Genomic DNA, 56982 nt, shown 5'->3' on the forward strand with positions numbered 1-56982 from the left:
AGACCCACAGCGCCGATGGTACTGCACCCGCCAGGGTGTGGGAGAGTAGGACACCGCCGGACCACACCACAAGGGTCGAGCCCCCGCACACCACGTGCGGGGGCTCCCCACATCAACCACCACACACAGGCCCCGCACCCCACCCGTGCGGGGCCTTTTCCCGTCCCCCGAGCAACCCCGCAGAACCACCGCGCGGTATCGGGCAGGGCTCGCATGCCGCTCGTCGATGGCCGTCACACGGGGCGCCCCCGGATCGGCGCCTGTTCCCCGGCCGTCGCCGCGGCGCACAATGGCCGCATGACGCAGACGAGGGAGCCGCAGGGCGGCGCACCGACGGGCGAGGAACCACGAGTCGTGGACGTGGAGGAGCGGACGACCGCGGTGGTCACCGGAAAGGTGCCGATGGGCGAGCTCCGGGCCTTCTTCGACGCGGCGTTCCACGAGCTGGGCGAGCGGATCGGTCGCGGTGAGATCGGACCCGCCGGTCCGGCGCTGGCGCTCTACCGGTCGGAGCCGGGACCGGTCGTCGAGCTCGAGGTCGGGTTCCCGGTGGCGGAGTCGGTGGCGCCGGCGGGGTCCGTCGTCGTCGGGCGGATCCCCGCCGTGCGTGCGGTGACCTGCACGCACCGTGGCGACTACGACGCGCTGGGGTCGTCGTGGGAGAGGCTGCGGGCGTGGGCGCAGGAGCAGCGGCTGCGCCTCGGGACGCCGCTGTGGGAAATTTATGTGACCGAGCCCCGCCCCGGCGACGATCCCCAGGACATGGTGACGGAGCTCTACTGGGCCGTCGAGCCCTGACACAGGGCTGCCGCGGCGCCGCACGACAAAGGCCCCGACCGCACGGTCGGGGCCTTCGTCATGTGGTGGCGCGGGATCAGCGGCCGGAGACGACGGCCTGCGCGCCGTCCTGCTCCGCGGCGACCTCCGCCACGGTGCCGCGCTTGCCGACGAACTTGTCCATGACCACGGCGATCGCCCCGTCGCCCGTCACGTTGGTGGCGGTGCCGAACGAGTCGATGGCGATGTAGGTGGCGATCATGAGGCCGACGGCCGTCTCGTCGAAGCCCAGCATGCTCTGCAGGACCCCCACGGCGGCCATGATCGCCCCGCCGGGAACGCCGGGGGCGGCCACCATCGTGACTCCCAGCATCAGGATGAAACCCAGGTAGGCCAGGTTGTCGACGGGCATCCCGGTGATCGTCATGATGGCCAGCGAGAACAGGACGATCTTCATGGTGGAGCCGGCCAGGTGGATGGTGGCGCACAGCGGGACGACGAAGCCCGCGACCGGCTTGCTGACCCCGTTGGCCTCCGCGCACTTGAGGGTGACCGGGATCGTGGCGGCGGAGGAGGACGTGCCCAGGGCGGTCACGTACGCCGGGAGCATGTTCTTGAGGAGCTTCAGCGGATTGCGCCGGGCGTAGGCGCCGGCGATCCCGTACTGGACCAGCAGCAGGACGATCGTCAGGACGAGGGCGAGCACGACGATCTTGAGGAAGGTCGAGATCACGGTCACGATCTGGCCGTTCATGGTGAGCCCCAGGAACATGCCGAAGATGTAGACCGGCAGCAGCGGGATGATGACGAGCTCCACGATCCGCATGATGATCCGTCGGAGGTCGTCCATGGTCCGGTGCAGAGTGTCGCCCGGGATGAGCGTGATCCCCACCCCCAGGCAGAAGGAGAGCAGCAGCGCGGTCATGACGCCGAAGACGGGCTCCATCTCGAGGACGAAGAACCCCGTGAGCGCGCTCTCCTCCGGGTTGGCGAGGGGGCCGACGTCCTGCTGCCCGCCCAGCAGCCAGGGGTAGCTGCCGCGAGCCACGAGGTAGGCGAGAACGCCGGAGAAGACGGTGGACGCGTAGGCGATCCCCGCCGTGATGCCGAGCCACTTCCCGGCTCCCCGCCCGAGGTCCGCGATGGCAGGGGTGACGAGGCCGAGGATGAGCAGCGGCACGATGAAGCCGAGGAAGGCGCTGAAGAGGCCGTTGAACGTGAGGAAGACCCGTGCGAGCGGTTCGGGGAAGAACAACCCGCAAGCGATGCCCAGCACGATGCCGATGAGCACGCGCACCAGCAGGTGGGACGTGAGAGGTTTCTTGGTCATGCGCCAATTATCGACCCCGGAGGAGGCCCCGCGAACCCGGAAGGACCCGGGCAGGCCTCCTTATAGAATGGGGGACGATCAATTGGCGGACCCGAGTGCGGTCCCCTTCGACATCCACGAGCGCCGCCCCCTTCCGGACGGCACAGAGGAGCGGTACGTGTCCGAGTCTTCCCAGCACGGTTCCCAGGGCGACCGCCGGAGCAGCGGTTCCGGCGACCGCCGGTCCGGCGCAGGCGCCCGACGCGACGGCGGCCGCTCGAGCGGCGCGCCCCGCCGCAGCTTCTCCCGCGACGACGAGCGTTCTGCGGGGCGATCCGGCGGCGAAGGCCGTTCGCAGGGTTTCCGTGGCCGCCGTGACGAGGGTCAGGGTGAGCGCCGTGGTGGTTACGCCCCGCGCGGTGAGCGCCGTGACGATCAGCGTCGGGACGGCCGGGGCGAGCACCGCGGAGGCTACCGCGACCAGCGGCCGGGACAGGACGACCGCCGTGACGCCCGTTCCGGGGAGCGGGGACCCCGCCGTGACGGCGAGGGACGGACGGAGGGCTACCGCGGCGGCCGGGACGAGCGTCGGGGGGATCGGGGTCCGCGTCGGGAGGGTGAGGGCTTCCGCGACCGCCGCGAGCAGGGCCGGGACGACCGCCGTGGTGGCTACTCGGACCGCGGTGAGGGTTTCCGTGGCCGCCGTGACGAGGGTCAGGGTGAGCGCCGTGGTGGCTTCGCCCCGCGCGGTGAGCGGCGGGACGAGCGTCAGGGGGATCGGGGTCCGCGTCGGGACGGTGAGGGTTTCCGTGGCCGCCGTGACGAGGGTCAGGGTGAGCGCCGTGGCGGTTACGCTCCGCGGGGTGATCGGCGCGACGATCGTCGGGACGACCGGCGTGGGGGTTATCCGGACCGCGGTGAGGGCTTCCGCGACCGCCGCGACGATCGTCGGGACGACCGGCGTGGGGGTTATCCGGACCGCGGTGAGGGCTTCCGCGACCGCCGCGAGCAGGGCCGGGACGACCGGCGTGCTGGCTTCGCCCCGCGCGGGGATCGGCGCGACGATCGTCGGGACGACCGCCGTGGGGGCTACTCGGACCGCAATGAGGGTTTCCGTGGCCGCCGTGACGAGGGTCAGGGTGAGCGCCGTGGCGGCTTCGCCCCGCGCGGCGGCCGGGACGAGCGTCAGGGGGATCGGGGTCCGCGTCGGGACGGTGAGGGCTTCCGCGACCGCCGCGAGCAGGGTCGGGACGACCGGCGTGCTGGCTTCGCCCCGCGCGGTGACCGGCGCGACGATCGGCGGGACGACCGCCGTGGGGGCTACCCGGACCGCGGTGAGGGCTTCCGCGGACGCCGTGACGACCGCACCGAGGTCTCCACGCACCGGCACCGCGCTCCCGAGATCGACGAGGACATCACGGGGCGGGAGCTCGACAAGCCGACCCGCGCGCAGCTGGGGGCCCTCGAGCCCCGCAACGCCGAGGCGGTCGCCAAGCACCTGGTCATGGCCGGCCGCTACCTGGCCGACGACCCCGCGCTGGCCCTCGAGCACGCACAGGCCGCGGGCCGCCGCGGCGGCCGCATCGCCGCGGTCCGGGAGGCCACGGGCGTGGCGGCCTACGAGGCGGGGGACTACGCGCTGGCGCTCAAGGAGCTGCGCACGTTCCGACGGATGACCGGCGCCGAGATCCACCTTCCCCTCATGGTCGACTGCGAACGCGCGCTGGGCCGCATCGACAAGGCGGTCGAGCTCGCGACGTCCGAGGCGGCCGCGTCCCTCGAGACGAGCGAGCGGGTCGAGCTCGCCATCGTCCTGGCCGGCATGCGCCGTGACCAGGGGGACGCCCAGGGTGCCGTCGACGCGCTGAGCATCCCCCAGCTCGACATGAACCGTGGCTTCTCCTACAGCCCCCGCCTGTTCCGTGCCTACGCCGAGGCGCTGCGGGGCGTCGACCGGGCCCGGGAGGCGCTCACCTGGGACCGGCAGGCCGTGGTGGCCGAGGCGGCGCTCGGGATCGGCCAGTTCGCCGAACCCGAGATCCTCGACTTCGACGACGACGAGGACGAGACCGAGCAGACGCCGCCCACCGGCGTCGCACTGGCCGAGCCGGAGAGCACCGCGGAGCACACCGCGGAGCACACGGCGGAGGACGGCACCGTCACGGCCTCCGCGGCCGCCGTGGTGTCGGCGGAGGCCCGGGTCGGTCTGCGCGACGAGCCGGTCCGGGGCGCCGACGACGGCGCGGACGACGAGTCCGACGACGTGCTGGACGAGGGAGCCGACGAGGAGCCCGACGTGGACCCCGACGACTTGGAGGGTGGTTCGGAGGCGGATCTGGATCCGGACGACGACTTCGAGGGTGGTTCGGAGGCGGATCTGGATCCGGACGACGACTTCGAGGGTGGTTCGGAGGCGGATCTGGATCCGGACGACGACGAGGACCTGCTGGACGCCGAGGAGCACGGTGCCGCCCCGGGCGATCTGTCCGACGACGGCGAGGCTCGCGGTGCCCACGATGCCTGAGCGCCTCCTCGACCGCTACGACGCGGTCCTGAGCGACCTGGACGGCGTCGTCTACGCCGGTCGGCACGCGATCCCGGGGGCACCGGAGGTCCTGCGCCGGATCTCCGCGGAGGGCGTTCCCGTGATCTACGTGACCAACAACGCCTCGCGCTCCGTCGCCACGGTCGCGGCGCACCTCACCGACCTGGGCGTGCCCACCGGTCCCGAGGGCGTGGCGAGCTCGGCCCAGGCCGGCGCCGAGCTGCTGGCCCAGCGTCTGCCCGCCGGCACGAAGGTGCTCCTCACCGGTTCGCAGGCCCTCGCGGACGTGGTCGCGGACGCGGGGCTCGTGCCGGTCCGCACCCAGGAGGAGGAACCCCGCGCCGTCATCCAGGGGTTCGATCCCGGCATCGGCTGGGCGCAGCTGGCCGAGGCGTCCTACACCCTCGCCGACCCCGACGTGCTGTGGGTCGCGACCAACACCGACCTCTCCATCCCGCAGGCGCGGGGGCTGGCCCCCGGCAACGGGACGCTGGTGGCGGCGGTCGCCGCCGCCACCGGTCGGGTGCCGGTGGTGGCGGGCAAGCCGGAGGCGCCCATCTTCCGCACCGCCGCCGAGCGCGCGGGCAGCGCACGGCCCATGGTGGTGGGGGACCGGCTCGACACCGACATCCGGGGCGGCAACGCCGCCGGGTTCGCCACGGTCGCGGTCCTCACCGGCGTGGACACGCTCGAGACGATCCTGGCCGCGTGCAGCGCGGAGCGCCCCGACCACGTCGTCGGGACCCTGGAGGAGCTCCTCGCCCCCTGTCCGGAGGTCGAGGTGAGCGCCGCGCCGGGCGGCCACGCGGCGCGCTGCGGGGCGGCCACCGCCGAGACGGACGGCGTCCGGGTGCGGATCCGGGGGTCCCGGGACGACCTTGACGCCTGGCGGGCCGCGTGCGGGGCCTGGTGGGCCGCCCACCCCGACGCGGAGGCGCCCGTGGCTCCGGTCCTGGAGTGGGAGGCCGCGGCGTGAGCCCGGACGCCGGCACGACGCCCACGACCGGCCACGCCCGTGTGGACGCGGTCCTCGAGCGGGCCGCGGAGCTGGACGCGCTGCCCGTCGCGGAGCACCCCGAGCGCTACGAGCAGCTGCACGCCGACCTCGTCGCCGAGCTCAACGCCGAGCCGGGGACCGTCCCGGCCGGACTGGTCCCCGGCCCGCAGGCCGGGCAGGAGCAGAACGGGTCCCGGTGAGCGCGCGCCTGGACCAGGAGCTGACCACCCGGGAGCTCGCCCGCTCCCGCACCGTGGCCGCCCGCTGGATCGCCGAGGGCAGGGTGCTGGTGAACGGCGAGCCGGCCACGAAGGCCTCCGCCCGCGTCGGCGCCGGCGACCGGCTCGAGGTCCGGCCCGCGGACGTCCCCGACTACGTCAGCCGTGCGGGGCACAAGCTGGCCGGCGCGCTGGAGGCCTTCCCGGACGTCGTCGTGGCGGGCAGGCGCTGCCTCGACGCCGGCGCCTCCACCGGGGGCTTCACCGACGTGCTGCTGCGGGCCGGGGCCCGTGAGGTGGTCGCCGTGGACGTCGGCCACGACCAGCTCGTGCCCGCGCTGCGCCAGGACGAGCGGGTCCGGGTGTTCGAGGGCACGAACGTGCGCTGGATGCGGCCCGAGGACATCGGCGGCCCGGCCCAGCTGACGGTGTGCGACCTCTCCTTCATCTCGCTGACCCTGGTGGTCGGCCCCCTGGCGGCGGCCACCGTGCCCGGCGGCGACCTCGTGCTCATGGTCAAGCCGCAGTTCGAGGTCGGGGCCGACCGGCTGGCCCGCACCGGCGTGGTCACCAGCGAGCAGGAGCGGACCCGGGCGGTCGACGCCGTGGCCGCCGCCGCACGGGCCCACGGGCTCACGGTCCTGGGCCGGGAGCGCAGCCCGCTGCCCGGGCAGGACGGCAACCACGAGTTCTTCCTGTGGTGCCGCCGGGACGTCCACAGCGGTACGCCCTGACTGTCTTCGCCCTCGCGTAGGGTGGTGAGCGGTGCCCGGTCCCGGGCACGGCGTGCAGCACGGGCCGGTCCCGGTCCCGGCGGCGCCCACGTGCACCGAGCACCCGAGAACGGGAGGATCCTGTGAGCCGGAAGATCCTGGTCATGGCCCACATGGGCCGGCAGGAGGCCAAGGACGCCGCGCGCGCCTCCTGCCTCCAGCTCCACGACGCCGGACTGGTGCCGGTGATCTCGCGCCCCGACCTCGAGGCGCTCCAGGAGGACGGGCTGCCGCTCGTGCCCGTGGAGGTCATCGAGGAGGACGTCTCGCTGCGGGAGGTCGAGCTGGTCATGGTGCTCGGCGGGGACGGGTCCATCCTGCGGGCCGCCGAGCTGGTGCGCAGCGTGGACACCCCGCTGCTGGGCGTGAACCTCGGCCACGTCGGCTTCCTCGCCGAGAGCGAGCGCTCGGACCTCGCCGAGTCCGTCGAGGCCATCGTGGACGGTCGCTACACGGTGGAGCAGCGCATGACCATCGACGTCACCGTGTGGCAGGACCAGAAGAAGGTGCTGCACACCTGGGCGCTGAACGAGGCCTCGGTGGAGAAGGGCGACCGCGAGAAGATGATCGAGGTGGTCGTCGAGGTGGACCGGCGGCCCCTGAGCACCTTCGGGTGCGACGGCGTGGTGCTGGCCACCCCCACCGGTTCCACCGCCTACGCGTTCTCCGCGGGCGGGCCCGTCGTGTGGCCGGAGGTCGAGGCGCTGCTCCTCGTCCCGCTGAGCGCCCACGCCCTCTTCGCCCGGCCGCTGGTCATCTCCCCGAACTCGATGATGGCCGTGGAGGTCCTCACCCGCACGGACGCCCGGGGCGTGCTGTGGTGCGACGGCCGGCGGACCACCGACCTGCCGCCCGGGTCCCGGATCGAGGTGGTGCGCTCGCCGAAGGCGGTCAACCTCGCCCGGATGCACCGCACGCCCTTCTCCGAGCGGCTGGTGCGGAAGTTCGAGCTGCCCACGACCGGCTGGCGCGGTCCGGTGCCCCCGCACGAGTCGACCGCGGCCCGGACCGCCGCCCTGCCCACCGTCCGCGCCGACGGCGGGGGCCGGGTGGCCCCGCTGCCGAAGTCCACGGTGGGCCACGAGATGCCCCACGACCCGGACCCGGCGACGCTCGGGAGCCGGCACGCGAGGACGGAGGCCGACTGAATGATCGAGGAGATCCACATCCACGACCTCGGCGTCATCACCGACGCCGTGCTGCCGCTCGGGCCCGGGCTGAGCATCCTCTCGGGTGAGACCGGCGCGGGCAAGACCATGGTGGTCACCGCCCTCGGGATGCTGCTCGGCAACCGCTCCGACGCGGGCGCCGTGCGCTCCGGGGCGCCGCGCGCCGTCGCCGAGGCGGTCGTGCGGGTCCCGGCCGGGCACCCGGCCGCGGCCCTCGTCGAGGACGCCGGCGGGGCCGTCGACGTCGAACCCGTCGGGGACGCGGACGAGGCTTTGGTCACCGTGGCCCGCACGGTGACGGCGGAGGGGCGCAGCCGGGCCCACGTCGGCGGCCGCTCCGCCCCCGTGGGCACGCTCTCGGCCGTGGGGCAGACCCTCGTGGCCGTGCACGGGCAGTCCGACCAGCTGCGGCTGAGGTCCGCGGCCGCCCAGCGCCACGCCCTCGACCAGTACGCGGGGGAGGAGCTGGCGGCCGACCTGCGGCGCTACCGGGAGCTGCTCGCCGAGTACCGCACCGTGCAGCAGACCCTGCGGGAGGTCACCGAGCACGGCCGGGAGCGCGCCCTCGAGGCCCAGACCCTGCAGGGCGCCCTCGAGGAGATCGACGCGGTGGACCCCGAGCCCGGGGAGGACGAGCGGCTCGACCAGGAGAGCCAGAAGCTGACCAACCTGGAGCAGCTGCGCGCCGCGGCGCTGACCGCCCACGCGGCCCTGAGCGGCGGGGAGTTCTCCGACGGCGACAGCGCCGACGCGACCGCCCTCGTCGCGGCCGCGCACCGCGCCCTGGACCAGGAGGCGGGCTCGGACCGCGACCTGGAGGAGCTCGCCGGCCGGGTCGCCGAACTGGCCGTGCTCGTCAACGACATCGCCGCGGACCTCTCCGGCTACGCCTCCGGCCTCGACGACGAGGGCCCGGCCCGCCTGGCCGAGGTCGAGGCCCGCCGGGCCAAGCTCAAGGCGCTGACCCGCAAGTACGGGGCCACCGTGGACGAGGTCCTGGAGTGGGCGCAGCGCTCGCGGACCCGGCTGGAGGAGCTCACCGACGACCCCGCCCGGGAGCAGGAGCTGCGCGCGCGCCTCGAGGAGCTGCACGCCGGGCTGGTCGGGCTGGCCGCGCGGATGACCGAGCGGCGGCAGGACGCCGCGCACCGGCTCTCCGAGGCCGTCAGCGCCGAGCTCACCGCCCTGGCGATGCCCAACGCCTCCCTGGTCATCGAGGTCGAGCCCACCGAGGAGTTCTCCGGCCACGGCCGGGACGAGATCGCGTTCCTGCTCCGGCCCCACGCCGGCGCCGCCCCGCGGCCCCTCGGCAAGGGGGCCTCCGGCGGCGAGCTGTCCCGGCTGATGCTGGCCATCGAGGTGGTCCTCGCCGCGGTCGACCCCGTCCCCACCTTCGTCTTCGACGAGGTGGACTCGGGCGTGGGCGGCAAGGCCGCCGTGGAGATCGGGCGCCGGTTGAAGATGCTGGCCCAGCACGTCCAGGTCCTCGTGGTCACGCACCTGCCGCAGGTGGCCGCCTTCGCGGACCAGCACATCCTCGTCACCAAGAGCCGGGACTCCACGGTCAGCGACGTGCGCGTGCTGGACGAGGAGGAGCGCGTGGTGGAGCTGGCCCGCATGCTCGCGGGCCACGAGGACTCCGCGGCGGCGCGCGAGCACGCCCGCGAGCTCGTCCGCGACGCGCAGCTCTGAGCCCGCCGCCCGGGCCGGGGGCCGCCGCCCGTGCGGCCGGCCGCACGGTGATCCGCAGCACGCAACCGGTGTCCCGCAGGGGCAAGAATGATAGGGTCGAATTCCGTGGTGAATGCAAACGAAGCCGCCCACGTGGCCGGCGCACAGCAGACCGAAAACCAGCGACCGGGCAAGGTGACCCGTCAGATCTTCGTGACGGGCGGCGTCGCCTCCTCCCTCGGCAAGGGACTGACCGCCTCCTCCCTCGGGATGCTGCTGCGGGCACGCGGGCTCTCCGTGACGATGCAGAAGCTGGATCCGTACCTCAACGTCGATCCGGGCACCATGAACCCCTTCCAGCACGGTGAGGTCTTCGTGACCGACGACGGGGCGGAGACCGACCTCGACATCGGCCACTACGAGCGCTTCCTCGACGAGAACCTCGACGCCTCCGCGAACGTGACCACCGGCCAGGTGTACTCCACGGTCATCGCCAAGGAGCGCCGCGGCGAGTACCTCGGCGACACCGTGCAGGTCATCCCGCACATCACGGACGAGCTGAAGAACCGGATGCGCCGCCGCGCCCAGGGCGACGACCAGCCGGACATCATCATCACCGAGATCGGCGGCACGGTCGGCGACATCGAGTCCCAGCCCTTCATCGAGGCCGCCCGTCAGGTCCGCCAGGACGTCGGCCGCCGCCACGTGTTCTACCTGCACGTGTCCCTGATCCCCTACATCGGGCCCTCCGGGGAGCTCAAGACCAAGCCCACCCAGCACTCCGTGGCCGCCCTGCGCGGACTCGGGATCCAGCCCGACGCGCTGGTGCTGCGCTCCGACCGGCAGGTCCCGGACACGATGCTGCGCAAGATCGGCAACGCCTGCGACGTCGACCACGACGCGGTGATCTCCTGCCCGGACGCCCCGAGCATCTACGACATCCCCAAGACCCTGCACTCCCAGGGGCTGGACACCTACATCCTCGACTACCTCGGCCTGGACTACCAGGACGCGGACCTGGGGCAGTGGGACCGGCTGCTGAAGGCCGTGCACGAGCCCTCCCACTTCGTCACGGTGGCCATGGTGGGCAAGTACATCGACCTGCCGGACGCCTACCTCTCCGTCTCGGAGGCCCTGCGGGCGGGCGGCTTCGCGAACGACGCGCGGGTGAAGATCAAGTGGGTCGCCTCCGACCTGTGCGAGACCCCCGAGGGCGCCCAGCGCGAACTGGGCGACGTGGACGCCATCTGCGTCCCGGGCGGGTTCGGCATCCGCGGCATCGAGGGCAAGCTGGGCACCCTGCGCTTCGCCCGCGAGCACCGCATCCCGACCCTGGGCCTGTGCCTGGGCCTGCAGTGCATGGTGATCGAGTACGCCCGCACGGAGCTCGGCCTCGCCGGGGCGTCCTCCACCGAGTTCGAGCCGGACACCGCGTTCCCGGTCGTGGCGACCATGGACGAGCAGAAGCAGTTCGTGGAGGGCGCCGGGGACCTCGGCGGCACCATGCGGCTGGGGCTCTACGACGCACGGCTGCGCGACGGCTCCGTGGTGGCCGGCGCCTACGGCTCCACCACGGTCAAGGAGCGCCACCGCCACCGCTACGAGGTCAACAACGAGTACCGGGAGGGCCTGGAGCAGGCCGGACTGGTGATCTCGGGGACCTCGCCGAACGGCACCCTCGTGGAGTTCGTGGAGCTGCCCGCCGACGTGCACCCCTACTACGTGGGCACCCAGGCGCACCCCGAGCTCATGTCCCGCCCGACCCGCCCGCACCCGCTGTTCGACGGCCTCGTCAAGGCCGCGCTCGAGCGCCGGGAGGCCGAGGGCCGCTGAGGCCCGGGCGCCACGGGCCGCCCGGCGCAGGCGCCGCGCCCCCACCGGGGGGCGGCGCCTGCGCCGTCCCGCCAGACCCCTCGCCCCCGCCGATCCGTGCAGGGCGGCCGACCCGGAAGGACCCCATGGACATCCGACAGCTCGCCCCCGAGGAGATCTCCGACCGGCCCAGCGACCGCCGCACGGTGGCCTCGGAGACGGTCTACGAGGGCTTCATCTGGAACGTGCGGCGCGACGAGTTCGAGCTCGCCCAGGGCACCGACCCGCTCCGGCGCGACTACATCACCCACCCGGGCGCGGTGTCCGTGCTGGTGCTCGACGACGACGACCGGGTGCTGCTGATCAACCAGTACCGCCGCCCCGTCGCGATGACCATGTGGGAGATCCCCGCCGGCCTGCTCGACGTCGACGGTGAGGACCCCGCCGCGGCGGCCCGGCGGGAGCTGGCGGAGGAGGCCGACCTGCGGGCGGAGCGGTGGGACGTCCTGGTGGACTTCCACAACAGCCCCGGCTCGTCCTCGGAGGCCAACCGGATCTTCCTGGCGCGGGGGCTGAGCGAGGTCCCCGAGGCCGAGCTGCACGAGCGCGACGGCGAGGAGGCCGAGATCCACGGCACGTGGGTCCCGCTCGACGCCGCCGTGCGGGCCGTTCTCGAGGGCCGGCTCAACTCGCCCGCCGCGGTGGTCGGCCTGCTCGCCGTGCACGCCGCCCGCGCCGACGGCTACCGCTCCCTGCGCCCGGCCGACAGCCCGTGGCCCGGCCACCCCGACCTGCGGTGACCGCGCCGCCGGACGGCCGGCAGCCGGCTCCGGCGCCCGGGCCCGCTCCGGAGTCCGGGCCCGCTCCGGAGTCCGGGTCCGCACCGGAGTCCGGGTCCGGCGCGGCCACGGGGCCGGTGACCGGCGACGCGCTGGAGCGGGCCGTGGAGCGCTACCTGCAGCACCTGGCCGTGGAGCGGGGCCTGGCCGCCAACACCCTCGCGGCGTACCGGCGGGACCTGCGCCGCTACACGGAGCACCTCCGGGATCGCACGGACCCGCCGGTGAGCACGCCGCTGGGGATCGGGACGGGACACGTCCAGGACTTCCTGCGCACGGTCTCGGCCGGAGCCGAGGGCCGGGCGCCGCTGAGCACGCGCAGCGCCGCCCGCTGCCTCGTCGCGGTCCGGGGCGCCCACCGCTTCTGGGCGCTCGAGGGCCTCACGCGCACGGATCCCGCCGCCCCCGTCCAGCCGCCCACCCCCGGGATGCGCCTGCCCAAGGCCGTGCCCGTGGAGCAGGTCACCGCGCTGCTGGAGTCGACCGGCACCGAGACGCCCCAGCAGCTGCGCGACCGCGCCCTGCTGGAGATCCTCTACTCGACCGGCGCCCGGATCTCGGAGGCCACCGCCCTCGACGTCGACGACCTGTCCCGGGCCGTGCGCCGCACCGGGCAGCCCGGCGAGGACGCCGGCGCGATGCCGTTCGTGCGGCTGTTCGGCAAGGGGGGCAAGGAGCGGATGGTGCCCCTGGGCTCCTGGGCGGTGCGCGCCGTGGACGACTGGCTCGTCCGGGGCCGGCCGGCGCTCGCGGCGAAGGGGCGGGGCACCCCGGCTCTCTTCCTCAACGCCCGCGGCGGGCGGATCAGCCGGCAGACGGCCTGGACCACCGTGCGCACCGCGGCCGAGCGCGCCGGCCTGGGGGACCGGATCACCCCCCACACGCTGCGCCACTCCTTCGCGACCCACCTCCTGGAGGGCGGCGCGGACCTGCGCGTGGTCCAGGAGCTGCTCGGCCACGCCTCCGTCAGCACCACGCAGGTGTACACGCTGGTCACCGTGGAGTCCCTGCGGGAGGTCTACGCGGCCGCCCACCCCCGCGCCCTGTAGCGCACCCGCCGGCCCACCCGGCGCGCCGCCGCGGTTCCGGGGCCGGCCGGTCACACAGCGCACAGGGCTGTTCCGCCGGTGCCGCAGGTCCTAACCTGGTTGCAACTGCAACGGGTTCGCCCGGACGGACGGGGACGTCATGCGAGAGAACATCGGCTCGGGCACGGGCGTGCGCCGGGCGCTGCTCATCCTGCTCTGCTGCCTGGGCCTGCTGCTGGCGCCGCTGACGGCCCCGGCGTCGGCGGCCACGGCGATCGAGGCCGAGCACCAGCGTCTCGGCGGCGCCGACGGCCGGCTCGGCCGGGCCCTGGGGCCCGAGCGCTGCGGCCTGGTCCGCGGCGGCTGCCACCGGTCCTTCGAACGGGGCAGCATCCACTGGTCCCCGAGGACGGGGGCGCGCCCCACCTGGGGGGCGATCCGCGGCGCCTGGGCCGCTCAGGACTGGGAGCGCGGCGCCCTGGGGTACCCGGTCGGCCGGGAGGTCTGCGGGCTGCGCGACGCCGGGTGCTACCAGGTCTTCGAGGGCGGGGCCGTGCTCTGGTCGAGGGCGAGCGGCGCCCACCCCACCGTCGGCGCCATCCGGGCGGCCTGGCTGCGCCACGGCGCCGAGCGGGGGGCGCTGGGCTATCCGACCTCGGCGGAGGCCTGTGCGGGCGGCGCCTGCCGCCAGAGCTTCCAGCGCGGCTCCGTCAGCTGGAGCTCCCGCACCGGGACCCGGGTGGCCCGGGAGATCGACCGGGCCGCCTCCGTGTACGTCGTCGTCAACAAGCGCCGCCCCCTGAACCCGGTCGACTACGTCCCGCGCGGGCTCGAGTCCGTGGGCGGGGCCCTCCTGCGGGGGGACGCCGCCGCGGCGCTGCGCCGGATGACGGCGGACGCGGCCGCCGCGGGAGTGCCGATCACGGCGGTCAGCGGCTACCGCTCCTACACCACGCAGGCCGGGCTGTACCGCGACTACGTGGCCCGGTACGGGAGGGAGCAGGCGGACCTGATCTCCGCCCGCCCCGGCCACAGCGAGCACCAGACCGGGCTCGCCGTGGACATCGGCAACCCGGACGGGGCGTGCGGGCTGCAGAGCTGCTTCGCGGACACCCCGGCCGGGGCGTGGGCGCGGGCCCACGCCCACGAGTACGGCTTCGTGGTGCGCTACCCCGCGGGCCGGACGGGGACCACCGGGTACGCCTACGAGCCCTGGCACCTGCGCTACGTGGGCGGGCACGTGGCCGCCGGCATGGTCTCCCAGCGCATCCCCACGCTGGAGCACTACATGGGGCTGCCCGCGGCGCCCACCTACTGAGCGGCCCGGGCGCCGGGCAGGTGCCGCTCGTCGGGGCCGTTGTACGCGGACAGCGGCCGGATCAGGGAGTTGGCGGCGAGCTGTTCCATGACGTGGGCGGTCCAGCCGGTGATCCGGGCGGCGACGAACAGCGGGGTGAAGGTGGGGACGTCGAAGCCCATCAGCCAGTAGGTCGGCCCGGCCGGGTAGTCGAGGTTGGGCTTGATCCCCTTGGCCTCGTCCATGGACTTCTCCAGCCCGTGGTACAGGCCCAGCAGCTCGGGCCGGCCGTAGTGGGCGATCATCGCGTCCAGGGCCGCCTTCATGGTCGGCACCCGGGAGTCCCCGTGCTTGTACACGCGGTGGCCGAAGCCCATGACCTTCTTCTTCGCGGCCAGGGCCTCGTCCATCCACGCCTTGGCCCGGGCCTCGGCCTCGGCGGCGGACTCCTCGGTGCGGATGCCCAGCTCCACGAACGTCTCCATCACGGCCTCGTTGGCCCCGCCGTGCAGCGGCCCCTTGAGCGCGCCGATCGCGGCGGTGACCGCCGAGTGCAGGTCGGACAGGGTCGAGGTGACCACCCGGGCGGTGAAGGTCGAGGCGTTGAAGGAGTGCTCGGCGTAGAGGATCATCGAGGTGTCGAACGCCTCGACCACCGCCGGGTCGGCCTCCTCGCCGAAGGCCATCCACAGGAAGTTGGCCGAGTAGCCGAGGTCCTCGCGCGGGGCCACCGGCTCCTGGCCGCGCCGGCGCCGCTGGTCGTAGCAGACCACCGCGGGCATGGCCGCGAACAGCTTCTGGGCCTTGCGCAGATTGGCCGCAGGAGTGGAGTCCGCGGCCTCGGGGTCCTGGGCGCCCAGGACGGAGGCCGCGGTGCGGCAGACGTCCATCGGGTGGCAGGTGGTGGGCAGGGCGTCGACGACCGCCCTCAGCTCGGGGCTCAGCGCCCGGTGCGCCCGCTCCCGGGCCGTGAACTCCGCCAGCTCGGCCTCCGTGGGCAGCTCACCGTTCCACAGCAGCAGGGCGACCTGCTCGAAGGAACAGTGCGCGGCCAGCTCCTGGACGGGATAGCCGCGGTAGAGCAGGGAGTTGGTCTCCGGATTGACCTTGGACACGGCCGTGTAGTCGGCGACGACGCCGGCCAGTCCCTTGCGGACCTCGCTCTGGGTCTCGGTCATGGTGGGCTCCTTCTCGTGGTCGTGCGGTCGGTCCGGTCAGCGGTGCCCGCCCGGCACCTCGAAGTCGAAGACTCCGGCGTCGAACTGGTCGTACCCGTGGTAGTCCACCAGCTCGTAGAGCCGGGCGCGGGTGAGCATCTCGGGCACGGCGGCCTGCTGGGTGCCGTCGGCGGCGATCGTGGCCAGCACCCGCTCCATGGCGCCCAGGGCGGAGCGCATCAGGGTGACCGGGTAGATGACCATGTTCACGCCCACCTCCTCGAGCTGGGCGGCGGTGAACAGCGGGGACTTCCCGAACTCGGTCATGTTCGCCAGGATCGGCACGTCCACCGCCGCGCGCATCGCGGCGAACTCGCTCAGGTCGGCCATGGCCTCGGGGAAGATCGCGTCCGCCCCGGCGTCCACGAGGGCCCTGGCCCGGTCGGTGGCCGCGGCCAGGCCCTCCACGCCGCGGACATCGGTGCGGGCCATGACCAGGAAGCCCGGGTCCCGGCGGGCCTCGGTGGCCGCGCGGATCCGCTGGGTCGCGGTGGCCAGATCCACCACGGACTTCCCGTCCAGGTGGCCGCAGCGCTTGGGGTTGACCTGGTCCTCGATGTGGCACCCGGCCAGTCCGGCGTTCTCGAGCTCCTGCACGGTACGGGCCACGTTCATCGGCTCGCCGAAGCCGGTGTCGGCGTCGACGAGGGCCGGGAGGTCGGTGACCCGGGCGATCTGCCCGGCCCGTTGCGCCACCTCCGGCAGGGCCGTGAGGCCGATGTCGGGGAAGCCCAGCTCGTTGGCCAGCACGGCCCCGGAGATGTAGACGCCGTCGAAGCCCTGCTCGGCGATCAGCTTCGTGGACAGCGGGGTGTAGGCGCCCGGGAACCGCACGATCCGCGGGCCGGCGAGCATCTGCCGCAGGGCGGCGCGCTTGGCCTCGGGGGTGGTGGTGGAGAACAGCATGCTCAGAAGATTCCCTTCGTGCCGGTGGCCAGGTCCACGTCCGCGGTGACGTTGAGGGCGCCAAGCTCCCCGGGGCCGAGCTCGCGCAGGTTCTCGGCCGCCTGGATGAAGCGCTCCAGCTCGGCGTCGGCGACGATCCCGGCGGCCAGGGTGCGCAGCTTGGCGACGTACTGGGCGCGGGCGAACGGGCGGGCGCCCAGCGGGTGGGCGTCGGCCACCGCGATCTCCTCGACCACGGTGGACCCGTCCGTGAGGGTGATCTCGGCCCGGCCGCCGAAGGCCTTCTCGGCGGGGTCCAGGGAGTGGTAGCGGCGGGTCCACTCCGCGTCCTCGGCGGTGGTGACCTTCCGCCACAGCTCGACGGTGTCGGGCCGGGAGGCCCGGGCGGGGGCGTAGGAGTCCACGTGGTGCCACGCCCCGTCCTGCAGCGCCACGGTGAAGATGTAGGGGATCGAGTGGTCGAGGGTCTCCCGGGTGGCGGCCGGGTCGTACTTCTGCGGGTCGCCCGCCCCGGAGCCGATCACGTAGTGGGTGTGGTGGGAGGTGTGCAGCACCACCGAGGCGATCCGGGCCGGATCGGCGAGCTCGGGGCGCTCCCGGTGCAGCTTCCGCGCCAGGTCGATCCAGGCCTGCGCCTGGTACTCCGCCGAGTGCTCCTTGGTGTAGGTGTCCAGGATCGCGGCCTTGGCCTCGCCGGGGGCGGGCAGGGGGACCTCGTAGTGCGCGTCCGGGCCGTCCAGCAGCCAGGCGATCACCCCGTCCTCGCCCTCGTAGATCGGGGTGGGGGAGGTCTGGCCGCGCATCGCGCGGTCCACGGACTCGACGGCCATCTTCCCGGCGAAGGCCGGCGCGTGGGCCTTCCAGGTGGAGATCTCGCCCTTGCGGGACTGGCGGGTGGCGGTGGTGGTGTGCAGGCCCTGGCCGATCGCGTGGAAGATCGTCTCCACGGGCAGGCCCAGCAGGGTGCCGATGCCGGCCGCGGCGGAGGGGCCGAGGTGGGCGACGTGGTCGATCTTGTGCTGGTGCAGGCAGACGGCCTTCACCAGGTCGACCTGCAGCTCGTAGCCGGTGGCGATCCCGCGCACCAGGTCAGCCCCGGTGGCGCCCACGTGCTGGGCCACCGCCAGGATCGGCGGGATGTTGTCCCCGGGGTGGGAGTACTCCGCCGCCAGGAACGTGTCGTGGTAGTCCAGCTCGCGCACCGCCACCCCGTTGGCCCAGGCCGCCCACTCCGGGGAGACCCGGGTGGCCGCGGCGTCCGCCCCGTACAGGGCGGCCCCGGATCCGCCCGGGGTCGGGGCGTGGGCGAGGGCCTGGTCCCGGGCCGAGACGATCGGGTCCCGGTTCAGGGAGGCGATCGCCACCGAGGCGTTGTCCAGGACCCGGTTGATCACCATCTCGGTCACCTCCTCGCTTACCGGGACCGGGTCCGCGGCGACCTCCGCCATCTTCCAGGCCAGCTGGTCCTGCCGGGGCAGGTTGTCGGCGGACGGGTGGACGCGCACGGAATGGATGACGGTCATGGGGCTTCCTCTCGTGGGGACGGACGGTGGCCGCAGGGCGTCGCTCAGCCGGCGGCGTCGAGCAGGGGAGCGGGGTGGACCCACTCGCGGACAGGAGTGGTCAGGACCGCGTGCAGCGAGTTGGCCAGGTGCACCCGGGTGGCGGCCTCCGCCAGCTCCTCGGAGCCCTCCGCGATGGCCCGCGCAATCTGGGCGTGCTCGGCGGCGGCGCGCGCCAGGCGGGACGGATTGGTCCGGGAGAGCTTGCGCACGCGCGCCAGGTGCAGGCGCAGGGACCGCTGGGCGGCGGTGAGGTACGCGTTGGCCGTGGCGTCGTCGACGGCCCGGTCCATCCGCTCCACGAGCTCGTAGTAGGCGGAGCGGTCGTCGGTGCCCGGGCCGTGGAGGCGGTCCACGCACGTCTCGAGCTCCGTGGCCAGTCGCTGGAACTCGGCGGGGTCCCGGCGCCGGGCCGCCAGGCGGGCGGCGCGGCAGTCGAGGGCCTCGCGCAGCTCGAAGAGGGCACGGACGTCGTCGAGGGAGACCTGGGAGACCACCACGCCGCGACCGCGGTGGGCCTCGGCGAGCCCGTCGGCGGTCAGCCTGCTCAGCGCCTCCCGGATGGGGGTGCGGGAGATGCCGAACCGCTCCGACTGCTCCACCTCGCCCAGCACCTGGCCCGGCAGCAGCCGCCACTCCACGATGTCCTCCCGCAGTGCCTCGTAGGCGCGGTCGCTGGCGCGCACGGCTCCCTCCTCGCTTCTGCGGCACGGGCCGGGGATCCGGTGGGGATTCTCGGTGACCGACCTCACACGTCGAAGCCAGTGTATACACATCCGGGACGAGGAGACCAGACGTCCCCAGTCCTCCGCCATATTGACATGTCGATGTATACAGTGGGGTTGTCCTGTGTGATCTGCGCCACTAGGGTGACCGTCAGGACCGCTACGCCCCGGAGGAACCCATGAGCACCGAGCAGCCCACGACGCAGGCCGAGGACTACGCGGAGGTCTACCGCCGCAGCGTCCGGGACCCGGAGCGGTTCTGGCTCGAGGCCGCCCGGGCCGTCGAGTGGACGCGCGAGCCCACCGTGGCCCTCGACGCCACCACGGCCCCGCTCTACCGCTGGTTCCCCGACGGCGAGCTCAACACCTCCTACAACGCCCTCGACCGGCACGTGGCGGCCGGCCACGGCGAGCGCACGGCGCTGATCTACGACTCCGCGCTGCTGGGCGTCCAGGAGCGCTACAGCTACGCCCGGCTGCGCGACGAGGTCGCGCTGTTCGCCGGTGCGCTCGCCGCGCGCGGGGTGGGCCGGGGCGACCGGGTGCTGGTGTACCTGCCGATGATCCCGCAGGCCGCCGTGGCGATGCTCGCCTGCGCCCGCCTGGGCGCCGTGCACTCGGTGGTCTTCGGGGGGTTCGCCCCGCAGGAGCTGGCCTCGCGGATCGACGACTCGCGGCCCCGGGTGGTGGTGACCACGACCGGCGGGCTGGAGCCAACGCGCCGGATCGAGTACATCCCCGCGATCGAGGAGGCGCTGCGGCTGGCCCGGCACGAGCCCGGCACGGTGATCGTGCACGAGCGCCCCGGCTTCGCCACCACCGTGGAGCACGCCCGGGAGCGGGCCGGGCACGGGGAGCAGCCCGCCGTCGAGTGGCTGGACTGGGGCGCCGCCGTGGACGGCGCCGAACCCGCGGCGCCGGTGCCCGTGGCAGCCACCGATCCGCTGTACGTCCTCTACACCTCGGGCACCACCGGCACTCCGAAGGGGGTGGTGCGGGACAACGGCGGGCACGCCGTGGCGCTGACGTGGTCCATGCGCCACATCTACGACGTGGGCCCCGGCGAGGTGATGTGGACGGCCTCCGACGTGGGGTGGGTGGTGGGCCACTCCTACATCGTCTACGGCCCGCTGCTCGCCGGGGCGACGACCGTGCTCTACGAGGGCAAGCCCGTGGGCACGCCGGACGCCGGCGCGTTCTGGCAGCGCGTGGAGGACCACGGGGTGAAGGTCCTCTTCACCGCGCCCACGGCCCTGCGCGCCATCCGCCGGGCGGACCCGGAGGGCGAGCTGGTGCGCCGGCACGACGTCGGCTCCCTGCAGGCGCTGTTCGTGGCGGGGGAGCGGCTGGACCCGGAGACCTACGGCTGGGCCTCCCGGGTGCTGGGTGTGCCGGTGGTCGACCACTGGTGGCAGACGGAGACCGGGTGGGCGATCTGCGCCAACCCCTTCGGGATCGAGCGGCTGCCCCTGAAGCCCGGCTCGCCGTCCGTGCCGGTGCCCGGCTACCGGGTGGAGGTCCTGGACCCGCTGGGGCAGCCGGTCCCGACCGGCGAGGAGGGCAACATCGCCCTGCGCCTGCCCCTGCCCCCGGGCGCGCTGACCACGCTGTGGGGTGACGACCGGCGCTTCGTGGACTCCTACCTCACGGCCTTCCCGGGCCACTACGCCACCGGCGACTCCGGCCACGTCGACGAGGACGGCTACGTCTACGTCATGGGGCGCACCGACGACGTGATCAACGTGTCCGGCCACCGGCTCTCCACCGGCGCGATGGAGCAGGTCCTCGCCGCCCACCCCGCCGTGGCCGAGTGCGCGGTGATCGGGGTGGCCGACCCCCTCAAGGGCCAGCGTCCGGCCGGCTACGTGGTGCTCAAGGCGGGCGCGGAGGTGCCGGAGGAGCAGCTGCGGGACGAGCTGGTGGCGCTGGTGCGGCGGCAGATCGGGGCGGTGGCCGACTTCAAGGAGGTGACGGTCGTGGAGGGGCTGCCCAAGACCCGCTCGGGCAAGATCCTGCGCAAGACCATGCGGCAGATGGCGGACGGCCTGGAGTACACGGTGCCCTCCACGATCGAGGACTCCGCCGTGCTGGAGGCGCTCGAGGACCGGCTGCGGTCCCGGCGCGCCGGCTGAGGAGCCGGTGGTCCCGCTCAGATGGGGGTCCGGGGAGCGGTCGCCTCCGTCCCGGTCTCGCGCACGGCCTTGCGCTGCCGGGCGCGGTCGAGCAGGGCGATGGCGGGTCCGGCGGTGACGCCGTGCAGGACGATCGACATGACGACCACCAGACCGACGATCCGCCACAGCGCCCGGTCCTCCGCGGCGAAGTCCCCCTCGGCCAGGGCGTAGCCGAGGTAGTAGAGGGAGCCGATGCCGCGGACGCCGAAGAAGGCGATGACGCCGCGCTCCCACGGGCCGGTGCGGCCCCGGGCCAGGCCGATCCACCCGGCGACGGGGCGCACGAGCAGGAGGAAGGCCGCGGCGACCAGGACCTCGGCCCAGGTGAGGCCGGCGAGCAGGCCCCGGGCGACGGCCCCGCCCAGCAGCACGAGCACCACCACCGTGAGCAGGCGCTCGAGCTGCTCGATGTAGCTGTGCAGCACGCCGTGGTAGCCGTGGACCCGCTCGCCGGCGCGGATGGTGAGCGCGCACACGAACACGGCGACGAAGCCGTAGCCCTCGACCATCTCGGTGATGCCGTAGGTGAGGAAGGTCGCCGCGAGCGCGACGAAGCCCTCGGAGTGGGAGGCCAGGCGGACGCTCTCGAGCGGGGAGCGGAAGAACACCCGCCCCAGCAGCCTGCCGACGAGGTACCCGGCGAGGCACCCGACCGCGATCCGCCAGGCGACGTCCACGACGAGGAAGTGCGGCAGCCACGCCGCCGGCGCGGTCCCCACGACGCTGAGGGCGACGGCGAGGTAGACGAACGGGAAGGCGAGGCCGTCGTTGAGCCCCGCCTCGGAGGTGAGGCCGAAGCGCACCTCGTCCTCCCCGTCGAGGTCCTCCTCGGCCTCCGAGGGCTCCGCGACCTGGACCTCGGAGGCCAGGACGGGGTCGGTGGGGGCCAGGGCCGCGGCCACGAGCAGGGCCCCGGCCACGCTCAGCCCCAGCACCGACCACCCGAGCAGGGCCAGCGCGACGAGGCACAGCGGCATCACGATGCCCAGCAGCCGCCAGGTGGTGGCCCACCGCACGCGCCCCAGGGGGCGGTCCAGGGCCAGGCCGGCGCCCATGAGCGAGACGATGACGCAGATCTCGCTGAGGTGGACGGTGATGTCGCCGTGGGCCAGCGGGTCCGGGTCCGGGAGGGTGTCCGCCACGGAGAACACGGCCAGGCCCGTCCCGAGGAAGACCATGGGCATCGAGACGGGGGCGCGCATGAGCAGCCGCGGCAGCAGCGCGGCGGCGAACACGGCCAGGCCGGCGGCGGCGAAGATCAGACTGGGGGCCTCGAACACCTGGACCTCGTTCCTGGGGCGGACGGGGTCGACCCCGTGACCATGATGCACCGGGGCCGGCGCGGGCACCGTGCCGGTGCCCGCCGCAGTCGTCCCGGGCGGCGTGCGCTCAGCCGGCCCACGCGTACTCGAGCTCCGGGCGCCCGGGGGTGCCGTAGCGGGAGCGCCGGCGCACGAGGCCGCGGTCGGCCAGGTGCTCCAGGTAGCGCCGGGCCGTCACCCGCGACAGGGTGCTGCGTTCGGCCACCTCCCCGGCGGAGAGCCACTCGCCGCCGCGCACGAGCTCGGTGACGGCGTCCAGGGTCTGGGCGGAGAGCCCCTTGGGCGCGGCGGAGCGCACGGGGGAGCCCAGGGCCGCGAAGGCCCGGTCGACCTCCGCCTGGCCCACGGCCCCGGCCCGTCCCAGGGCCGCGCGGTAGCTGCGGTAGGCGGCGAGCTTCTGCTCGAACACCGCGTAGGTGAAGGGCTTGATGAGGTAGCCCACGACGCCGAGGGTGGTCGCCTCGCGGACGGTGGCCACGTCCCGGTGCGCCGTGATCACCAGCAGGTCCACCGACTCGCCGCGCGCCCGCAGGGTGCGGGCGACGTCGAGCCCGGACATGTCCGGGAGGTTGACGTCCAGCAGCACCAGGTCCACCGGCCGGCCCGCCCGCCGGGCGGCCTGCACGGCCTGCACCGCCGTGTGCCCGGACACGGCGGTGGCCACGGCCCGGAAGCCGGGGGAGCGCTCGACGTACTCCGCGTGGGCGGCGGCGGTCAGCGGCTCGTCGTCGACGACGAGGACCCGCACCGTCCCGGTCACGGGACCCGCTCCGGCGCGGCGTCGCGGGGGACGGGGATGGTCACGGTGAACACGGCCCCGCCGTCGTTGCCGAGCTCGATCCGGGCGCCCCAGCGCTCCACGACCTCGCGCACCAGGTGCAGGCCGACCCCGCGGCCCTCGGGGCCGGCCGGCTTGGTGCTCACCCCGGGCTCGAAGACGTCCTCGACGAGCTCCTCCGGCACGCCCATGCCGGTGTCGGCCACGGTGACCACGACCGTGTCCCGGCCGGGGTCGGCGTCGTCGTGCCCCCCGACGATCTCCACCTCGACCACCGGGCGGACGCGCTCGGCGTTGGCCGCGGCCGCCTCGACGGCGTTGTCGACGAGGTTGCCGACCAGGGTCACGAGGTCGGCCGGGGAGACCGGCACGCGCGGCACGTCCGGGCCCACGGCCACCTCCAGCTCCACGCCGTGCTCGTGGGCGGCGGCCGTCTTGCCCACGAGCAGGGCGGCCAGGAAGGGGTCCTCGAGGCGGGCGAGGAGGTCCTGGGACAGCCCCTCGGTGCGCTGCCGGTCCGCGGAGGCGAAGTCCAGGGCCTCCGCCTCCCGGCCCAGCTCCAGCAGCGAGACCACCGTGTGCATCCGGTTGGCGTGCTCGTGCGTCTGCGCCCGGAGGGCCCCGGCCAGGGCGGAGGCGGCGCGCAGCTGCCCGGACAGCCGGGAGATCTCGGTGTGGTCGCGCAGGATCACGACCATCCCGCGACCGGCCAGCGCCCCGACCGCCGGCAGGCTCGAGACGATGAGCGTGCGCTCCCCGACCACGACCCACTGCTCGTGCACCACCGCCCCCGAGCGCAGCACGGTCTCCAGGGCCGGGGGCAGCCCCAGCGCCTCCACGGGCGGTGCGCTGCGCCGGCCGGGCCCCGCGCTGTCCGGGCCGATCCCGAGCAGCTCCCGGGCCCGGGCGTTGAGCACCGGGACCGTCCCGGAGGGGTCCACGAGCAGCAGCCCCTCGGTGGCCTCGTTGAGCACGGCGTCGTGCAGGGCGTGGACCTGGGCGAGCTCCTCCGGACCCCACCCGTGCGTGACCCGGCCCAGGTAGCGCGCCCCGAGGGCCGCGACCGTGGCCGAGGCGGCGAGCAGCAGCACCCCGACGAGGAGCACGGCCGGCAGCTGGGCGAGCGCCTGCTCGGAGAGCGCCTCGAGCAGCACGCCCGTGGCCACGAGCGCCACCACCGTCCCGTCCGCGTCCCGCACGGGGGCGATCGTGCGCACCGACGGGCCGAGGTTGCCCCGCTCCGTGCTGGTCCAGACCTCCCCGGCGAGCGCGCGCGAGCGGTCCCCCCGGTAGGGGTCGCCCACCGAGGAGGGCCACGGGTGGGTCCAGCGGGTGCCGTCCGGGGCCATGATCGTGACGAAGTCCAGGCCGGTGTCCTCGAGCAGCCGGTCCGTCAGCGGCTGCAGGGCGGCGTGCGGGTCCGGGGTGCCGGCGGACTGCAGGACGTAGGGGTCGTCGGCCAGGGCCGTGGCCACGGCCCGGGTCACGGCCTCGGCGCGCTCGCGGACCGCCTCCCGCTCCTGGGCGAACAGGACCAGGGAGACCGCGACGGTCACGACCGCCACGACGGCCAGCTGGAGGAGGAGGTAGCGCCTGGCCAACGACATGCCCGCCTCCTCCGCTCCTGCCCGTGCCGACCACCCGTGCCGGCTGCCCGGGCCGGCTTCCCGCGCCCCGTGCGCGGAGTCCCGCTGTGGTGGGCGTCACGACCATTATGACCACAACGCGACAGGGCCGTGGCGGCCGGTGAGACTCGTCACAACGACCCGGTCCCGGCTCCCGGGAGGCGCGCATCCGCACCGCCCGCCGGCACCAACCACCCGCACCGCCCATCCGCACCGTCAGGAGAAGCATGGCCACCGTCGCCACGGAACCCGTCGACCCGCAACGGCCCGTCCAGAAGCAGAAGAAGGACAAGACGCACTACCTGTACGTCTTCGTGATCGTCGCCGTCGTCGCCGGCGCCGTGCTGGGCCTCCTGGCCCCCGAGTTCGCCCAGACGCTCAAGCCCGTGGGCACCGCGTTCATCGCCCTGATCAAGATGATGATCGCCCCCATCATCTTCTGCACGATCGTGCTGGGGGTCGGGTCCATCGCCAAGGCGGCCACCGTCGGCAAGGTCGGCGGCCTGGCCCTGGCCTACTTCATGGCGATGTCCACCGCCGCCCTGGGCATCGGCCTGCTCGTGGGCAACATGATCCACCCGGGCGAGGGCCTGAACATCCAGGGCTCCGAGTACGAGATCACGGACACCGGCCACGGCGACGGGGAGGGCGGGACCATCGGGTTCCTGCTCGGCATCATCCCCACCACCCTGATCTCCTCGCTGACCGAGGGCAACATCCTGCAGACCCTCTTCGTGGCCCTCATCGTGGGCTTCGCCCTCCAGCAGATGGGCCCGGCCGGCAAGCCCGTGCTCAAGGCCGTCGGCCACATCCAGGCCCTGGTCTTCCGGATCCTGATCATGGTCATGTGGGTCGCCCCGATCGGCGCGTTCGGCGCGATCGCCGGCGTGGTGGGGGAGACCGGCGTGCAGGCCATCATCTCCATGGCCACCCTGATGATCGCCTTCTACCTCACCTGCGTCCTGTTCATCGTGGTGGTCCTGGGCGGGCTGCTGAAGGCGGTCACGGGGATCAACATCTTCCGGCTCATGAAGTACCTGGCCCGGGAGTACCTGCTGATCTTCTCGACCTCCTCCTCCGAGGCCGCCCTGCCGCGGCTGATCGCCAAGATGGAGCACGTCGGCGTCTCCAAGCCCGTGGTCGGCGTGACGGTCCCCACCGGCTACTCCTTCAACCTGGACGGCACCGCGATCTACCTGACCATGGCCGCCCTCTTCGTCGCCTCCGCCATGGGCAGCCCGCTGGAGCTGGGCGAGCAGATCTCCCTGCTGGTCTTCATGATCATCGCCTCCAAGGGCGCCGCCGGCGTCACCGGCGCCGGCCTGGCGACCCTCGCCGGCGGGCTGCAGTCGCACCGCCCGGACCTGGTCGACGGCGTGGGCATCATCGTGGGCATCGACCGCTTCATGTCCGAGGCCCGCGCCCTGACCAACTTCACGGGCAACGCCGTGGCCACCCTGCTGATCGGCAAGTGGACCCGGGAGATCGACCTGGACCAGGTGGAGCGGGTGCTCTCCGGCCAGGACCGCTTCGACGAGTCCACCATGACCGCCCACTCCCACGGCGCCCCCGAGCAGGACGCCGCCGACGGCGTGCGCGTCGAGGACTCCGTCGCCGAGAAGGTCGGGGCCGCCGCGGACACCCGCTGAGCTCCACCTGCTGCCGACGAGCCGACCGCGCCCGCCGGACCCCACCGGGTCCGGCGGGCGCGGTCGCTCCGTTCCCGGGCCCGCCCCGCCGCCCCGGCGGTTCGGGACCCGCAGGCGGCGGCGGTACCCTGGTAGCTGATCGAGTCCAGGAAAACCCCAGGTCGGCCCCACCGGCCCGGGCCGCCCCGCGCCCGGGCCGGCCCGCCCGCGCCAGCGACCACGAACGAAAGAGCGGTGCCACGAGTGAGCCAGCGAAGCGACGAGAGGATCCCCGGAACGGGCGAGACGGCCGCGGGAGCCCTGGGCCCCACCGGCCGTCCCGTCCGCGACTTCCCCGAACCGCCCGAGCTGTCCTCCCACGGGCCCGCCCGGATCATCGCGATGGTCAACCAGAAGGGCGGGGTGGGCAAGACCACCTCCACCATCAACCTGGGGGCCGCGCTGGCGGAGCTGGGGCGCAAGGTCCTGCTCGTCGACTTCGACCCGCAGGGCGCGCTCTCCGCCGGCCTCGGCGCGAACCCGCACGAGCTCGAGCTCACGGTCTACAACGTGATGATGGACCGCTCCGTGGACGTGTGGGACGTGGTGCAGGAGACCGACGTCGAGGGCGTGGACCTGCTCCCGGCCAACATCGACCTCTCCGCCGCCGAGGTGCAGCTGGTCACCGAGGTGGCCCGCGAGCAGGTCCTGGCCAGCGCCCTGCGCAAGCTCGAGGAGCACTACGACGTCATCATCATCGACTGCCAACCCTCGCTGGGCCTGCTGACCGTCAACGCGCTGACCGCCGCCCACGGCGTGGTCATCCCGCTCATCGCCGAGTTCTTCGCGCTGCGCGCCGTGGCCCTGCTCGTGGACTCCATCGAGAAGGTCCAGGACCGGCTCAACCCGCGCCTGCAGATCGACGGCGTGCTCGCCACGATGTTCGACGCCCGGACGCTGCACTCCCGGGAGGTCATGGCCCGGATCGTCGACGCGTTCGGGGACAAGGTCTTCGACACCGTCATCAAGCGCACCGTGAAGTTCCCGGACGCGACGGTCGCCGCCGAGCCGATCCTCTCCTTCGCCACGGCCCACCAGGGCGCCGAGTCCTACCGCCAGCTGGCGCGGGAGCTGATCTCGCGCGGCGGCGCGCCCTGATGCATCCCGAGGAGCTGCCGGAGCCCACCGGGCCCGGCCGCTTCACGGTGCGGCTGGAGGACTTCGCCGGGCCCTTCGAGGTCCTGCTCTCCCTGATCGCCAAGCACGAGATGGACATCACCCGGATCGCGCTGGCCACCGTCACCGACGAGTTCCTGCAGTACGTGCGCGCCCTGCACGACTCCGGGTCGGTGCGCGCCCTCGACGAGGCCAGCGAGTTCCTCGTGGTCGCCGCCACCCTCCTGGACCTCAAGGCCGCCCGGCTGCTGCCGCGGGGCGAGGTCGAGGACGAGGAGGACGTGGCCCTGCTCGAGGCCCGGGACCTGCTCTTCGCCCGGCTGCTGCAGTACAAGGCCTTCAAGGAGGTCGCCGGCCTGCTCGACGACCGGATGCGGGCCGAGTCCACCCGCCTGCCGCGGGTGGTGCCGCTGGACCCGGAGGTCGCCGCCGTCCTGCCCGAGCTCGACTGGCGGACCACCCCCGAGCAGTTCGCCGAGATCGCCCGCGCGGTGCTCGCGGCGCGGCCGGGGACGCCCCCCGAGGTCGGCGTCGACCACCTGCACGGGGCCGCCGTCACCGTGCGGGACGAGGCCGAGACCCTGGTGGGCCTGCTCGAGGACGGCCGGCCGCGCTCCTTCCACGCGCTGGTGGCCGACGCCGGGTCCGTCCTCGCGGTGGTCGTCCGGTTCCTGGCGCTGCTGGAGATGTTCCGGGACGCCGTGGTCGAGCTCGCCCAGGACGCCCCGCTGGGGGAGCTCACGGTGCGCTGGACCGGGACCGGCAGCGGGTGGACCCCCGACCGCCTCGCCGCGGACGACGCCGCCGACGACCCCGACACAGCCGACCCGGTGCCCCCGTCCGTCCGGTCCCCGGCGGGGGTGCCCGCGTGAGCGCCGCGCCCGAGACGGGACCGGACCTCGAGGCCCTGCCCGGGGGCCTGAGGGCCGCCGTCGAGGCGATCCTGATGGTCGCCGACGAACCCGTCAGCGAGTACGAGCTCGCCGCCGCCCTGGTGGTCCCCGTCGCGTCGGTGCAGCGGGTCCTGGACCGGCTCCGCGCGGAGTACGACGGGCGGGCCGCGGATCTGGGGTATGCTGGAACGTTGGAGCCGCGCGGCTTCGAGCTGCGCAGCACCGGCGCCGGATGGCGGATCTACTCCCGCAGCGAGTTCGCCCCGGTCGTCTCCGCGTTCGTCGCGGAGGGGCAGACGGCCCGGTTGTCCCAGGCGGCGCTGGAGACCCTGGCCGTGGTGGCGTACCGCCAGCCCGTGAGCCGGGGGCGGATCTCCGCGATCCGCGGGGTGAACGTCGACGGCGTCGTCCGCACCCTCGTGCAGCGGGGGCTGATCCGCGAGCTCAAGCGGGACGGCGAGTCCGGGGCCGTGCTCTACGGCACCACCACGTTCTTCCTGGAGAGGATGGGCATCGGGTCGCTCGACGAGCTCCCCGACATCGCCCCTCATCTGCCGGGCATCGATCAGATCGACCACTACGAGGACTGAGACACCACCATGGCCACACCACGTTCATCATCCGGCCGTCCCGGGCCCGGCGGCCGCCGGGGCCCCGGCTCCCAGGGCGGGAAGCCCCGGAGCGGCCAGGGCGGCGCGTCCTTCCCGGGCGGGCGCGGCGGCGCCGGCCGCGGCGCGGGCCCGGCCGGCGGCAAGGGCGGCCCCGCGAAGAGCGGCACCGCGAAGGGCGGCACCGGCAGGGGCGGCACCGCGAAGGGTGCCGGAGCGAAGGGCGGCGCCGCCAAGGGCGCCGGAGCGAAGGGCGGGGCCCAGGAGCGCGGCCCCCGGCCGTTCGCCTCCTCCGAGCGCAGCGCCCGGCGGATGCCGGCCACGCCCTACCGTCCGCCGCACCGTCGGCGCCGTCCCACGAACCCGCCGGTGGACCGGCTGGACCAGCACGACCCGGACGGGGTGCGCCTGCAGAAGCTCATGGCCCAGGCCGGGGTGGCCTCGCGGCGGGTCTGCGAGGAGATGATCGAGGCCGGCCGCGTGCAGGTCAACGGCGAGACCGTCACCGAGCTGGGCCTCCGCGTGGACCCGGCCACCGCCGGGATTCACGTGGACGGTGTGCGCGTCCAGCTCGACGAGACCCTCGTCTACTACGCCTTCAACAAGCCCGAGGGCGTGCTCTCCACCATGGAGGACCCCGAGGGCCGCCCGTGCGTGGCCGACTACCTGAACCAGCAGAAGAACGAGCGCGTGTTCCACGTGGGCCGCCTCGACGTCGAGACCGAGGGGCTGCTGCTGCTCACCAACGACGGCGAGCTGACCAACCGGCTCACCCACCCCTCCTACGAGGTGCCCAAGACCTATCTCGTGCAGGTGCGCGGGCCCATGGAGAAGGGCATCGGGGCGGCCATGAAGGCCGGCATCCAGCTCGAGGACGGGCCCGCCTCCGTCGACGCGTTCCGGCTCGTGGACTCCACCCCCGGGCACATCCTCGTGGAGGTCGTCCTGCACTCCGGCCGCAACCGGATCGTGCGCCGGCTCTTCGACGCGGTGGGCCACCCCGTGGAGAAGCTCGTGCGCACCCAGGTGGGTCCCATCCGGATCGGCGACCAGCGCCAGGGCACCATCCGCAAGCTGTCCAGGACCGAGGTCGGGCACCTCCTCGCCTCGGTCGGCATGTGAGGGGACCCCGGTGACGCAGATGCCCTCCGTCCGACCGGCGCCCGCGGCGACCGCCGGCCCCGTGCTCGTGGTCGGCGCCGGGCTGCTCGGCGCCAGCATGGGGCTGGGCCTGCGCCACCTGGGCGTGGACGTGTGGCTGCAGGACGCCTCGCCCACCGCCGAGGCCGTGGCCCAGGACATCGGCGCCGGCCGCTCCTGCCGGGCGGCCGGGCCGGCCCCGGAGCCGGCCCTCGTCGTCGTCGCCACCCCGCCCGACGTCACGGCCCGGACCGTGGTCGAGGCGCTGGAGCGCCACCCCGGCGCCGTCGTCCTGGACATCGCCTCCGTCAAGGAGGCGGTGCTGGAGGGCGTGCGCGAGCTCGGCGGCGATCTCGGCCGGTACGTCGGCACCCACCCGATGGCCGGGCGCGAGCGCTCCGGCCCCGTGGCGGCCCGCGGGGAGCTGTTCACCTCCATGCCCTGGGTCGTGTGCGACTCGGGGCTCTCCTCGCCGGCGGCCCTGGCCGCCGCGAAGAACCTCGCGGTGGACCTCGGGGCGACCGTGACCTTCATGGACGCCCGCGAGCACGACGCCACGGTGGCGCTGATCTCCCACCTGCCGCAGGTGATGTCCTCGCTGCTGGCCTCCCGGCTGCAGGACACCCCGCTGCACCACCTGTCCCTGGCGGGCCAGGGGCTGCGGGACACCACCCGCATCGCCGCCTCCGACCCGCACCTGTGGGTGCAGATCCTCGCCGCCAACGCCGGACCGGTCGTGGCGTCCCTGCACGGGGTGCGCCAGGACCTCGACCGCCTCATCGCCACCCTCGAGGGGCCCGAGGCCCCGGGGGCGCGCCTGGACATCGCCCAGCTCATCGCCGAGGGCAACGCGGGCCAGGCCCGCATCCCCGGCAAGCACGGCGGGGCGCCGCGGGCCTTCGCCAGCCTGACCGTGCTCGTCGGCGACGTGCCCGGTCAGCTGGCGCGCCTGCTCACCGAGATCGGGGAGATCGGCGTCAACCTCGAGGACCTGCGCCTCGAGCACTCCCCGGGCCAGCCGGTGGGCCTCGCCGAGGTCTCCGTGCTCCCCAACCGCCGCAAGGAACTCGTCGAGGCGCTCCAGGAGCGCGGATGGAAGGTCGTGCAGTGAACACCGGAACCAACCCCGCCACCCACGCCGGACCGGGCACCGGGACGGGCACCGCCGCGGGCGCCCCGCCGGCCGGGGCGCCGTTCCCCGCCGCCGGGCAGGAGCTGGTCGTCGCGATCGACGGGCCCTCCGGCTCGGGCAAGTCCAGCGTGTCCAAGGAGGTGGCCCGCCGCTTCGGCCTCGCCTACCTGGACACCGGGGCGATGTACCGGGCCCTCACCTGGTGGTGCCTCGACCGCGGGGTGGACCTCGCCGACGCCGACGCCGTGGTGGACGCCGCCCGCACCTTCCCCCTCGCCCAGGGCACCGACCCCGACCGGGAGCTGGTCCTGGTGGGCGGCACCGACGTGGCCGTGGAGATCCGGGGCGCCCGGGTGACCGGGGCGGTCAGCGCCGTGGCGACCAACCCGGCCGCCCGCGCCGTCCTGGTGGCCCGGCAGCAGGAGCTCATCGCCGACAGCGGCCGCCGGATCGTGGCCGAGGGCCGGGACATCACCACCGTGGTCGCCCCGGACGCCGACGCCCGGATCCTGCTCACCGCCGACGAGCGGGCCCGGATGGCCCGCCGCGGCCTGCAGAACGGCGGGGTCGAGGACGCCGCGCGGCTGCGGGCCGAGGTCGTCGGCCGGGACGCGAAGGACTCCACGGTGGTCAACTTCACCGAGGCCGCCGACGGCGTCGTGACCATCGACTCCTCCGACCTCACGGTCGAGCAGACCGTCCAGGCCGTGCTCGACGCCGTCCTCCGGGCCGCCGGCCGCACGGCCTGAGCCGGGCCCGACCGGCCCCCCCCCGACACCCATCCGCACCCCGACCGGCCGCACCCGGCCCAGCGAAGGACAGCCATGACCGGCACCCCCGAGAACCCCGCGCACGGCACCGCCCACGACCCCTACGAGGCCGAGATCCTCGGCGGCACCACGGACGACGTCGCCGAGCGGATCGCGGCCATCGACGACGACGAGGCCGAGCAGCGCGCCCAGGCCCTGCGGGCGGGGCTCGAGGACTACGAGCTCGACGAGGAGGACGCCGCGCTGCTCGCCGGGTGGGCCGAGGGCGAGGACCAGGCGCCGGCGCGCCGCCCCGCCCCGGTGCTCGCCATCGTGGGCCGGCCCAACGTCGGCAAGTCCACCCTGGTCAACCGGATCCTCGGCCGGCGCGAGGCCGTGGTGGAGGACACCCCGGGCGTCACCCGGGACCGGGTCTCCTACCGGGCCACCTGGGCCGGGCGCAACTTCACCCTCGTGGACACCGGCGGGTGGGAGTACGACGCCAAGGGCATCAACGCCCGCGTCGCCGAGCAGGCCGAGCTGGCGGTGGAGTACGCCGACGCCGTGCTGCTCGTGCTCGACGCCACCGTGGGCGTGACCGCCGCGGACGAGGCCATCGTGAAGATGCTGCGCAAGGTGCGCAAGCCCGTGATCCTGGTCGCCAACAAGGTCGACTCCCCGCAGCTGGAGGTCGAGGCCACGTACCTGTGGTCCCTGGGCATGGGGGAGCCGCACCCGGTCTCCGCGCTGCACGGGCGCGGCGCCGCCGACGTCCTGGACGCCGTCATGGAGGTGCTGCCGGAGTTCTCCGCCGTGGCCGGGACCGAGCTCACCGGCGGCCCCCGCCGGGTGGCCCTGATCGGGCGCCCCAACGTGGGCAAGTCCTCCCTGCTCAACAAGCTCGCCGGCTCCGAGCGGGTCGTGGTCGACCCGCTGGCCGGCACCACCCGGGACCCCGTCGACGAGCTCATCGAGCTGGGCGGCAAGCCGTGGCGCTTCATCGACACCGCCGGCATCCGCCGCCGCGTGCACATGGCCCAGGGCGCCGACTTCTACGCGTCCCTGCGCACCCAGGCCGCCCTGGAGCGCGCGGAGGTGGCCGTGGTGCTGCTGGCCGCCGACGAGGTGCTCTCGGAGCAGGACGTGCGCATCCTGCAGCTGGCCGTGGACTCCGGGCGCGCCCTCGTGCTGGCCTTCAACAAGTGGGACCTGATGGACGAGGACCGCCGCTACTACCTGGAGCGCGAGATCGACCGCGACCTCGCGCACGTGGCCTGGGCGCCGCGGGTGAACGTCTCCGCCAAGACGGGCTGGCACAAGGACCGGCTGGTGCCCGCGCTGGAGAGGGCCCTCGAGTCCTGGGACACCCGCGTCCCCACCGGCCGGCTCAACGCGTTCCTCGGCGAGATCGTGGCCGCCCACCCGCACCCCGTGCGCGGCGGCAAGCAGCCCCGCATCCTCTTCGGCACGCAGGCCTCCTCCCGCCCGCCGCGGTTCGTGCTGTTCACCACCGGCTTCCTGGACCCCGGGTACCGGCGCTTCATCACCCGCCGGCTGCGGGAGACCTTCGGCTTCGAGGGCACCCCGATCGAGGTCAGCATGCGGGTGCGCGAGAAGCGGGCCCGCAAGCGCTGAGCCCCGGTGCCCGCCGAGATGAATTCCGCCCCGGGTTGCTGTAGTGTGATGCGAGTGCTCAGGGCGGCGACGTACTGAGCACTTCGGGCTGTGGCGCAGCTTGGTAGCGCACTTGACTGGGGGTCAAGGGGTCGCAGGTTCAAATCCTGTCAGCCCGACGAACCGGAGGCCGGTGGACCGCGGGAACGCGGACCACCGGCCTCCGTCGTGCCCGGGGTCTCCCCGCCGGGTCAGGCCCCCCGGTGCTGCCGCACCGTCTCCCGCAGCCGGTCCGGGTCCAGGTGCGGCCGCCCGCCGGGCGTGCCCACCACCTGCGCGGCGGCCGCCGCGGCCCACCACGCCGCGGTCCGCGGGTCCTCGCCGCGCAGCAGCGCGACGGCGAGCGCGGCCACGAACGCGTCCCCCGCGCCGGTCGGGTCCACCGGGTCCTCGCCGAGGTGCGGCAGCACCACGTGCCCACCGGGCCAGGCGACCACGTCCGCCTCCCCGGCGGCCAGGGCGACGACGCGCGGCCCCTCCGCCAGCAGCTGCCGTGCCGCCCGCACCGTCTCCGGCACCCCGTGCGGGGCCCACCCCACCAGCGCCTCGGCCTCCGAGCCGTCGGCGCGCACCACGTCCGCCGCGTCCAGTACCCGGCGCCGCGTCCGCGCGTCCGCCGGGGCCCCGTCGGCCACGACCAGCGCACCGTCCGCGGCCGCGAGCGCCGCCGCCACCGCGGGGCCCGGCTGCTGGAGCTGGACGAGCACGGCGTCCGCGTCCCGCAGCAGGCCCGCCCGGGAGCGCACGTCCCCGGCCGTGAGCAGCGCCCCCGGCGCCACGTCCTCGAGCAGGCGGCGCACCCCGGGCGGGCCGACGACGTCGACCAGCAGCGCCGTGGGGACGCTCTCGCGGCGCAGCACGCCCGTGACGCCGATGCCGTCCGCGGCGGCCTGGGCGAGCACGTCCTCGCCGGCCCGGTCGGCGCCGACGACCCCGACCAGCTCCACCTCGGCGCCCAGCCGGCGGCACGCCACCGCCTGGTTCGCGCCCTTGCCGCCGAGCAGCTCCCGGCGCTCGCGCACGTCCGCCGCACCGCCCTCCCCGGGGACCCGGTCGACGACCAGCACGAGGTCGCGCGCCACCTGACCCACCACGACGACACCGGGCACGGGGCCCTCCTCCCGACTCGGACCGGTCCTGCCGGCCAGCCTAGGGCACCGGGGCGGCCGTCGCGGGGGCCGGCGCACGGGTGGTCCGCGCACCCGGCCGGGGTCCGGAACGCGTCCGGGCGGCCGGTACACTGCACGGGTCCCCCCGCCGGTCGCGGGACGCCGTGGGACGGGAGACGAAGGAGCACTGCCGGTGAAGGACCTGTACACCCTGCCGAAGGCGGAGCTGCACCTGCACATCGAGGGCACCCTGGAGCCCGAGCTCGCGTTCGAGCTGGCGGCTCGCAACGGCGTGGAGCTGCCGTACGCCTCGGTGGAGGAGCTGCGGCGGCAGTACGACTTCGAGGACCTGTCCTCCTTCCTGGAGCTCTACTACGCCACGATGGACGTGCTGCGCGGGGCCGCGGACTTCGAGGCCCTCACCCGCGCCTACCTCGACCGGGCGGCGGGCCAGGGGCTGCGCCACGTCGACGTCTTCTTCGACCCGCAGGCGCACACCGCCCGCGGGGTGCCGCTGGCCGCGGTGGTCGACGGCATCCGCGCCGGACTGGACGCCGCCCGTGCTCGGCACGGCATCACCAGCACGCTGCTGCTGTGCTTCCTGCGCGACCGGCCCGCCGCCGAGGCCCTGGCGATGTTCGACGCGCTGGGGGACCAGCTCGCCCGGATCGACGGGATCGGCCTTGACTCCGCCGAGGTGGGCCACCCGCCGGCGCTGTTCGAGGAGGTCTACGCCCGGGCGCGGGACGCCGGGCTGCACGTGGTCGCCCACGCCGGGGAGGAGGCCGGCCCCGAGTACGTCCGGGAGGCGCTGGACGTGCTGCGGGTCGAGCGGGTGGACCACGGCATCCAGTGCCTGCGGGACCCCCGGCTCGTGGAGCGCCTCGTCGCCGAGCGGGTCCCGCTCACCGTGTGCCCGCAGTCCAACGTGCGCCTGCGGGTGGTCCGCACCCTCGCGGAGCACCCGGTGCTGGAGATGCTCGAGCGCGGGCTCGTGGTCACCGTCAACTCGGACGACCCCGCCTACTTCGGCGGCTACGTGGGCGACGCCTTCCAGGGCCTGCGCGAGGCCTTGGGCCTCACCGACGAGCAGGCCGCCGCGCTGGCGCGCAACGCGGTGGACGCCTCCTTCGCCGACGCGCCGCGCAAGGGGCAGCTGCACGAGGAGATCCGCGCGTGGGAGCGGGGCTGAGCCGCCGCGCCGACGCGCCCGGCCCCCCGGGTGCGCTGTGCCATAATCGAGCCGACCGCGCACGTCCGACCAGGAGCGACCCATGAGCGAGATCCCCGCCGACCTGTCCTACACGGCCGAGCACGAGTGGGTCGCGGCCCCCGGGGCCGACGGCGTGCTGCGCATCGGCATCACCGACCACGCGCAGAGCGAGCTGGGCGACGTCGTCTTCGTCCAGCTGCCCGAGGTGGGCGAGGTGGTCGAGGCCGGCGCGGCCGTGGGCGAGATCGAGTCCACCAAGTCCGTCAGCGACATCTTCGCCCCGGTCTCCGGCGAGGTCACCGCCGTCAACGACCGCCTCGAGGAGGAGCCCGCCGCCGTGAACACCGCCCCCTACGGCGAGGGCTGGCTGTTCGAGGTCCGTCCCGCGGACGAGGACTACCGCTCCGGGCTGCTGGACGCCGAGGGCTACGCCGCCCAGCTGGGCTGAACCGCCCCGGGCCCTGCCCGGCGCAGCGGCGTCCGGGACGTGTCCCGGCCGCCGCGTCCCGTCGCCCCCACCCAGTACACTGGGAAGTGCCACCGGGTGGCTCCGGCCGTCCCCGGGAGACCCCCGGGACAGGCGGTCGCGGGGTCGGGCGCCCACGGGACCCGCCAACCATCACGTCACCAGTCGAGGGAAGAGATGTCCAGAACCCAGAACGGCTCGAACGCACCCCAGGGGGAGCCGGAGACCACGTCGATCCAGATCGTGGCCGAGGTCCTCTCCCGCGCCGCTGCCCACAAGCTCTCGCCGGAGGAGAACGCCGCGGTCTCGGCCCTGCCCCCGCGCAGCGCGCTGCTCGTCGCCCACGACAGCGGCGGCACCGGCTCCCGCTTCCTCCTGGACCAGGACGAGGTCCCCGCCGGACGCCACCCGTCCTCGGAGATCTTCCTGGACGACGTCACCGTCTCGCGCCGGCACGCCCGGTTCGTCCGCCGCGGCGACAGCTTCGAGATCGTCGACTCCGGGTCCCTCAACGGGACCTACGTCAACGGCGACCGGGTGGACAGCGCGGGACTGGACAACGGCGACGAGGTCCAGATCGGGAAGTTCCGGTTCACGTTCTACCGTTCGCTGCGCACGCAGTCGGACCAGTAGAAGGGAGCCATGGCCGACCCCGCCGAGACCGACCTGCACCGGGACGACGTCCAGCACGAGCCCCGGGTGGGCATCAGCGCCGTGCTCAAGGAGCTCGGCGCGGACCACCCGGGCATCACCGCCTCGAAGCTGCGCTTCCTGGAGGACAAGGGCCTGGTGCACCCGGCCCGCACCGCCTCGGGCTACCGGAAGTTCTCCCGGGCCGACATCGAGCGGCTGCGCCGGATCCTCGAGCTCCAGCGCGACCGCTACCTCCCGCTGAAGGTCATCCGGGAGCGGCTCGACGGCGACACGACCTCGCCGGACGACGGTGACCGGCGGGTCCCGGAGGCCGCGGACCCCGTGACCGCCCCCATCCCGATCGTGCCCGCGCCGCCCGCGTACAGCCTTCGGGAGCTGGCCGGGCGCACGGGGGCCGGGATCCCCCTCGTGCGCGAGCTCGTGAGCTACGGGCTGATCCGCGAGCAGAACGGCGTGTTCGACGACCACGCGCTGGCGATCACCCGCGCGGCCCTCGCCCTCACCGCTCACGGCCTCGAACCGCGGCACCTGCGCCCCTTCAAGGCGGCGGCGGACCGGGAGCTCGGCCTGGTGGAGCGGGCCGTGGCGCCGCTGAGCTCCCGCCGCGACGCCGCCTCGCGCGCCCGGGCCGTCGAGCGCGCCCAGGAGATCTCCGGGCTGTGCCTGACCATCCACACCTCGCTCGTGAGGTCGGAGATCGCCGCGCTCCAGGAGCGCGCCGCGGTGGAGCACTGACATGGCCGTGCACCAGGTCCTGATGGAGATCGCCGGGGTGCGGATGGACGTCCCCTCCGCCCAGCCCGTCGTGGTGCTGCGCGAGGTGGAGGGCGGGCGGCACCTGCCGATCTGGATCGGCACCAACGAGGCGACGTCGATCGTCTTCGCGGTGCAGGGCATCGAACCGCCCCGGCCGCTGACGCACGACCTGCTGCTGTCCGTGGCCACCGCCTTCGGGCGCAGCCTCACCCGGGTGCGGATCCACACCGTGGAGGAGGGCGTCTTCCACGCGGCCCTGGAGTTCTCGGACGGGACGGTGGTGGACTCCCGCGCCTCGGACGCGATCGCGCTGGCGGCGCGCACCGACTGCCCCATCCTGTGCACCGAGACCGTCCTGGACGAGGCCGGGCTGGTGATGAGCGGGGACGGCGAGCTGCGGGAGCCGTCGCACCGCCCGGGCGAGGGCGAGCAGCAGTTGCCTCCGGAGACGCAGGTCGAGCAGTTCCGCGACTTCCTGGACAACGTCGACCCGGAGGACTTCTGAGCCCCGGGCCCCCGGCCGCGCCGACACGGGCCCGGGGCGGCGGATGTCTTTGACCCCGCCACCGGGGAGGTCTACCGTCGAAGCAGTGCTCGAGGTGTCCCCGGGGGGTCCGGACGCCTCGCCCGGAGCATGTCCTGCCGGTGCCGCGAGGACCGGACCCACGAACGAGGAGGCGGCGTGAGCGACCGCGAGCAGCCCGGCGTCCCGGCCGGCCCCGACCGCCCTCCCGCCCACGGCACCCAGGGGGTCCTCTTCGACGACTCCACGGTCCGGGACGACTCCGTGGGCTACCGCGGGCCCACGGCCTGCAAGGCCGCCGGGATCACCTACCGGCAGCTCGACTACTGGGCACGGACCGGCCTGGTGGAGCCCACCGTGCGCGGCGCCTCCGGCTCCGGGACCCAGCGGCTGTACAGCTTCCGGGACATCCTGGTGCTCAAGATCGTCAAGCGGCTCCTCGACACCGGGGTCTCCCTCCAGCAGATCCGCACCGCCGTGGGCGCGCTGCGGGCGCAGGGCGTCGAGGACCTCGCGCAGCTCACCATGATGAGCGACGGCGCCAGCGTCTACGCCTGCACCTCCCCGCACGAGGTCATCGACCTGGTGCAGGGCGGCCAGGGGGTCTTCGGGATCGCGGTGGGCCGGGTCTGGCGCGAGGTCGAGGGCACCCTCGCGGCGATGCCGGGGGAGCACACCGGGCGCCCGCCCGCCCCGGCCGAGCGCCCCGCGCCCGACGACGAGCTCTCGGCCCGCCGCGCCCGCCGGCAGAGCACGGGCTGAGGACCCGGCCTCAGGCGGGGCGCTCCAGCAGGCCCTGGAGGATCGCCGTGAAGCGCCCGGACAGGTCCCGGGCCTCGGCGCCGGGCCAGCGGTGGATCGGCCAGGCGGCGCCCTGCGCCTGCTGCCACACGGGCAGGTCCGGGAGGACGGGACTGACCAGCAGCGGCCCGAACAGCTCCCCGAGCTCCTGCAGCCGGTGGCGGTGCTCCACCGACGCGTGCCGGACCTTGTTCACCACCACGCCGGCGGACGGCACCGCCCAGCTGCGGCTCTGCTCGAACTGGGCGATGGCGGTCATGGTGCGCTTCGTCCCCGCGACCGAGAACAGGGACGGCTCCGCGACGGAGAGCACCTTGTCGCTGGCGGCCCACGCGGTGCGCGTCAGGGCGCTCAGGGTCGGCGGGCAGTCGACCAGCACCAGGTCGTAGCCGGAGACCCCCGCCAGGGCCCGCTCCAGCCGGCCCAGGTCCTTGTCCCGGTACTCGGAGCGGTCGAGGTAGGACGAGCGCGCGGAGCCCGGGGCCACGTCGAGGGCCTTGGCGTCGAGGCCCTCGCGCACCGCCCAGGCCGAGGCCACGACCACGCGCTCGAGGGCCCCCCGGCGGGGCCGGCGCAGCGCCGCGCCCACGTCGTGGCCGCGCGCCGGCTGCACGCCCAGCCCGGTCGTGGCGTCCGCGTGGGGGTCGAGGTCTACCACGAGGGTGGGCACGCCCGCCCGGAGCGCCGCGGAGGCGATCCCCAGGGTCACCGAGGACTTGCCGACACCGCCCTTGAGGCTGCTGACGCTGACGATCTGCACGGAGGGGGCACCCTTCGTTCGCTGGCGGGACAGGGGGAAACTGGGGGCGCGGCTCCTCGTGACCGGGAACGGGGGCCGCGGCGAGGAGACGGTCCGGGCCCATCGTAGCCGGGACCGCCCGCCCTCCCCGGCGCGGCACGGGGTCACGGGCGACCCGGCGGCCCGCCCCGGATCCCGCCCCGAGAGGCGAGGGGGTAGCCTGTCCACGGTGACCCGCCGTGACGGCGGTCACAGTCCGCCCCGGTGCGGCGTGGTTGACTGGTCAGGGGCGCCCGCGGGCGGCCACGCTGACCGTGTGTCCGGAGGGGCACGACCTTCGAACGAAACAGTGCCCGGGTGTCCGCCGGACGGCCCCGGGTGCGGGACGGGTGTAGATGTTCTCCAAGATCCTGGTGGCCAACCGCGGCGAGATCGCGATCCGCGCCTTCCGCGCCGCGTACGAGCTCGGGGCCAAGACGGTGGCGGTGTTCCCGTACGAGGACCGCAACTCGATCCACCGGCAGAAGGCCGACGAGGCGTACCGGATCGGGGAGGAGGGCCACCCCGTGCGGGCCTACCTCGACGTCGAGGAGATCATCCGGGTCGCCAAGGAGTCCGGCGCCGACGCCATCTACCCCGGCTACGGCTTCCTCTCCGAGAACCCGGAGCTGGCCCGGGCGGCGGCCCGGGAGGGCATCACGTTCGTGGGCCCGGCCGCGCAGATCCTGGAACTGGCGGGCAACAAGGTCGCGGCGCTCAAGGCCGCCAAGCGCGCCGGGATCCCCACCCTGGCGTCCACGGAGCCCTCCGCGGACGCCGAGGCGCTGATCGCCCAGGCGGCCGACATCGGCTTCCCCATCTTCGTCAAGGCGGTCGCCGGCGGCGGCGGCCGGGGGATGCGCCGGGTGGAGACGCCCGAGGCGCTGCCCGAGGCGCTGGCGGCGGCGATGCGCGAGGCCGACACCGCCTTCGGGGACCCCACCGTGTTCCTGGAGCAGGCCGTGCTGCGCCCCCGCCACATCGAGGTGCAGATCCTCGCCGACAACGAGGGCGAGATCGTCCACCTCTTCGAGCGCGACTGCTCGCTGCAGCGCCGGCACCAGAAGGTCGTGGAGATCGCCCCGGCGCCGAACCTCGACGAGGGCATCCGCCGGGCCCTGCACGCCGACGCCGTGAAGTTCGCCCGGGAGCTGGGCTACGTCAACGCGGGGACGGTGGAGTTCCTGGTGGACACGGCCGGCGAGCGCGCCGGCCAGCACGTGTTCATCGAGATGAACCCCCGCATCCAGGTGGAGCACACGGTGACCGAGGAGATCACCGACGTGGACCTGGTGCAGTCCCAGCTGCGCATCGCGGCCGGGGAGTCCCTGGCCGACCTCGGCATCGCCCAGGAGCAGCTGGCGGTGCGCGGGGCCGCGCTGCAGTGCCGGATCACCACGGAGGACCCCGCCAACGGCTTCCGCCCCGACGTCGGGAAGATCTCCGCCTACCGCTCCGCCGGCGGGGCGGGGGTGCGCCTGGACGGCGGCACCGTCTACGCGGGCGCGGAGATCTCCCCGCACTTCGACTCCATGCTCGTGAAGCTCACCTGCCGCGGCCGGGACTACGCCACCGCGGTGCACCGCTCCCAGCGCGCCCTGGCCGAGTTCCGCATCCGCGGGGTGGCCACCAACATCCAGTTCCTGCAGGCGGTGCTGGCCGACCCCGAGTTCCTCGCCGGGGACGTGGCCACCGACTTCATCGAGCGGCGCCCCGAGCTGCTCGAGGCCAGGACCTCCGGGGACCGGGCCACCAAGGCGCTCACGTGGCTGGCCGAGGTCACCGTGAACAAGCCCAACGGGGAACGGGTGGAGGGCATCGACCCGCGCAACAAGCTGCCCCGCTACCCGGGGGACAAGCTCGAGGAGCCGTTCCGCTCGCCCTTCGACGGGCCCTCCGAGCACACCCCGCCGCCGGGCTGGCGGCAGAGGCTGCAGAAGCTGGGCCCCGAGGGCTTCGCGCGGGCCCTGCGGGAGCAGTCCGCGGTGGCGGTGACGTCCACGACCTTCCGCGACGCCCACCAGTCGCTGCTGGCCACCCGGGTGCGCACCCGCGACCTGCTCGCCGCCGCCCCGGCCTACGCCCACACCCTGCCCCAGCTGCTCTCGGTCGAGGCGTGGGGCGGGGCGACCTACGACGTCGCGCTGCGCTTCCTCGGCGAGGACCCCTGGGAGCGGCTGCGGCTGCTGCGCGAGGCGATGCCCAACATCCCGATCCAGATGCTGCTGCGCGGGCGCAACACCGTGGGCTACACCCCGTACCCCACCGAGGTCACCGACGCCTTCGTCGCGGAGGCCGCCGCCACCGGGGTGGACATCTTCCGGATCTTCGACGCGCTCAACGACGTCGAGCAGATGCGCCCGGCGATCGAGGCGGTGCGGGCCACCGGCACCGCGGTGGCCGAGGTCGCCCTGTGCTACACCGGCAACCTCCTGGACCCGGCCGAGGACCTCTACACCCTCGACTACTACCTCGACCTCGCCCAGCAGTGCGTCGACGCCGGCGCCCACGTGCTGGCGATCAAGGACATGGCCGGTCTGCTGCGCCCCGCCGCCGCCGCCGCGCTCGTCACGGCCCTGCGGGAGCGCTTCGACCTGCCCGTGCACCTGCACACCCACGACACCGCCGGCGGCCAGCTGGCCACGCTGACGGCGGCGATCGACGCCGGCGTGGACGCCGTGGACGTCGCCGAGGCCTCGATGGCCGGCACCACCTCCCAGGTCCCGGCCTCGGCGCTGATCGCCGCGCTGGCCCACACCGACCGCGACACCGGCATCCCGCTCGAGGCCGCCACCGCGATGGAGCCCTACTGGGAGGTCATCCGGAGGATGTACGCCCCCTTCGAGTCCGGGCTCACCGCCCCGACCGGGCGGGTCTACCGGCACGAGATCCCCGGGGGGCAGCTCTCGAACCTGCGCCAGCAGGCCATCGCGCTGGGGCTGGGGGAGCGCTTCGAGGCCATCGAGGACATGTACACGGCCGCCAACGCCATGCTCGGGCGGCTGGTGAAGGTGACCCCGTCCTCCAAGGTCGTCGGCGACCTCGCGCTGCAGCTGGTGGGCATGGGCGTGGACCCGGGCGAGTTCGAGGCGAACCCGCAGAAGTTCGACATCCCGGACTCGGTGATCAGCTTCCTGGCCGGGGAGCTGGGCACGCCCCCGGGCGGGTGGCCCGAGCCGTTCCGCACCCGGGCGCTCGAGGGGCGCACCGTGAAGGTGGGGATCACCGAGCTGGCCCCCGAGGACTCGCAGGCCCTGGCCGGGGACTCCGCGACCCGGCGGGCGACACTGAACCGGCTGCTCTTCGCCGGACCCACCCGCGACTTCGAGGCCAGCCGGGCGAAGTACGGCAACCTCGCCCTGCTGCACACCCGGGACTTCCTCTACGGCCTCACCCCGGACCACGAGCACGTGATCTCCCTGGGCAAGGGGGTGCGGCTGCTCGTCACGCTGCAGGCGATCTCGGAGGCCGACGACAAGGGCGTGCGCACGGTGATGGTCACCCTCAACGGCCAGCCGCGCATGATCGAGGTCCGGGACACCTCGGTCGCCTCGGCCGTGCCCGAGACCGAGAAGGCCGACCCGGCCGACCCCGGCCACGTGGCCGCTCCCTTCGCCGGCGCCGTGACCGTGACGGCGGCCGAGGGCGACACCGTGGAGGCGGGGGCCCAGGTGGCCACCATCGAGGCCATGAAGATGGAGGCCTCCATCACGGCCCCCACCGGCGGGACCGTCAAGCGCGTCGCCCTGCAGGGCGTCACGCAGGTCTCCGGTGGGGACCTCCTGCTCGTCCTGGCGCCGGCCGGCTGACGCGTCCCGCCCGGAGCCCCGACCCGGGTCGGGGCTCCGGGCGTCCCCGGGCGTCCGCCCGGGTCAGGTTGACCACACCTGGCGGAACTTCCCGGAGGCCTCGGGGCGGGGCGGGTCGGCCACGTGCCGGACGCCGACCGCGCCCAGTCCCCGCTCCGTGAGGAAGGCGCGCACCCGGGCGTCCACAGCCGCCCGCACCCGCCCGGGGTCGGCGCCGGGCTCCGGCTCCAGCCGCAGGACGAGGGTGTCCGGGGCGGTCCGCACCGCCTGGAACCGCCGGACCCCCGGCGTCTCCTCGACGACCGTGCCCAGGGCCAGAGGCAGCACGGGCACCGAGCGCCCGTCGGCCGCGGTGAAGCGCAGGACGTCCCCGGCGCGCCCGTCCACCCGCACCGCGGGCAGCGGGCTGCCGCACGGGCACGGCCGGGCCCGGAGCTCGACCCGGTCGCCGAGGTCGTAGCGGATGAGCGGCTGCACCCGGTTGCCGAGGTCGGTCACCAGCACGCTCGCCGAGGTGCGGCCCGGCGCCACGGGGCGGCCGGCCTCGTCGACGGGCTCGAACAGGTACCGGTCGGCGTTCACGTGCAGCGTCCCGCGGTGGCACTGCACGGCCAGGCCGGGCGCCTCTGAGGCCGCGTACTCGTCGAGGACCGGGCAGCCGAGGGCGGCGCGGATGCGGTGCCGTGCGGCGGGGGTGAGGGTCTCCCCGCCGACGGCGACCAGCGCCGGGGCGATCCGCAGCCGCCCGCCGGCCTGCTCCGCGGCGAGCAGGTCGACGGCGCTGGGATAGCCCACGAGCACGGTGGGGCGGAAGGCGTCCAGCTCGGCCACGAGCTCGGGGAGCGGCCGCAGCACGGAGAGCACGCGCAGCCGGTCGCTCCGGCGCGGGCCCCGCCGTCGCAGGTCCTCCGCGGCGGTGACGGCCGCGAAGTGCCCGCCCGTGGCCAGCAGCGCGGCCACGCGCAGGCCCCGGCGGGCCACGGGGGCGAGCACGTCGGGGCGCAGGAGCGTGCGCCGGGCCCGGACCCCCAGCACCGCGCCGGCGCTCGACCACGAGCGGTCGTCGTGCACCAGCACCGCCGGGTCGCCGCTGCTCCCGGAGCTGGTGAGCACGTGGTACCGGCCGAGGTAGGGGACGCCCACCCGGGACGGGTCGGCCAGGACGTCACGGCGCAGCGCCGCGAGGGTGATCCGCGGGTCCGTCACCCACTCGTCGAAGTGCTCCATGAGCTGCGGCTTCGCCACCGGCGGCAGCAGCGCCGGGTCCGCCGCGTCCGGCGGCACCGCGCGGTAGAGCCGCCGGTAGTAGGGCGAGGCCCGGCGGGCGTGGCGCACGAGCGCGCCCAGGCGGACGCGCTGCCGGCGCGCGACGGCCGCCGTCCCGGCGTGCTCGACCCACCAGGCGTCCCCCGCCGCCGCTGCCGTCGCCGCCGCTGTCGCCACCGCATCCTCCCTGCCCCTGCGCGTGGACCCAGGGTAGGCCCGGCCGGCCGGGAGGGCACGGGCGCCGCATAGGATGGCGCCATGCGGACATTCGACCTCATCATCATCGGCTCCGGCTCCGGCAACTCGATCCTCACCGAGGACTACGAGGGCCTGGACGTGGCGATCGTCGACGGGGGGACCTTCGGGGGCACCTGTCTGAACGTGGGCTGCATCCCCACGAAGATGTACGCCTACCCGGCCACGCTGGCCCGGCACACCGCGGACGCCGACCGGCTCGGGGTCCGCGCGGAGGTCCAGGACGTGCGCTGGCGGGAGATGCGGGACCGGATCTTCGGGCGGATCGACGCGATCTCCCAGGGAGGCCTGGAGTACCGCCGGACGCTGCCGCAGGTGACGGTCTACCAGGAGCACGTGCGCTTCACCGCGCCGCGGGTCCTGCGCACCGCGTCCGGGGAGGAGATCACCGCCCCGCGGATCGTGGTGGCCTCCGGGTCCCGCCCGGTCCGCCCCAACGTCCCCGGCATCGACCTGCCCCAGGTGCACACCTCGGACACCGTGATGCGCATCGACGAGCTGCCGCGCCGCGTGGTGGTGGTCGGCGGCGGCTACATCGGCGCGGAGTTCGCCCACATCTTCTCGAGCCTGGGCTCGCGGGTCACCCAGGTGAACCGCTCCCAGCGCCTCCTGCGCTACCACGACCCCGAGATCGCCGAGCGGTTCGCCCGGGAGGCCTCCCGGCAGTGGAAGCTGGAGACGGGCTGGACGCTGACGGCGATCGAGGAGTGGGCCGGGGACGAGTGCGCCGTGATGGTGACCTTCCGGGACCCCGAGGACCCGGAGCTCACCCTGCGGCTGCCCGCCGACGTCGTGCTCGTGGCCACGGGCCGGCAGCCGAACACCGACCTGCTGGACGCCCGGGCGGGCGGGCTCGACGTGCGCGAGGACGGCCTGCTCGCCGTGGACGAGCACCAGCGGGCCCTCTCGGACGGGGCGCCGGCGGAGGGCGTGTGGGCGCTGGGCGACATCAGCTCCCCGTACCAGCTCAAGCACGTGGCCAACGCCGAGGCGCGCACGGTCCAGCACAACCTGCTGAACCCCGACGACCTCCGGGCCACCGACCACCGGTACGTCCCCTCGGCGGTGTTCACCAGCCCGCAGATCGCCTCCGTGGGCATGACCCAGGACGAGGCGGAGCGGTGGGCGGTCGAGCACGGCACCGAGATCACCGTGAAGGTGCAGGACTACGGGGCCACGGCCTACGGCTGGGCCATGGAGGACCACACCGGCCTGTGCAAGCTCATCGCGGAGAAGGGCACGGGCCGGCTGCTGGGCGCCCACCTCGTCGGGGAGGAGGCCTCCCTGCTGATCCAGCCGCTCGTGCAGGCCATGTCCTTCGGCCTGGACGCCCACACGATGGCCCGGGGCCAGTACTGGATCCACCCGGCCCTGAGCGAGGTCGTGGAGAACGCGCTGCTGGGCCTGGAGGTCCCGGAGCGCTCACCGCTGGCCCGGCAGGAGCTGGTCGGCGGCCGGTGAGCCCACCGGCCGCCGCGCGGCTCAGCCCTCGCCCCGGCCCGGCAGGTGGGCGTGGGAGAGCTTCTCCTTGATCCGCTCCGCCGGGGTGGCCGGCGCCGGGGCCGGCGCCGGCCGCGAGTAGATCTCCTCGATCCGGTCCGCGAAGTCCTGGGCGATCCTCGCCCGCTTGATCTTCATGGACGGGGTCAGGTGCCCGGAGGCCTCCGTCCAGTCGACGTCGAGGATCTCGAACGAGCGGATGCTCTCCGCCCGGGAGACCGCCCGGTTGGCGTGGTCGACGATCTCCTGCACGTGCTCCACGATCCGCGGGTGCCGGGCGGCCTCGGCCAGCGGCATCGCCGGGTCCAGGCCCATCAGCTCCAGGCGGGCGGGGAGCACGTCCTGGTCCAGGGTCACGAGGGCCGCGACGAACGGGCGGTCGTCGCCGACGACCATCACCTGGGAGACCACGGCCGACGCCCGGATGGGGTCCTCGAGCACGTTGGGCACCACGTTCTTGCCGCCGGCGGTGACGATGATCTCCTTCTTGCGCCCGGTGATCGCCAGGGCGCCGTCCTCGTCCAGGGAGCCGAGGTCGCCGGTGCGGAACCACCCGTCCTCGAACGCGGCCGCGGTGAGGTCCTCGCGCCCGTGGTAGCCGCGCATCACGTGGGCGCCGCGGACGAGGACCTCGCCGTCCTCGGCGATCCGGATCTCGTTGCCGGGCAGCGGCAGCCCCACGGTGCCGATCTTGCCGACCTCCGGGGTGTTCACCGCGATCGGGGCGGTGGTCTCGGTCAGCCCGTAGCCCTCGACCACGTACACGCCGATCCCGTTGAAGAAGTGGCCCAGGCGGGTCCCGAGGGCCGCCCCGCCCGAGACGGCGTGCGTGACCTCACCGCCCATCGCCTCGCGCAGCTTGGCGTAGACGAGCCGGTCGTAGAGGGCGTGCCGGGCGCGCAGCAGCGGCAGCACCCGCCCGGACTGCTCGGCCCGGGAGTACGCGACGGCCGTGCGCACGGCCCGCTCGAAGATCAGGGACTTCGCCCGCCCGCCCTTCTCGGCCTTGAGCCGGGCGCTCTGGTAGATCTTCTCGAACACCCGCGGCACGGCCAGGATGAACGTGGGCCGGAAGGACCCGAGGTCCCCCATGAGGTTCTTCACGTCCGGGGTGTGGGCCAGGACGGTGCCCGAGTACAGGGCGATGACCTCCACGAAGCGCGCGAACACGTGGGCCAGCGGCAGGAAGAGCAGGGTGCGGGCGCCGGGGTGGATGATGTCCGACACCACGAGCGTGGTGTTCTCGCACAGCCGCACGAAGTTGCCGTGCGTGAGCTCGCAGCCCTTGGGCTGGCCGGTGGTGCCGGAGGTGTAGATGATCGTGGCGACGTCCTCGAGCCCCCGGGACGCGCGCCGCGCCTCGAGCTCCTCGTCGGACACGCCCGCCCCGGAGGCGATGAGCCCGTCCAGGTCGGCGCCGGTGCCGTCCAGGCGCCAGACCCGCTCCGCGGCCGCGAACGGCTCCTCCCGGGCGGCCTCGACGACGGCGTGCTCCAGGGCCTCGGTCTCGACGAAGACCGCCCGGGCGTCGGAGTCGGCCATGATCCACCGGATCTGCTGGGCCGAGGAGGAGTCGTAGACCGGGACGGGGACCGCACCGGCGTACCAGATCGCGAAGTCCACCAGCGTCCACTCGTACCGGGTCCGGCTGAGGATGCCCACGCGGTCCCCGGGCCCGATGCCCGCCGCCACCAGGCCCTTGGCCACCCCCTGCACCGCCGTGCGGAACTCCCGGGCCCGGACCTCGCGGGCGGCCCCGCCCGGACCCAGGACCGTGTACAGGTGCGGGTCCCCGTCCCGGTCGGCCTGCATCAGCAGGAAGTCCGTGATGCTGCGGTGGGCGGGCGGGTCCACGAGGGCGTCGGTGGCGACGTGGCGCATGAGATCCTCCTCGGATCGGGTGGCTGCGGTGTTCCTCCCCAGTCTAGTGACTTCGCTCACGCAAACCGGCTCAGACGCGGGCGCCGTCGTCCAGGTCGTCCCGGTCCTCCGGCAGGGACGTCAGCAGGCGCATGATCGCCCCGACCACCGCCGCCAGCCCCGCCACGATCGCCCACCACGGCAGCGACCCGGGCATCAGCCCCAGCACCAGCAGGAGCACCGGCACGCCGATCAGCACGGCCCAGGAGAGCAGCGCCCCGCGGCTGAGCCCCTGCGTGACGGGGCCGGGGTCGGGGGAGTAGGGCGCGTCGTCGTCCGGCAGCTCGCCGGGCAGGCCGTCCGGCAGGTCGCCGGGCAGGTCGTCCGGCGCGCCGTCCGGCCCGGCGTCCGCTCCCGCGGGGCGGACGCCGGGGGCGGCCTCCTCGGGGGACCGGTCCCGGGGGCCGGCGAGGTGCCGGTCCCCGGCCCGGCGCACGTCCTCCAGCCCCGAGACGATCTCCGCCCACGCGTCCTCGGGGCCGGTGCCGCCGGGCCGGGCGCTCATCGTCGGGCCCCCGGGGCCGTGGCGCGCCGGGGCACGCCGGTGACCGGGTTGCGCCCGGCCACGAGGTCGCCCACGAAGCGCACCGACCGGGCGTGCAGCACGTCCGCCTCCCGGTCCAGGGTGGCCACGTGGAAGCTCTCCGTCAGGCGCACGATCTCCACGTCCCCGCCCGCGCGCCGCAGCACGTGGGCGTGGGAGGCGTCGGAGACCACGTGGTCGTGCTGCGAGCGCAGCAGCAGCACCGGGGCGGTCACCGCGGGCAGGAGCCGGCGGGTCCTGGCCATGAACCGGCCCAGCTCCGCGACCCCCGCCACCGGGGTGCGCGGATAGGCGTGCTCGGTGACGCCCGGGAGGCTGATGTCGTCCGCCACGGACGCCACGGAGGGCACCGCGCGGTGCAGGGCCGGGGCGAACCGCGCCGTGCGGCTCACCAGGGACAGCGCCGGGTTGAGGGCCACGACCCCGTCCACGGGCAGCAGCGCGGCCAGGTGCAGGGCCAGCGCCCCGCCCATGGACAGCCCGCAGACCACCACGACGTCGTGCCGGGCGCGCAGCTCCCGCACGTGCCGGGCCGCGTGGTCGCGCCACTGCTCCCACCGCACGGCGGCCAGGTCCTCCCAGCGGGTGCCGTGGCCGGGCAGCACGGGGCCGACGACCTCGGCGCCGGCCTCGTGCAGGGCGCGGCCCCACGGGCGGACGCTGAACGGGACGCCGGTGAAGCCGTGCAGGACGAGGGCGCCCGCCGGGCCCTCGGCCCGGTAGCGGAAGGGCGCCGCGGGGGAGTCGGCGGCCGCGGGCGCGGCCGGGGCGGGCGGGCGGCGGTCCTCGACGGGATGCGTCATGGGTCCATGATGGCAGGCGGGGGCCGGGGCGGACGCTCTGGCGCCCGCGGGCGCGCGGACGTGAGAGAATACCGGAGGCCGGATTCCGTCCGAGCGGCACGGACCCTCGCGACATCCCGATCAGCACGAAGGAGCCCCCTCCCACATGGTCTACATGTTCTTGAAGCGCTACGTCGTCGGCCCCGTGGTCAACGTCGCCTTCCGCCCGGAGGTCCGCGGCCTGGAGCACGTGCCGAGCGAGGGTCCGGCGATCCTGGCGAGCAACCACCTCTCCGTCGCCGACTCGGTGTTCATGCCCGTGGCCGTGCCGCGCCAGGTGTTCTTCCTCGCGAAGTCGGACTACTTCAACAGCCCCGGCCTCAAGGGCCGGGTCATGGCCGCGTTCTTCCGGGCGATCAACCAGATCCCCATGGACCGCTCGGGCGGCCGCGCCAGCGCCACGTCCCTGAGCAACGGGGGGCGGAAGCTGCAGGAGGGCGAGCTGCTCGGCATCTATCCGGAGGGCACCCGCTCCCCGGACGGGCGGATGTACAAGGGCAAGATCGGCGTGGCCCGGCTGGCGCTCGAGACCGGTGCGCCGGTCGTGCCCATCGCGATGGTCGGCACCGACAAGGTGCAGCCGATCGGCGCGCGGGTGCCGCTGCCCCGCGGCCGGGCGCGGGTGGCCACGATCTTCGGGGAGCCCCTCGACTTCTCCCGCTACCAGGGCCGGCAGGGCGAGCACGCCCTGCTGCGCGAGGTCACCGACGAGATCATGCACGCCATCCAGGCGCTCTCGGGCCAGGTCTCCGTGGACGTCTACGCGGCCGAGCACAAGCGGCGCCTCGCGGAGCAGAAGCGCCAGGAGACCAAGCAGGCCGCCGCGGAGCTCGTGGGCAACGCCAAGGACCGGGCGCGCAGCGCCGCCCAGACCGCCCGGCACGCCGCCGACTCCCTCACCCACCGCGACCGTCCCGCGGCCACGGACGACGACGCGTCCGGGACCACCGCACCCTGATCCCCCCGTCCGGGCCCGCCCGGACGAGACCATAGGAAGACATGATGCTCGACTTCACCGTTCCCGACAGCCTCCGCCACCTCGCCTCGCCCGTGCCCTCGGCGGCCGACTACCCCGGGCTGGACGACTGGCGCGGACTGCCCGCCGACCAGCAGCCGACGTGGCGCGACCACCCGGACTTCGACGCCGCCATCGGGGAGCTCAACGCGGTCCCCCCGCTCGTGTTCGCCGGGGAGGTGGACCAGCTGCGCGAGCGCCTGGCCGAGGTCGCCCACGGCAGGGCCTTCTTCCTGCAGGGGGGCGACTGCGCGGAGACCTTCGAGGGGGCCACGGCCGACCGGATCAGCGCCCGGGTCAAGACGCTGCTGCAGATGGCCGTGGTGCTCACCTACGGCGCGTCCATGCCGGTCGTGAAGATGGGCCGCATGGCGGGCCAGTTCTCGAAGCCGCGCTCGTCCAACGACGAGACCCGGGACGGCGTGACCCTGCCGACCTTCCGCGGGGAGATGGTCAACGGCTTCGACTTCACCGAGGAGTCCCGGGTCCACGACCCCCGGCGGATGGTGCGGGGCTACCACACCTCCGCGTCCACGCTCAACCTGATCCGGGCCTTCACCACCGGCGGCTTCGCCGACCTGCGCCTGGTGCACGCCTGGAACATGGGCTTCACCACGAACCCCGCCCACGCCCGCTACGAGTCCCTGGCCCGGGAGATCGACCGGGCCGTGAAGTTCATGGACGCCTGCGGGGCGGACTTCGACGCGCTGCGCACCACCGAGTTCTACGCCGGGCACGAGGCGCTGCTGCTGGACTACGAGCGCGCGCTGAGCCGCATCGACTCCCGCACCCACCTGCCGTACGGCACGTCCGGGCACTTCCTGTGGATCGGGGAGCGCACCCGGGAGCTCGACGGCGCCCACGTGGACCTGCTCTCCAAGCTGCGCAACCCCATCGGCGTGAAGCTCGGCCCGAAGACCACCGGCGACGACGCGCTGGCGCTGATCGACAAGCTCGACCCGCAGCGCGAGCCCGGCCGGCTGACCTTCATCACCCGCATGGGGGCGAAGAACATCCGCGAGAAGCTGCCGCCGCTGGTCGAGGCCGTGGAGCGCTCCGGGGCGAAGGTCGTGTGGGTGACCGACCCCATGCACGGCAACACGGTGTCGCTGCCGTCCGGGTACAAGACCCGCAACTTCGACGACGTCGTGGACGAGGTGCGCGGCTTCTTCGAGGTGCACGAGGCGATCGGCTCGTTCCCGGGCGGCATCCACGTGGAGATGACCGGTGACGACGTCGCGGAGTGCCTCGGCGGCGCCGATCCGGTGGACGAGTCCTCCTTCGAGGACCGCTACGAGTCGCTGTGCGACCCGCGGCTGAACCACATGCAGTCCCTGGAGATCGCCTTCCTCGTGGCGGGCTACCTCTCCCGCCGCTGAGCGGGACCGGGCCGAACGGGGCCGGGGCCGGGCCGGCCGTCCGCTACAGGACGGTCAGCACGACCTCGGCCCCGTCCGTCGTCTGGGACAGCACGTAGCCGAAGGGGGCCCCGAAGCTCTCCTCGACGCGAGCGGTGAAGCCCGCCTCCGCGAGCACCCGCACGGCCTCCTCCGCTGGCCGGCCCACGACGTCGGGGGCGCCCGCGGCCCGCGGTCCGCGGGAGACGGCCAGGTCCACCGCCGACCCGGCGGCCACGTCCGTGCCCGCCTCCGGGTGCTGGCCCACCACCGTGCCCGCGGCGGCGTCGTCGGTCACCGCCGTCCGCGCCCCGGCGGACAGGCCGGCGTCGCCCAGGCGGGCGGCGGCGTCCTGCGCGCTCATCCCGGCGACGTCCGGGGCGACGACCTGCTCCGGGCCGGTCGAGACGAGCAGGACGACCTGCTCCGCGGGGCGCACGGTCGCGGACGCGGCCGGATCGGTGCCCGTCACCGTCCCGGCCGGCGCCGCCGGGTCCGGGGCCTCGTGCACGGCCACGTTCCGGAGCCCGGCCTCGGCGAGGTACTCCCGGGCGAGCTCCGGACCGGTGCCGCGCACCTCCGGCACGCTCACCGTCGCGCCCGATCCGGTGCCGAGCAGCCAGCCCAGGAAGGCGGCCGCGGCCACCGCGAGCGCGGCCAGCGCCAGGTGCGCCGCCGTGCGCAGGGGGCGCGCCGGGCGCAGCTCGATCGCGGGCCGCCACGGGTCGGAGGAGCCCGCCGGGCGCGGCAGCGCCGCGGTCGGCGCGGGGGCCGAGCGGAGGGCCTCGGTCACGTCCTGGTGCGGGCGCAGGACCTGCGTCGGGGCCGGCGCCCGGCCGAGGGCCTCGGTGCGGGTGCCGGCGGGGGCAGGCGGTCCGCCGGGGTCCCCGTGCCGGCGGAGCACCTCGGTGCGGGCGCCGCCCGGGGCGGGCGTCCCGTCGGGGATGCCGTCCGCGCCCGGGAGGTGCGGGGCCGTGCCGCCGCCCGGCGGGCGCGGTGCGGGGGCGCGGTCGAGCTCGCCGGGGCGCAGGACCGCACGCACCGCGCGCAGCTGCTCCAGCATCTCCCCGGCGTCCGCGGGGCGGTCCTCCGGGTCGCGTGCGGTGGCCCTCGCCACCAGCCGCGCCAGCGCTCCCGGGACGCCGGGGTCGACGCACCGCAGGTCCGGCACCCTGCCCTCGGCGTGGGCGCGGGCCACGACGAGGGGGGCGCCCTCGAACGGGCGGCGCCCGCACAGCAGCTCGAAGAGCACGATGCCGGCGGAGTAGACGTCCGCGCGGGTGTCCACCCGCTGACCGGTCACGAGCTCGGGGGAGGCGTAGCCGACGGTGCCCAGCACGGTGCCGCTGGCGGTGTGCTGGTCGACCGCCCGGGTGAGCCCGAAGTCCGCCACGGTGACCCGGCCGCCGGCCGCGATCAGCACGTTCTCCGGCTTGACGTCGCGGTGCACCAGGCCGGCGCGGTGGGCGGCCGCCAGCCCGTCCAGGGCGGCCTCCACCACCTCCAGCGCCTCGCGCGGGGTGAGGGCTCCGCGCCGGCGCAGCAGGTCCCGCAGGGTGGAGCCCTCCACGTGCTCCATGACGAGGTAGGGCACCCCGTCCGCGGCGTGGCCCTGGTCGAGCACGGACACGACGTGCGGGTGGGACAGCCGCGCGGCCGCCCGGGCCTCGCGCACGAACCGCTCCGCCGCCGCCGGGTCCTCGGCCAGGTGCGGGTGCATGAGCTTGACGGCCACGGTGCGCTCGAGGCGCGTGTCCACCGCGCGGTACACGGTGGCCGTGCCCCCGCGGGCGATCCGGGGTCCGAGCTCGTACCGGCCCTCCAGGAGGGACCCGGTCAGGTGGTCGGGGTGCGCGTGCTGCACGGGATCAGTCTAGGACGCGGCGCTGTGCGGCGGCTGGGCCGCGGCTCACGCGCCGAAGGACCGGCGGTGGGCCTTGACGCTCTTGACGTACTGCTTCGTGTCGTCGTACATCCCGTACTTCTTCACCCCGTGCAGGCCCTGGTAGTAGGCGGCGATGGCCACGTCGGTGCTGGGGGCGCTGCGGCCCAGCTGGCGGATGATCGCGACGCCGGCGGTGACGTTGTCCTGCGGGTCGAGCAGGTCGAGCTCGCGGCCCACGAGGCCCGACGCCCACGCGCCGGCGTCCGGGATGACCTGCATGGTGCCCACGGCGTCGGCGGGGGAGACCGCGCGGTGGTCGAAGCCGGACTCCTGGTGGGCGTGGGCGAGCGCGAGGGCGGGGTCCACGCCCATCCGCACGGCGGTGTCGTGGACGATCCGCCGCATCTCCTCCCGGGACGGTGCCGGCCGGGAGGCCAGCCGCTCGTGGTGGCGGTTCGCGGACTCCACCACGTCCTGTTCGTAGGTCCGGCCGAGGAACGTGTCCCCGACGGCGCGCCCGGGCCCCGGCGCGGACTCCTGCGCGGGCTCCCGGGCGGGCCCCGCGGCGGGCTCCGGGGCGGCCGCGGGCCGGACGGCGGCGGAGCTGCCGGCGACCGACAGCTTCTGGCCGGGGCGCAGCAGGGAGCCGACGGTGAGGTCGTTGTCCTCCAGCAGCTGCTGGACCGACACGTGGTGGACCTGGGCGATGCTCCAGAGGGTGTCCCCGGAGCGCACGACGTGCTCCGCGGCCGCCGGCGCCGCCCGCGGCGCGGCGGGGGCCGGGTCCTCGGCGGCCGGCGCCGCCCCGGACGCCGGGGCGGCCAGGCGCAGGGCCTGTCCGGGCACGAGCAGGGCGGCCCCGGAGAGGTCGTTCCAGCGCATCAGCTCGTCCACCGCCAGGCCGTGGCGCTGGGCGACCGCCCACAGGGAGTCCCCGGGGGCGACGGTGTGCTCGGGGGCCGCGGCCGCCTTCTTCCCCTGCACCAGGGGCGCCGGGGCGACCTGGGCGGTCTGGGCCGGGGCGGCGTGGGCCACCGTGCCCCCGCCGAGGGCGGCCATGGCGGCCACGGCGGTCACCGCCGAGCCGGTCCGCGCGCGCCGGGCCCAGCGGGGGGAGCGGTCCTCCCGGGCCCCGCAGCTCCCGTCGGGGTCGCCGGTGCGGCCGGTGGTCGGGGTGCGGTGCGGTGCGTCGTTCGGGTCGGTCGTGTCGCGCTCGGGGGGAAACGGCATGAAGTGGCTCTCTGACGCTGATCGGGGAAGAGGCGGAGGTCTCAGCGGTCTCCGCGGGTCCGAGCATACCGTGCGGGCCCCGCGTGGCACGGGCACCGGCGGACGTGGCACTCTGGGGGCGTGAAGAAGACATCCGGAAACAGCACCGAGGAGTTCGACCGCCTGGACGGTCTCGTCCGGGACTGGCTGCCCCTGCCCGACGTCGCCGAGCAGCTCGGCCTCGTGATCACCCGCGTCCACGGTCTCGTCGACGACGGGACGCTGCTCGCGGTGCGCAACCCGCACGACAACATCCGACGCGTCCCGGCGGCCTTCCTCCAGGACGGCGCCGTGCTCGACTCCCTCAAGGGCACCGTGGCGGTGCTCCGGGACTCCGGGTTCGCCGACACCGAGGCGATCGCCTGGCTGTTCACCGAGGACGAGTCCCTGCCGGGCCGGCCCGTGGACGCGCTGCGCGACGGCCGCAAGACCGAGATCCGCCGCCGCGCCCAGGCCCTGGCCTGGTGAGCCGCTCCTGAGCCCGGGCGGGCGCGCCCGGGGACCCGGGCGCGTCAGGACGAGCGGCGCACCGCGGCCGCGGCGAGCCCGCGCAGCGCGGCCATGGGCACCGGGCCGGCGCCGAGCCGGTCCAGGGCCGCGAAGGCCTCCGCGCTGAGGGCGTCGATGAGCTCCTCCGTGGCGCGCAGGGCGCCGCAGCCGGTGATGACCGCCCGCAGCTGCGCCACGTCGTCCTCGCCCAGGTCGGCCCGGCCCAGGGCGGCCTCCAGCCGGGCGATCTGCTCCTCGTCGCCGAGCCGGCGCACGTAGCCCACCAGGACCGTGCGCTTGCCCTCGCGCAGGTCGTCCCCGGCGGGCTTGCCCGTGGTGGCCGGGTCGCCGAAGACGCCCAGGACGTCGTCGCGCAGCTGGAACGCCTCGCCCAGGGGCAGGGCGAACGCCGAGCAGCGCTCGAGCACGGCCTCCGGCGCGCCGGCGAGGGCGGCCCCCAGGACCACGGGGTGCTCCACCGAGTACTTCGCCGACTTGTAGCGGATCACGTCCAGCGCCCGCTGCACCGCACCGGCACGGTCCTGCCCCGCCCCGGCAACCTCCCCCTGCACGTCCAGGTACTGGCCGACCATCACCTCCGAGCGCATGAGGTCGAACACCGCCCGGGCCCGCGCCGCCCCGGGCGCGGCCGCGCCGGCGAACAGCTGCTCGCTCCAGGACAGGCACAGGTCCCCGGAGAGGATCGCGGCCGCCACCCCGAACGCGGGCCCGTCCAAGGACCAGCCG

At 74.7% G+C, this 56982-nt stretch carries 49 protein-coding genes and 1 tRNA gene (1 of these 50 only partly in view); 32 read left to right on the forward strand and 18 right to left on the reverse strand.

The features are described 5' to 3' along the window. Nucleotides 1–297 precede the first annotated feature (297 nt). On the forward strand, nucleotides 298–798 hold the full coding sequence (locus tag ACWCOM_RS14095; RefSeq protein WP_454549375.1) for a GyrI-like domain-containing protein: 501 nt from the start codon (nucleotides 298–300) through the stop codon (nucleotides 796–798). A gap of 76 nt (nucleotides 799–874) precedes the next feature. On the opposite strand, the gene ACWCOM_RS14100 is transcribed toward ACWCOM_RS14095, so the two are convergent. Together ACWCOM_RS14100 and ACWCOM_RS14105 are read right to left on the reverse strand one after the other, a co-directional pair. Continuing rightward, nucleotides 875–2107 (reverse strand): dicarboxylate/amino acid:cation symporter, encoded by a 1233-nt coding sequence (locus ACWCOM_RS14100; protein WP_454549376.1) that lies wholly within the window; start codon nucleotides 2105–2107, stop codon nucleotides 875–877. 7 nt (nucleotides 2108–2114) lie between these two features. Further along, the gene (locus ACWCOM_RS14105; RefSeq protein ID WP_454549377.1) at nucleotides 2115–3584 is read right to left on the reverse strand and encodes a hypothetical protein; all 1470 of its coding nucleotides are present in this window, start codon (nucleotides 3582–3584) and stop codon (nucleotides 2115–2117) included. 6 nt (nucleotides 3585–3590) lie between these two features. Between ACWCOM_RS14105 and ACWCOM_RS14110 the strand changes: the two genes are divergently transcribed. The 10 genes from ACWCOM_RS14110 to ACWCOM_RS14155 all read left to right on the forward strand — a co-directional run bounded on the left by ACWCOM_RS14110 (nucleotide 3591) and on the right by ACWCOM_RS14155 (nucleotide 14456). Then, complete coding sequence (locus tag ACWCOM_RS14110; protein ID WP_454549378.1) at nucleotides 3591–4610, forward strand: hypothetical protein; 1020 nt, start codon at nucleotides 3591–3593, stop codon at nucleotides 4608–4610. Then, the gene (locus ACWCOM_RS14115; RefSeq protein WP_454549379.1) at nucleotides 4603–5607 is read left to right on the forward strand and encodes an HAD-IIA family hydrolase; all 1005 of its coding nucleotides are present in this window, start codon (nucleotides 4603–4605) and stop codon (nucleotides 5605–5607) included. Before ACWCOM_RS14110 ends, ACWCOM_RS14115 begins: the two co-directional genes overlap by 8 nt. Next, nucleotides 5604–5828 (forward strand): hypothetical protein, encoded by a 225-nt coding sequence (locus ACWCOM_RS14120; RefSeq protein WP_454549380.1) that lies wholly within the window; start codon nucleotides 5604–5606, stop codon nucleotides 5826–5828. The genes ACWCOM_RS14115 and ACWCOM_RS14120 overlap by 4 nt, the downstream gene beginning before the upstream one ends. Then, nucleotides 5825–6580, forward strand: a complete 756-nt coding sequence (locus tag ACWCOM_RS14125) for a TlyA family RNA methyltransferase (protein ID WP_454549381.1) — start codon at nucleotides 5825–5827, stop codon at nucleotides 6578–6580. Before ACWCOM_RS14120 ends, ACWCOM_RS14125 begins: the two co-directional genes overlap by 4 nt. Before the next feature lie 122 nt (nucleotides 6581–6702). Then, complete coding sequence (locus ACWCOM_RS14130; protein WP_454549382.1) at nucleotides 6703–7767, forward strand: NAD kinase; 1065 nt, start codon at nucleotides 6703–6705, stop codon at nucleotides 7765–7767. Then, complete coding sequence (gene recN / locus ACWCOM_RS14135; RefSeq protein ID WP_454549383.1) at nucleotides 7768–9480, forward strand: DNA repair protein RecN; 1713 nt, start codon at nucleotides 7768–7770, stop codon at nucleotides 9478–9480. Between the two features lie 87 nt (nucleotides 9481–9567). Then, nucleotides 9568–11292, forward strand: a complete 1725-nt coding sequence (locus tag ACWCOM_RS14140; protein ID WP_454549384.1) for a CTP synthase — start codon at nucleotides 9568–9570, stop codon at nucleotides 11290–11292. Between the two features lie 125 nt (nucleotides 11293–11417). Then, entirely contained in the window at nucleotides 11418–12071 is a 654-nt protein-coding gene (locus tag ACWCOM_RS14145; protein WP_454549385.1) for an NUDIX domain-containing protein, read from the forward strand. A 116-nt stretch (nucleotides 12072–12187) separates the two neighbouring features. Continuing rightward, nucleotides 12188–13159, forward strand: a complete 972-nt coding sequence (locus ACWCOM_RS14150; RefSeq protein WP_454549386.1) for a site-specific tyrosine recombinase XerD — start codon at nucleotides 12188–12190, stop codon at nucleotides 13157–13159. A 139-nt stretch (nucleotides 13160–13298) separates the two neighbouring features. Beyond that, complete coding sequence (locus ACWCOM_RS14155; RefSeq protein WP_454549387.1) at nucleotides 13299–14456, forward strand: D-alanyl-D-alanine carboxypeptidase family protein; 1158 nt, start codon at nucleotides 13299–13301, stop codon at nucleotides 14454–14456. Here ACWCOM_RS14155 and ACWCOM_RS14160 read toward each other — a convergent pair. Genes ACWCOM_RS14160 through ACWCOM_RS14175 form a run of 4 tightly spaced genes read right to left on the reverse strand, consistent with a single transcriptional unit; the run spans nucleotide 14450 to nucleotide 18806 of the window. Next, on the reverse strand, nucleotides 14450–15613 hold the full coding sequence (locus ACWCOM_RS14160) for a bifunctional 2-methylcitrate synthase/citrate synthase (protein WP_454549388.1): 1164 nt from the start codon (nucleotides 15611–15613) through the stop codon (nucleotides 14450–14452). The genes ACWCOM_RS14155 and ACWCOM_RS14160 overlap by 7 nt on opposite strands. A 36-nt stretch (nucleotides 15614–15649) precedes the next feature. Beyond that, the gene (gene prpB, locus ACWCOM_RS14165) at nucleotides 15650–16558 is read right to left on the reverse strand and encodes a methylisocitrate lyase (protein ID WP_454549389.1); all 909 of its coding nucleotides are present in this window, start codon (nucleotides 16556–16558) and stop codon (nucleotides 15650–15652) included. A 2-nt stretch (nucleotides 16559–16560) separates the two neighbouring features. Continuing rightward, on the reverse strand, nucleotides 16561–18081 hold the full coding sequence (locus tag ACWCOM_RS14170; protein WP_454549390.1) for an MmgE/PrpD family protein: 1521 nt from the start codon (nucleotides 18079–18081) through the stop codon (nucleotides 16561–16563). Nucleotides 18082–18125: 44 nt separating this feature from the next. Further along, nucleotides 18126–18806: a GntR family transcriptional regulator gene (locus tag ACWCOM_RS14175; protein WP_454549391.1), complete on the reverse strand. Its 681-nt coding sequence runs from the start codon at nucleotides 18804–18806 to the stop codon at nucleotides 18126–18128. Nucleotides 18807–19024: 218 nt separating this feature from the next. On the opposite strand from ACWCOM_RS14175, the gene ACWCOM_RS14180 reads away from it, so the two are divergent. Further along, entirely contained in the window at nucleotides 19025–20977 is a 1953-nt protein-coding gene (locus ACWCOM_RS14180; protein ID WP_454549392.1) for an AMP-binding protein, read from the forward strand. A 17-nt stretch (nucleotides 20978–20994) separates the two neighbouring features. Here the strand turns inward: ACWCOM_RS14180 and ACWCOM_RS14185 are convergent, their stop codons facing one another. The 3 genes from ACWCOM_RS14185 to ACWCOM_RS14195 all read right to left on the reverse strand — a co-directional run bounded on the left by ACWCOM_RS14185 (nucleotide 20995) and on the right by ACWCOM_RS14195 (nucleotide 24726). Next, on the reverse strand, nucleotides 20995–22299 hold the full coding sequence (locus ACWCOM_RS14185) for a cation:proton antiporter (protein WP_454549393.1): 1305 nt from the start codon (nucleotides 22297–22299) through the stop codon (nucleotides 20995–20997). A gap of 109 nt (nucleotides 22300–22408) precedes the next feature. Continuing rightward, nucleotides 22409–23101, reverse strand: coding sequence for a response regulator (locus tag ACWCOM_RS14190; protein WP_454549394.1), 693 nt, complete (start codon nucleotides 23099–23101; stop codon nucleotides 22409–22411). Beyond that, on the reverse strand, nucleotides 23098–24726 hold the full coding sequence (locus ACWCOM_RS14195; protein ID WP_454549395.1) for a sensor histidine kinase: 1629 nt from the start codon (nucleotides 24724–24726) through the stop codon (nucleotides 23098–23100). Before ACWCOM_RS14195 ends, ACWCOM_RS14190 begins: the two co-directional genes overlap by 4 nt. Nucleotides 24727–24971: 245 nt before the next feature. Here ACWCOM_RS14195 and ACWCOM_RS14200 point away from each other — a divergent pair, with 245 nt between their 5' ends. The 9 genes from ACWCOM_RS14200 to ACWCOM_RS14240 all read left to right on the forward strand — a co-directional run bounded on the left by ACWCOM_RS14200 (nucleotide 24972) and on the right by ACWCOM_RS14240 (nucleotide 33863). Continuing rightward, nucleotides 24972–26393, forward strand: a complete 1422-nt coding sequence (locus ACWCOM_RS14200; RefSeq protein ID WP_454549396.1) for a cation:dicarboxylate symporter family transporter — start codon at nucleotides 24972–24974, stop codon at nucleotides 26391–26393. 243 nt (nucleotides 26394–26636) lie between these two features. Then, nucleotides 26637–27530 (forward strand): ParA family protein, encoded by an 894-nt coding sequence (locus ACWCOM_RS14205; RefSeq protein ID WP_454549397.1) that lies wholly within the window; start codon nucleotides 26637–26639, stop codon nucleotides 27528–27530. Further along, a complete protein-coding gene (locus ACWCOM_RS14210) occupies nucleotides 27530–28420 on the forward strand; it encodes a segregation and condensation protein A (RefSeq protein ID WP_454549398.1) in 891 nt (296 codons plus the stop codon). The genes ACWCOM_RS14205 and ACWCOM_RS14210 overlap by 1 nt, the downstream gene beginning before the upstream one ends. Beyond that, nucleotides 28417–29031 carry an SMC-Scp complex subunit ScpB gene (gene scpB, locus ACWCOM_RS14215; protein WP_454549399.1) on the forward strand — a complete coding sequence of 205 codons (615 nt, stop codon included), beginning with the start codon at nucleotides 28417–28419 and terminating at the stop codon, nucleotides 29029–29031. The genes ACWCOM_RS14210 and scpB overlap by 4 nt, the downstream gene beginning before the upstream one ends. Nucleotides 29032–29040: 9 nt before the next feature. Next, complete coding sequence (locus ACWCOM_RS14220) at nucleotides 29041–30171, forward strand: pseudouridine synthase (protein WP_454549400.1); 1131 nt, start codon at nucleotides 29041–29043, stop codon at nucleotides 30169–30171. Nucleotides 30172–30190: 19 nt separating this feature from the next. Next, nucleotides 30191–31300 carry a prephenate dehydrogenase gene (locus ACWCOM_RS14225; protein WP_454549438.1) on the forward strand — a complete coding sequence of 370 codons (1110 nt, stop codon included), beginning with the start codon at nucleotides 30191–30193 and terminating at the stop codon, nucleotides 31298–31300. After that, entirely contained in the window at nucleotides 31297–32070 is a 774-nt protein-coding gene (gene cmk, locus ACWCOM_RS14230) for a (d)CMP kinase (protein ID WP_454549401.1), read from the forward strand. The genes ACWCOM_RS14225 and cmk overlap by 4 nt, the downstream gene beginning before the upstream one ends. Before the next feature lie 75 nt (nucleotides 32071–32145). Further along, a complete protein-coding gene (der, locus tag ACWCOM_RS14235) occupies nucleotides 32146–33705 on the forward strand; it encodes a ribosome biogenesis GTPase Der (protein WP_454549402.1) in 1560 nt (519 codons plus the stop codon). A gap of 84 nt (nucleotides 33706–33789) precedes the next feature. After that, a tRNA-Pro gene (locus ACWCOM_RS14240) sits at nucleotides 33790–33863 on the forward strand. A 72-nt stretch (nucleotides 33864–33935) separates the two neighbouring features. Here ACWCOM_RS14240 and ACWCOM_RS14245 read toward each other — a convergent pair. Beyond that, nucleotides 33936–34853 carry a PfkB family carbohydrate kinase gene (locus ACWCOM_RS14245; protein ID WP_454549403.1) on the reverse strand — a complete coding sequence of 306 codons (918 nt, stop codon included), beginning with the start codon at nucleotides 34851–34853 and terminating at the stop codon, nucleotides 33936–33938. Between the two features lie 193 nt (nucleotides 34854–35046). On the opposite strand from ACWCOM_RS14245, the gene ACWCOM_RS14250 reads away from it, so the two are divergent. The 6 genes from ACWCOM_RS14250 (at nucleotide 35047) to ACWCOM_RS14275 (ending at nucleotide 39227) form a co-directional block, all read left to right on the forward strand. Then, nucleotides 35047–36045 (forward strand): adenosine deaminase, encoded by a 999-nt coding sequence (locus ACWCOM_RS14250; protein ID WP_454549404.1) that lies wholly within the window; start codon nucleotides 35047–35049, stop codon nucleotides 36043–36045. An 82-nt stretch (nucleotides 36046–36127) separates the two neighbouring features. After that, entirely contained in the window at nucleotides 36128–36514 is a 387-nt protein-coding gene (gene gcvH, locus ACWCOM_RS14255; RefSeq protein ID WP_454549405.1) for a glycine cleavage system protein GcvH, read from the forward strand. Nucleotides 36515–36709: 195 nt separating this feature from the next. Further along, a complete protein-coding gene (locus ACWCOM_RS14260) occupies nucleotides 36710–37165 on the forward strand; it encodes an FHA domain-containing protein (protein WP_454549406.1) in 456 nt (151 codons plus the stop codon). 9 nt (nucleotides 37166–37174) lie between these two features. Beyond that, nucleotides 37175–37921 carry a transcriptional regulator FtsR gene (gene ftsR, locus ACWCOM_RS14265; RefSeq protein ID WP_454549407.1) on the forward strand — a complete coding sequence of 249 codons (747 nt, stop codon included), beginning with the start codon at nucleotides 37175–37177 and terminating at the stop codon, nucleotides 37919–37921. A 1-nt stretch (nucleotide 37922) separates the two neighbouring features. Next, a complete protein-coding gene (locus tag ACWCOM_RS14270) occupies nucleotides 37923–38447 on the forward strand; it encodes a bifunctional nuclease family protein (RefSeq protein WP_454549408.1) in 525 nt (174 codons plus the stop codon). 177 nt (nucleotides 38448–38624) lie between these two features. Continuing rightward, a complete protein-coding gene (locus tag ACWCOM_RS14275) occupies nucleotides 38625–39227 on the forward strand; it encodes a MerR family transcriptional regulator (protein WP_454549409.1) in 603 nt (200 codons plus the stop codon). A gap of 10 nt (nucleotides 39228–39237) precedes the next feature. On the opposite strand, the gene ACWCOM_RS14280 is transcribed toward ACWCOM_RS14275, so the two are convergent. Next, the gene (locus ACWCOM_RS14280) at nucleotides 39238–40026 is read right to left on the reverse strand and encodes a ParA family protein (RefSeq protein ID WP_454549410.1); all 789 of its coding nucleotides are present in this window, start codon (nucleotides 40024–40026) and stop codon (nucleotides 39238–39240) included. A 374-nt stretch (nucleotides 40027–40400) separates the two neighbouring features. On the opposite strand from ACWCOM_RS14280, the gene ACWCOM_RS14285 reads away from it, so the two are divergent. Continuing rightward, on the forward strand, nucleotides 40401–43853 hold the full coding sequence (locus ACWCOM_RS14285; protein WP_454549411.1) for a pyruvate carboxylase: 3453 nt from the start codon (nucleotides 40401–40403) through the stop codon (nucleotides 43851–43853). A 63-nt stretch (nucleotides 43854–43916) separates the two neighbouring features. On the opposite strand, the gene ACWCOM_RS14290 is transcribed toward ACWCOM_RS14285, so the two are convergent. Next, a complete protein-coding gene (locus ACWCOM_RS14290; protein WP_454549412.1) occupies nucleotides 43917–45296 on the reverse strand; it encodes a phenylacetate--CoA ligase family protein in 1380 nt (459 codons plus the stop codon). 81 nt (nucleotides 45297–45377) lie between these two features. On the opposite strand from ACWCOM_RS14290, the gene ACWCOM_RS14295 reads away from it, so the two are divergent. Continuing rightward, on the forward strand, nucleotides 45378–46835 hold the full coding sequence (locus tag ACWCOM_RS14295) for a mycothione reductase (RefSeq protein ID WP_454549413.1): 1458 nt from the start codon (nucleotides 45378–45380) through the stop codon (nucleotides 46833–46835). A gap of 21 nt (nucleotides 46836–46856) precedes the next feature. On the opposite strand, the gene ACWCOM_RS14300 is transcribed toward ACWCOM_RS14295, so the two are convergent. From ACWCOM_RS14300 to ACWCOM_RS14310, 3 genes are all read right to left on the reverse strand, one after another. Further along, nucleotides 46857–48755 (reverse strand): AMP-dependent synthetase/ligase, encoded by a 1899-nt coding sequence (locus ACWCOM_RS14300; RefSeq protein ID WP_454549414.1) that lies wholly within the window; start codon nucleotides 48753–48755, stop codon nucleotides 46857–46859. A 70-nt stretch (nucleotides 48756–48825) separates the two neighbouring features. Continuing rightward, nucleotides 48826–49299: a hypothetical protein gene (locus ACWCOM_RS14305; protein WP_454549415.1), complete on the reverse strand. Its 474-nt coding sequence runs from the start codon at nucleotides 49297–49299 to the stop codon at nucleotides 48826–48828. Further along, on the reverse strand, nucleotides 49296–50141 hold the full coding sequence (locus ACWCOM_RS14310) for an alpha/beta hydrolase (protein ID WP_454549416.1): 846 nt from the start codon (nucleotides 50139–50141) through the stop codon (nucleotides 49296–49298). Before ACWCOM_RS14310 ends, ACWCOM_RS14305 begins: the two co-directional genes overlap by 4 nt. A gap of 145 nt (nucleotides 50142–50286) precedes the next feature. On the opposite strand from ACWCOM_RS14310, the gene ACWCOM_RS14315 reads away from it, so the two are divergent. Together ACWCOM_RS14315 and ACWCOM_RS14320 are read left to right on the forward strand one after the other, a co-directional pair. After that, nucleotides 50287–51138, forward strand: a complete 852-nt coding sequence (locus tag ACWCOM_RS14315) for a lysophospholipid acyltransferase family protein (protein WP_454549417.1) — start codon at nucleotides 50287–50289, stop codon at nucleotides 51136–51138. 41 nt (nucleotides 51139–51179) lie between these two features. Next, entirely contained in the window at nucleotides 51180–52574 is a 1395-nt protein-coding gene (locus tag ACWCOM_RS14320; RefSeq protein WP_454549418.1) for a class II 3-deoxy-7-phosphoheptulonate synthase, read from the forward strand. A gap of 43 nt (nucleotides 52575–52617) precedes the next feature. On the opposite strand, the gene ACWCOM_RS14325 is transcribed toward ACWCOM_RS14320, so the two are convergent. Next, the gene (locus ACWCOM_RS14325; protein ID WP_454549419.1) at nucleotides 52618–54456 is read right to left on the reverse strand and encodes a protein kinase domain-containing protein; all 1839 of its coding nucleotides are present in this window, start codon (nucleotides 54454–54456) and stop codon (nucleotides 52618–52620) included. A 45-nt stretch (nucleotides 54457–54501) separates the two neighbouring features. Beyond that, nucleotides 54502–55707, reverse strand: coding sequence for a LysM peptidoglycan-binding domain-containing protein (locus tag ACWCOM_RS14330; RefSeq protein WP_454549420.1), 1206 nt, complete (start codon nucleotides 55705–55707; stop codon nucleotides 54502–54504). A gap of 120 nt (nucleotides 55708–55827) precedes the next feature. Here ACWCOM_RS14330 and ACWCOM_RS14335 point away from each other — a divergent pair, with 120 nt between their 5' ends. Then, nucleotides 55828–56214 carry an Rv2175c family DNA-binding protein gene (locus ACWCOM_RS14335; RefSeq protein WP_454549421.1) on the forward strand — a complete coding sequence of 129 codons (387 nt, stop codon included), beginning with the start codon at nucleotides 55828–55830 and terminating at the stop codon, nucleotides 56212–56214. Between the two features lie 44 nt (nucleotides 56215–56258). Here ACWCOM_RS14335 and ACWCOM_RS14340 read toward each other — a convergent pair whose 3' ends face one another. Beyond that, nucleotides 56259–56982, reverse strand: the 3' portion of a protein-coding gene (locus ACWCOM_RS14340; RefSeq protein ID WP_454549422.1) for a polyprenyl synthetase family protein. Its footprint extends 422 nt past the window's final position; the window shows 724 of its 1146 coding nt (coding positions 423–1146); the start codon falls outside the window, past its right edge — the gene reads right to left on this strand; its stop codon occupies nucleotides 56259–56261.

It is taken from the genome of Kocuria sp. KH4 (assembly GCF_053711175.1).

Excerpts from the sequence above, each read along its gene's own strand:
- ACWCOM_RS14225 (WP_454549438.1), top strand. The coding sequence starts at position 30,191 with ATGCCCTCCGTCCGACCGGCGCCCGCGGCGACCGCCGGCCCCGTGCTC.
- ACWCOM_RS14140 (WP_454549384.1), top strand. The coding sequence starts at position 9,568 with ATGATAGGGTCGAATTCCGTGGTGAATGCAAACGAAGCCGCCCACGTG.
- gcvH (WP_454549405.1), top strand. The coding sequence starts at position 36,128 with ATGAGCGAGATCCCCGCCGACCTGTCCTACACGGCCGAGCACGAGTGG.
- ACWCOM_RS14200 (WP_454549396.1), top strand. The coding sequence starts at position 24,972 with ATGGCCACCGTCGCCACGGAACCCGTCGACCCGCAACGGCCCGTCCAG.
- ACWCOM_RS14160 (WP_454549388.1), bottom strand. The coding sequence starts at position 15,613 with ATGACCGAGACCCAGAGCGAGGTCCGCAAGGGACTGGCCGGCGTCGTC.
- ACWCOM_RS14145 (WP_454549385.1), top strand. The coding sequence starts at position 11,418 with ATGGACATCCGACAGCTCGCCCCCGAGGAGATCTCCGACCGGCCCAGC.
- ACWCOM_RS14270 (WP_454549408.1), top strand. The coding sequence starts at position 37,923 with ATGGCCGTGCACCAGGTCCTGATGGAGATCGCCGGGGTGCGGATGGAC.
- ACWCOM_RS14285 (WP_454549411.1), top strand. The coding sequence starts at position 40,401 with ATGTTCTCCAAGATCCTGGTGGCCAACCGCGGCGAGATCGCGATCCGC.
- ACWCOM_RS14155 (WP_454549387.1), top strand. The coding sequence starts at position 13,299 with ATGCGAGAGAACATCGGCTCGGGCACGGGCGTGCGCCGGGCGCTGCTC.
- ACWCOM_RS14195 (WP_454549395.1), bottom strand. The coding sequence starts at position 24,726 with ATGTCGTTGGCCAGGCGCTACCTCCTCCTCCAGCTGGCCGTCGTGGCG.
- ACWCOM_RS14095 (WP_454549375.1), top strand. The coding sequence starts at position 298 with ATGACGCAGACGAGGGAGCCGCAGGGCGGCGCACCGACGGGCGAGGAA.
- ACWCOM_RS14210 (WP_454549398.1), top strand. The coding sequence starts at position 27,530 with ATGCATCCCGAGGAGCTGCCGGAGCCCACCGGGCCCGGCCGCTTCACG.
- ACWCOM_RS14115 (WP_454549379.1), top strand. The coding sequence starts at position 4,603 with ATGCCTGAGCGCCTCCTCGACCGCTACGACGCGGTCCTGAGCGACCTG.
- prpB (WP_454549389.1), bottom strand. The coding sequence starts at position 16,558 with ATGCTGTTCTCCACCACCACCCCCGAGGCCAAGCGCGCCGCCCTGCGG.
- ACWCOM_RS14180 (WP_454549392.1), top strand. The coding sequence starts at position 19,025 with ATGAGCACCGAGCAGCCCACGACGCAGGCCGAGGACTACGCGGAGGTC.
- ACWCOM_RS14295 (WP_454549413.1), top strand. The coding sequence starts at position 45,378 with ATGCGGACATTCGACCTCATCATCATCGGCTCCGGCTCCGGCAACTCG.
- ACWCOM_RS14220 (WP_454549400.1), top strand. The coding sequence starts at position 29,041 with ATGGCCACACCACGTTCATCATCCGGCCGTCCCGGGCCCGGCGGCCGC.
- ACWCOM_RS14310 (WP_454549416.1), bottom strand. The coding sequence starts at position 50,141 with ATGACGCATCCCGTCGAGGACCGCCGCCCGCCCGCCCCGGCCGCGCCC.
- ACWCOM_RS14170 (WP_454549390.1), bottom strand. The coding sequence starts at position 18,081 with ATGACCGTCATCCATTCCGTGCGCGTCCACCCGTCCGCCGACAACCTG.
- ACWCOM_RS14110 (WP_454549378.1), top strand. The coding sequence starts at position 3,591 with ATGGCCGGCCGCTACCTGGCCGACGACCCCGCGCTGGCCCTCGAGCAC.
- ACWCOM_RS14100 (WP_454549376.1), bottom strand. The coding sequence starts at position 2,107 with ATGACCAAGAAACCTCTCACGTCCCACCTGCTGGTGCGCGTGCTCATC.
- ACWCOM_RS14305 (WP_454549415.1), bottom strand. The coding sequence starts at position 49,299 with ATGAGCGCCCGGCCCGGCGGCACCGGCCCCGAGGACGCGTGGGCGGAG.
- ftsR (WP_454549407.1), top strand. The coding sequence starts at position 37,175 with ATGGCCGACCCCGCCGAGACCGACCTGCACCGGGACGACGTCCAGCAC.
- ACWCOM_RS14300 (WP_454549414.1), bottom strand. The coding sequence starts at position 48,755 with ATGCGCCACGTCGCCACCGACGCCCTCGTGGACCCGCCCGCCCACCGC.
- recN (WP_454549383.1), top strand. The coding sequence starts at position 7,768 with ATGATCGAGGAGATCCACATCCACGACCTCGGCGTCATCACCGACGCC.
- der (WP_454549402.1), top strand. The coding sequence starts at position 32,146 with ATGACCGGCACCCCCGAGAACCCCGCGCACGGCACCGCCCACGACCCC.
- ACWCOM_RS14260 (WP_454549406.1), top strand. The coding sequence starts at position 36,710 with ATGTCCAGAACCCAGAACGGCTCGAACGCACCCCAGGGGGAGCCGGAG.
- ACWCOM_RS14320 (WP_454549418.1), top strand. The coding sequence starts at position 51,180 with ATGATGCTCGACTTCACCGTTCCCGACAGCCTCCGCCACCTCGCCTCG.
- ACWCOM_RS14330 (WP_454549420.1), bottom strand. The coding sequence starts at position 55,707 with ATGCCGTTTCCCCCCGAGCGCGACACGACCGACCCGAACGACGCACCG.
- ACWCOM_RS14315 (WP_454549417.1), top strand. The coding sequence starts at position 50,287 with ATGGTCTACATGTTCTTGAAGCGCTACGTCGTCGGCCCCGTGGTCAAC.